The sequence below is a fragment of the uncultured Desulfovibrio sp. genome, from assembly GCF_944324525.1.
In the GTDB taxonomy this organism is placed as follows: domain Bacteria; phylum Desulfobacterota; class Desulfovibrionia; order Desulfovibrionales; family Desulfovibrionaceae; genus Desulfovibrio.
On the sequence record NZ_CALUWS010000014.1, the window covers coordinates 1 to 54,096 of the forward strand.

A 54,096-nucleotide genomic window follows, 5' to 3' on the forward strand; every position below is an offset into this window, starting at 1 on the left:
GGGGGACCGGCGGACAAAGTGGCGGCAGACGCGTTACGAAAGCTTGGAGCGACCAGAGTAAAGTTTTCGAGGGGAGGGGGCGCGGGGGAGGGGAACCTTTGCAAAGGTTCCCCTCCCCCGCAAAAGTTCTCCCCCAAAAGGGAGCAAGCCATGCATTTTGCCTATGACGAGCGGGCGGTGGGCTATCTGGCCCGGCGGGACAAGCGGCTTGGGGAAGTGATGGAGCGGCTGGGGCCTCTGCGGCGGGAGGTGATGCCGGATCTGTTTGCCGCGCTGGTTCATGCCATTGTGGGGCAGCAGGTATCCATGACGGTGCAGCGCACGCTTTGGCAGCGGTTGTGCGCCAGGCTGGGGGAGGTCAGGCCGTCGAGCGTGCTGGCGGTCGCGCCGGAGGAGCTGCGAGCCCTCGGGCTTTCCGGGCGCAAGGTGGAATATGTTCGTGAGGCGGCGCAGGCTGTGACGGATGGGCGTCTGGATGTGGAAGCCTTGCGGGAGATGGACGATGCCGCCGTGTGCGCCGCGCTGGTGGGACTGCGGGGCGTTGGGGTGTGGACGGCGGAGATGCTGCTGCTGTTCTCTCTGCAACGGCAGGATGTGCTCAGCTATGATGACCTGGCCATCCGGCGCGGCCTGCGTATGCTCTACCGGCACAAGGACATCGACCGGGAGCGCTTTGAACGGTATCGGCGGAGATTCTCCCCGTACGGGAGCGTGGCCTCACTGTACTTGTGGGCCGTGGCGGGCGGGGCGCTGCCCGAACTGCGGGATCCGGCTGAAGCGGTGCAGGGAGGGAAGCGTGGCGGCGCATGCAAAAAAGCCCGCTCCGCCTGAAGGGGAACGGGCCGGAAGGCTGCAAGGGTGGCGATTTACTTCAGGGCCGCCGCACCGGCCTTGGCCACGTTGGTGTCTTCGGCCACGCTGCCGCCGCTGACGCCGATGGCGCCCACGATGACGTTGTTGCGGATGAGCAGCTCGCCGCCGCCGAAGATGACCAGACCGCCGTTGGTGGCTTCGATGCCGTAAAGTTCCTTGCCGGGCTGGGAGGCAGCGCCCAGTTCAGCGGTGGACATGTTGAAGTAGCGGGCGGTGATGGCCTTTTTGGTGGACACGTCGATGCTGCCGATGAATGCGCCGTCCTGACGCACGAAAGCCTTGAGGTTGCCGCCGGCGTCCACGATGGCGATGTTCATGGGCACGCCCTGTGCACGGGCCTTGACCAGTGCGGCATCAAGGACGGTACGTGCCTCGTCCAGCGTCAGATCGCCGGGCAGATGTTTTTGCACATCCTTGGCAAAGGCTGTGGACGTGAGCAGCAGAAGACCGAGGGCCAGCAACAGTACACGTTTCATGATGTTTGCTCCTTGCGTGCCTCGCGGCGGGATTGCCGGGGAGGAACTGCCATGAACATAGCACCGGCGGCAACGGGAAGCAAGCGGAGCCAAGATTTAGAATCCGGAGAAGCGGGTACAGGCGGTGAGCGCAAGCAGCAGCAGGAAGAGAAGGGAGCGGATGAGATGTTTCATGCGGAGACTCCGTAGTACAGAGGCAAGGGGTGCCGTGAGTGCTCGTGCAGGCGGAGGGGGGCTTCCCCCCAAAACAAGCCGCAGTCGTGTTGACAGGTTCTAGAATGCCTCAAGGATGAAGAATTCATAGAGCAGGGTGCAGAAGAGGAGGCCCAGCGATACCGTCAGGAAGCGGCGTACGGCCTGCGGGCCGACGCGGACGGCGGTACGGCTGCCCAGCCAGTTGCCTGTGATGGAGGCGGCCGCCATGGGCAGGGCCAGCAGCCAGAGCACCTTGCCCGCCAGGATGAAGCTGACGGCGGCGGCGATGTTGGAACCGAGGTTGATGACCTTGGAGGTCGCCGAGGCCTGGATGAGGCCCACGCGGACGATGAAGTGCAGGGCAAGGATGATGAAGCTGCCGGTGCCGGGGCCATAAAAGCCGTCGTAGATGCCGATGCACAGGCAGACCAGCGGCGTCAGCAGCCAGAGGCGGGGGCCGCTGGTGACGTTGAGGTCGTGGGCCATATCCTTCTTGGGCAGGAGGGTGGCGGCCATGCCGAAGGGCAGCAGGCAGACGAGGATCTTGCCCAGGATGGCGTTGTCGAACAGCAGGGATATCTGAGAGCCGATGGCAGAGCCCAGCAGGGCCGCGACCACGCCCACGAGGGCCACGCGCCACTGGATGAGGTGGCTGCGGGCAAAGGTGCCCACGGCGGTGGCCGTACCCAGCGCGGCGCTGATCTTGTTGCAGGCAAGGGCGTTGTGGGCGGGCACGTTGGCCAGCAGCAGCGCGGGCAGGGTGATAAGGCCGCCGCCGCCCGCTATGGCGTCGATGAAGCCGGCCACGAGGGCCGCCCCGCAGCAGATGAGGATGACGCTCAGCGAGACCACGGCCCGCCTACCATTCCTTGAAAATGACCCAGCAGGCCAGCACGATGAGCGCGAAACCCACGATGTGGTTCCAGCGCAGGGATTCGTGCAGATAGAAGACCGAGAAGAGGGTAAAGACGCTGAGGGAGATGAGTTCCTGGATGGTCTTGAGTTCCGCGGCGGAAAAATAGCCGTGGCCGATACGGTTGGCCGGGACCTGCAGGACGTACTCGAACAGCGCGATGCCCCAGCTCGTCAGGATGACGATGGGCAGGGCCAGGCCCTTGTAGCGCAGATGGCCGTACCAGGCGAACGTCATGAAAACGTTGGAAAGGGTCAGCAGAAGGACGGTCGCTACGGGGATCGGTACGGAGAAGGGCAGGTTCATACGCTCACCGGACATAAAAAAACGCCTATGCGAGATAGGCGTTTGTTTTTTCGTGGAGCCCTTGACCAGGATTGAACTGGTGACCTCATCCTTACCAAGGATGCACTCTACCGACTGAGCTACAAGGGCGTCGCTGACGAAGATGGTTTCTACGCGAAAGCCGTGCCGGGGTCAAGCGTTTTTTCAAACTTTTTTATTTTTTTTGTCCGGGGCCGGCAGAGCCGTTCATGCCCTGCATCAGCAGGCGGAAAAGTTCTCTCCGGGCGTGGGGCGCGCCCTGTTCGGCCCGGGCCCGGGCGACCAGATCCGGCAGCCGTTCGAGCAGGGCCTCGCCGGCGGCGGGCAGGGCCTCGCGCAGGGCGGTCAGAAGGCCGGGCAGGGTCGCGGCGGGTTCCTGCAGCAGGCGGTCCCGCCACTGTTCGGCCCGGTGGAAGCGGGCCGTATCCGCCTGATGGCCGGCGGAACGGGCGGCCAGGGCCTCACGGATGGCATCGGCATCTTCCTCGCGCATGAGCCGCCCGATGAACTGCATCTGGCGGCGGCGTCCCTCTCTGTCCGTTATGCGGGCGAGCAGGGAAAGGGCTTCGCGCATGTCCGGGCTGAGGGGCATGTCGGCCTGCGCGGCGGGGGGCAGGGCGGCCAGCTCTTCTCCCAGCGTCTGCAGGGCGGCGCTGCGGCGTTTTTTTTCCGACCGGCTGGGGCTGTCGTCATCTTCCCGCAGGGCCCCGTCCTGCCACTGGTAGCGTTTGCGCGGGGCCATCAGAACACCATCCCCAGGATGACGCCCAGCAGGACGAGAGGGGAGACGATGCCGTTGAGCGTGAAGAAAGCCAGATTGACGCGGGAAAGATCCTGCTTGCGCATGATGCGGTGCTCCACCAGCAGCAGGAGCGAGATGCCCAGCCAGAAGGCGTACCAGATCAGCGAGAGCTGCGCGGCCAGACCGAACAGGAGCAGGAAAAGGGAGGTCAGCACATGCGAAAAGCCGGCGATGGTCAGCGCGGCTTCCGGGCCCTTGTCCGCGGGCAGGGAGTGCAGGCCGAAAGCCGTGTCGAAATCCAGATCCTGGAAGGCATAGTAGACGTCGAAGGCCCCCACCCAGAGCGTCACCGCGCAGAAGAGCAGCAGCGGGGCCAGGCCGAGACTGGAGGGATCGACGCTGAGCCAGCCGGCCAGCGGAGCCAGGCCGAGGCTGGCGCCAAGCCAGTAGTGGCAGTAGGGGGTAAAGCGCTTGAGCAGGCTGTAGACGGCGGTAAAGATGAGGGCCGGCAGGGCCAGGGAGAGGCAGAGCGTATTGATGCAGGCGCAGGCCCCGATGAAGACCAGCGCCGACACGCCGCAGAAGAGCCAGGCCTGCGTCAGGGTGATCTCGCCGGTGACGAGCGCCCGCTCGCAGGTGCGGGGATTTTCCCGGTCGAAGGGAAGATCGACGATGCGGTTGATGCCCATGGCGAAGGAGCGGACGCCGACCATGGCGATGGTCAGCATGACGAGGGGCAGCAGGGGCGGCATGCCCCGGGCCGCCAGTACCGCGCCCGCCCAGGCCCAGGGCAGGGCAAAGATGGAGTGCTCGATCTTGATCATGCGGCAGAACGTGGCTGCCGTGGTGCGGCTGGGAAGCATCGTTAACCTCCACAATCGGCGGTGTCGCCGTGCAGTTTGTCGAGTGCGTGGGCAAGGGCGGGCAGGACGGCGGCCAGATTTTCCCGGACGGCCTTGAGACTGCCGGGGAGGTTGATGATCAGACTCTGCCCCAGCACGCCCGCCGTGGCGCGGGAAATGACGGCGCGCGGCGTGACGGCCAGACTGGCGGCCAGCATGGCCGCGGCAAAGCCGGGCAGCTCGTAGTCCAGCAGGGCCCGCGTCACCTGCGGGGAGATGTCGCGCGGACTGATGCCCGTGCCGCCGCTGGTCAGGATGAGATCATACTGCTGGCCGAGGGCCAGCTCCGTCAGCAGGGCGCGCAGTTCGGAGGGTTCGTCGGGCAGGATGAATCCCTGGCTGTGGCAGAGAGGCAGGGTTTCGGCCACCATTTCCGCCAGCGCCGGGCCGCTGGTGTCCTCGCGCAGGCCGAGGGAGCCCTTGTCCGACAGCGTGACCCAGGCGAGGCTGCGGCCGCTCTTGCGCGGCTCAAGGCAAATGTCGCCCACGGGGAGGTCCGTCAGGGCCGTGAGCAGGGGACAGCGCAGGGCGTGCCCGTCGTCGCAGGCCGGCAGCCAGACGTGGCCCGTCACGCGGGCAAAGGGGGTCTCCTCCGCATAGAGGGTGGTCCCCACCGGCAGGAAGGGGACGTCCCGCAAAGGCGGATCCTGCAGAAGATGAGCCGGCAGGCCGAGGGGCCCCCCGCTCTGCGCGGGGGCAAGCGGCAGGCAGTCCGCCGCCGAGCAGGCCCGCAGGGAAAGTTTCCAGATCATGTACGCCTCCAGACGGTTGCGGGAGCGGACTTTCCCGGCAACGGGGAAGCGCCGGCGGCATCCGCTCCGGGAGGGACTATTGTAGCGGCAAGCACATTACGTTACAAGTCTGCCCGCGGGGCTGTCCCCGAATCTTTCCGCAAGGAGACATCATGTCACAGGAACCGACCCACAGCCAGGATCAGACGGCCCATCTCCATGCCCTGGGCACGGGCAAACTACCCACGCCGCAGGGCGGGCCCAGCGTGGCCCTGCTGGAAGCCTTCCCCAACCGTTGCCCGCACAGGCCGTACGTCATCAGCATCAGCTTCCCCGAGTTCACGTCCCTCTGTCCCGTGACCGGGCAGCCGGACATGGGCACCATCAGCGTGGAATACATCCCCGACGAGCTGTGCGTGGAGTCCAAGAGCTTCAAGCTCTATATGTTCGCTTTCCGCAACCATCAGTCCTTCATGGAGACCATCACCAATACGGTGCTGGATGACCTGAACAGCCTGCTGGCCCCCTGCTGGATCCGCGTCAAGGGATTGTTCGCGCCGCGCGGCGCGACCCGTATCCATGTCTTTGCCGAACAGTACAAGGATCTGCCCGAGCGGCGCGCCGCGAACGTGCGGGAGCTGGTACGCGACTGGAAGACCGAACCCGACCCGCACCGTCCGTAGGGATCGCGCCAGGGGGCCGCGCCCGCCGTCGCGCCGGCGGGACGCGGCATGCGCGGCAAGGAGGGATCATGCTGGAACGGCGGTTCAGACCACGGAAGCCCCGGCAGCGTCCGGCGTCCGGCATCTGCCCGCAACGGAGCGGGCGGTGACGCGGCGGCCGGAGCCGGGGACGAGCCGGGCCGGGCGGCGCGGGGGCGGCCTGCTGTCCACCGCCGCGGCGCTGGGCGGCTGTACCGTGCTCTCCCGACTGTTGGGGCTGGCGCGGGATGCGGCCACGGCCTGGCTGCTGGGGGCCGGCCCCGTGGCGGACGCGCTGACGGCGGCCATGCGCCTGCCGCATATCCTGCGGCGCATGCTGGCCGAAGGCTCCCTCTCCATGAGTCTTACGGCCCGTCTGGCCGGGCGCGATGATGCGGACGAGGCGGCGGCCGTGCTCCGGGCGCTGGCCTGGCGGCTGGGGGCGGCGCTGCTGGCCGCCTGCGTGCTGGCGGCCGTGCTGGCGCAGCCGCTCATGCGTCTGCTCGCGCCGGGGCTCCCTCCGGCCGGGGCGGCGCTGGCGGGAGAGCTCCTGCGCGCCTGCCTGCCCTATGTGCCGGCGGCGGGCCTAGCCGGCTTGTGCATGGCGGTGCTGCATGCCCGTGAACATTTTCTCGTCCCGGCGCTCTCTCCCGTACTCTTCAATATTTGTGTGCTGACGGCGGCCCTGCTGGCCGTCGCTTGCGGGGCGGACATGCGGCAAACGGCCCTCGCGCTGGCGCTGGGCATGAGCGGCGGCGGCTGCGCTCAGTGGCTGCTGCAGCAGGCCGCGGCGGCACGGCTCCTGCGGCGATCCCGTCCGCGTCGCGGCGGCCGTTCGTCCGCCCGGGCCGCGCTGCCGTCGCGCGAGGCCTGGCGGCTGCTGGCCCAGCTGCCGTCCGGCGCGCTGGCGGCAGCGGCTCCGCAGCTGGCCATGCTGGCGGCCATGTGGCCCGCCTCGCTGGCCGGTGAGGGGAATATGGCCGCCCTCTATTATGCCGAACGCCTGCTTGAGCTGCCGCTCGGGCTGGTGGGGGCCTGTCTGGGCATGGCGGCCCTGCCGCCCCTGAGCCGTCTGGCGCATGCGGGCCGCTGGCGGGATTTCGCCCTGTTGCGGGATGCTTCCCTGCGCTGGGCCGTGCGCCTTTCTCTGCCCGCTGCGGCCGGGCTGGCGGCCGTGTCCGCGCCGCTGGTGGACTGCCTGCTGGGGCATGGCGCTTTTGACGCGAATGCGGTACGATTGACGGCATGGGCCGTTCTCGCCTATGTGCCCTGTTTGCCGGCCTGCGCCGTCAGTCGTTGTCTGCTGTCGGCCTGTCATGCTGTCGGGCGTCGCCGCCGGGCGGCCATGACGGGCCTGCTGGCGCCGTTGCTGACGCTTGCGGCGGGCCTGCTGCTGACGCGGGAGCTGGCTGTTCCCTTGCGGGGGGCGGGGGCTGCGGCGGCGGCAAGCCTGGCCCTCTGGGTGCAGACGGGCCTGCTGTGGCGGCTGGGGCATAGGGATGCCCCGCGCGGCGGCCGGTGGCGGGCACTGCGTTTTTGCGTTCTCCAGGCTCTGGTGGCGGGGCTGGTGGGGCTGGCGGCCTCGGGCGTGTGCCTGCTGACGGCGGCGCTGCCCGCGTGGGAACGGCTCAGTCTGTCCATCGCCGCGGGCCTGCTCATCTGGCCGCCTGCGCTTCTGCTCGTGCGCGACAGGGATATATGCCGGCTGGGGCGGCGGCTCCTGCGGCGCAATGACGATTCAAGAGCTTCATTATGACGGAACGAAGGAAATGGCGTCGTCTGGCGGCCCTCGGCATCTGGGGGGTGGGTCTCCTGCTGCTGGCGCTGCAGGTTGTCTGGGGCGTGTCCGCCGTGCGGCGGGATGTGGAGAGCCGGCTGATCAGCGAGGCCGGGCGCGCGGCCGCGCAGGTGGCGGGGCTGCTGAGCCTGCCTGCCTGGGAGATGGACGAGCTGGCCGTACGCACGGTGATCATGAGCATCATGGAGGATACGCGCATCTACGGCATCATGGTGCAGACCCGGCAGGGATTTTTTGACGGCATGCGCCGCAACTATCAGTGGGAGCCCGTGCCGTGGGATGACGAGATCACCGAGCATGCCGTGCAGGGCATGAGCCAGCTCAGCATGGAAGGGCAGTTTATCGGCAAGGTGGAGGTCTACCTTTCCCGGCGCGAAGCGGCGGCCGAGATCCGGGCCGGGCGCGACCGCGAGTTCTGGCAGGGCGCGCTTTGGCTGGTCTACCTCACGGCAGCCCTGCTGGCGCTGTTCTGGCACTGGGGGGATCTGGCCCATGCCCGGCGCTGGCTCTCCGCCCGCTGGCAGCTCCTGCGCGGCAACGAGTCCGGGACGCAGGCGGAGAGTGCCGCCGCTCCCCGTACGCCGCCCATCAGACTGGGGTTGAGCCCGGTGGATGACGAGGCGGCCCCGACGGTGGAGGGCGGCGGGCCCGCTCCGGCGGAGGAAGGGCCGGTGGTCGTCAGCGCCGAACTGGGGCGGAGCTACCAGCGCACGCATCCGGAAAGCTGGCGGGTGACGGCGGGGCTGTTCCGACAGACCTTTGAACGCGGCCCGCGGGTGATGACCCGCCTGTATGAGGAAAATGAACTGGCCGGGCTCTGCCGTCTGGGGCAGACGCTGGAAAAGGCCGCTCCCTGCCTGGGGGCGGAGCGTCTGTCGGAAACGGCCCGTGCCATGCAGACGGCGCTCAACGATCCCCAGTGTGAAACACAGGCCACGGCCGTGGAGAATTGTTCCGTGGCCCTGCGCGAGGTGCTGACGGCCCTCGCCGCGCCGCAAAACGTGAAGTGAGGCTGCGTATGGGTTTTTTCTCTGCTGTGAAAAAGTTGTTCGGCGGCGGCGCCGCCCCGGAAACGGCGACGCCCGAGGTCCCCGCCGCGCCGCAGGCCCCGTCCGTCCCTGAGCAGGCCGGGGCTGAGACTGCCGGACATGCCGCCGCTGTGGAGAAGGTCGCCGTAGCGGATGCGGCTGCCGCTCCCACTGCCGACCCTGTCGCGGAAATCCCCGCCGAAATGTCCGGCGAGCCGGCTACCGGGCAGACGGCGGAGCAGGCTCCAGCGCAGGCGACGGAACAGACGGCGGCACAGGCGACGGAACAGGCGACGGAACAGGCCGCCGCGCCCGCGCCCGCCGCCGCCAGCGCGGACGACCCGGAAACGCAGGCCCTCACCTTGCGTCTGCGTCAGGCCGAGCCGCGCCTTTCCGTCTGGCTGGACATCGTGCTGGACGGGGTGGAGATGGCCGACGACCTGCTCTGGCGGCGGCTGACCTTCCTGCTGGCGGCGCTGGAGACGCCCGCCGCGGAAGCGGAGGCCTTCGTGGAGGACTTCCGGCAGTGGACGCGGCGCATGGACTACCGCTATGTGGCCGATTTCCGCTCCGAGCTGCAATACCGGCTGGCGCTGGCGCTGGACATGGAGGATGAAGAGGACGAACGCAGCCGCCTCTTCCTCAAGATCAGCCAGGGGCTGAGCCGCACCCGCGAACAGTTCTCCCGGGGGCTCAATTCCCTGTTCGCCTCGCATGGCGAGCTCGACGACGCGTTCTGGGAAGAGCTGGAAGAGCTCTTCATCATGGCCGACCTGGGCTATGAACCCGCGCTGGCGCTGGTGGAGCGTCTGCGTGAACGAGCCCGCAAGCAAGGGGTGACCAGCGCCGGCGACGTGCGGGGGCTGCTCATGAGCGAGCTGGCGGAGATCTTCCAGGCCCCGCGCCGCATCGCGGCGGTCAATCCGCCCGAAGTGGTGCTTTTCATCGGCGTCAACGGCGTGGGCAAGACGACCACCATCGCCAAGCTGGCCCACCGGGCCCGCATGCAGGGGAAGACGGTCATGATCGCCGCGGCGGACACCTTCCGTGCGGCGGCCATCGAACAGCTGCAGGTCTGGGCCGAGCGGGTGGGGGCGCTCTTCCACTCCCGCGCCGCCGGTTCCGATCCCGCCTCCGTGGCCTACGAGGCCATGGACCGCGCCCTGAAGGAAAAGGTGGACATCCTTTTCGTGGACACGGCGGGACGCCTGCAGACCAAGGTCAATCTCATGGAAGAACTGACCAAGATCCGTCAGGTCATCGGCAAGAAGCATCCCGGCGCGCCGCATCGCACGGTGCTGGTCATCGACGCCACCACCGGGCAGAATGCCCTGTCGCAGGCCAGGCTGTTCAGGGAAGCGGCGGGCGTGGACGAGCTCATCCTCACCAAGCTGGACGGCACCGCCAAGGGCGGGGTGGCCATCGCCGTGGCCATGCAGGAGCATCTGCCCATTTCCTTTGTGGGCCTGGGCGAGAAGCTGGAGGATCTGCGGCCCTTCAACGGCGAGGATTACGCCCGGGCGCTGCTCGGCGAGAGCCGGCCGGCGGGCGGACGTTCCCGTGACGCTTAGGGCGGCCTGTCTCTGCGGCATCGCCCGCGACGAGGCCGCGGAGGACGTGCGGGAATGGGTCTGCTATCATCTGGGGCTCGGCTTCAGCCACGTCGCTCTCTATGACAACGGCAGTCGCGAGCCCCTGCGCGAGGTGCTCGCGCCGCTGGTGGCGCGCGGCGTGGTCAGCGTGACGGATTTCACGCTGCGGGAAGCGCCGCAGCTTTCCGCCTATTTCCATGCCCTCCGCCTCTGGCGCGGCCGGGTGTTCTGGCTGGCCTTCCTCGACATCGACGAGTTCCTCGTGCCGCTGACCAGCCCCGGACAAGGAGATGTCGTCCCGCCGCTGAGCCGTCTGCTGCGCCCCTACGAGCGTTTCGGCGGCGTCGCGCTGCACTGGATGATGATGGGCAGCGGGGGCCATCTGCGGCGTCCGCCCGGCGGCACGCTGGCCAACTACGGCGAGGCGCTGGGCCTGGACAGCCACGTCAAGAGCATCATCCGGCCGGAGCTGGTGACCCGTCCGCTGTCGCCGCATCATTTCGCCTTCCGCGAAGGGGCCTTTGCGGTCAACGAGGACGGCTTTCCCGTGGCCGGGCCCTGTTCCTATCCCACGGCCCGCCATCTGCGGGTGAATCACTATTACTACAAGTCGCAGCAGGATTTTGAAGCCAAGATCGCGCGCGGCCTGGCCACGCCGGTGCCGGGCGGCTCCCGCACGCTGGACATCTTTTATGCGGGCAGCGCCCGGCCCGCTGTGCCCGATGCGGCTGCCGCCCCCTGGCTGGCCCTCGGGGCGGACTGGGCCCGGCAGGCCGGCTGGGACTACCCGGCGGTGGGGCCGGGCGGATGTGAGCAGGCCTCGCCCGTGGCGGCCCGTCTGAGCCATAGCCGGGAAATGCAGGCATTGCGCCAGCTGTGGTTGCAGATCGAAGAACTGTGCCGCCGGGGCGTGCGGGAGGAGGCCGTGCTCCCGCTGCGGGAGCGCCTGTGGCAGCAGCTGTGCCGCCTCTACGCCGCGCGTGGAGCGGGGGAGGCCGCCCGCGCCGCCGCTGCCTACTGGCGGGAGCTGACCGGGACGGAGCAGGGGGCGCAAGCCGTTTCCGCTCATGGGAATGGAGAAAACGCTTGACCTTTTTTGCTGGTGAAGCTAAGTAAGACCTCTGCCCCGCAGACGGGGCAAATCCCTGGACGGCAGGGAAGGGCAGATCGAGTCTGTCCTGCTGTATCTCCCCGCAAGGGGAGGCTTTGACATGTGCAGGCGTTACCAGATGCCGGACAATGTCGAGCCGTTCCAGCCCGATGACGGATCCCGCCACCTCCAAGTGGCGACCCGGGGCTGTAAAGGTAGGGGTGAGATACCCCATTTGGTGACCCTGCGGGACCTCCTCGCTGCTCCATCATGGAGCGGCAGGCATGGGCTGCGCCGGGGAGCATCACACGGATGATGCGGCACGCTCATGCGTCCATACTCCTCCGAATTCCGGGAAACCGGTCCTGTGATGTGCGCTGCATAAGCGCTTCTCCCTCGTTGAAAGCCCTACGACGTCCGCCGGGTAGGCGGCCCATCGGGCCATTGGTGTGGCTCGTTGAACAGTTGTGAAGGAACCTGCGTTGCACCCAACCGGCGCAGGATGTTTTTTCAAACGGAGTAGGCAACATGACGACAGTTGGCAGCGATCGCATTCGGATCAAGCTCAAGGCCTACGACTTCCGCATCCTGGACAAGGCTGTTGCGGAAATCGTGGACACGGCGCGCAATACCGGTGCCGGTGTGGCGGGACCCATTCCTCTGCCCACCAACATCCATAAATATACCATCCAGCGTTCCGTGCATGTGAACAAGAAGTCCCGCGAGCAGTTTGAAATGCGCATCCACAAACGGCTTATGGATATTCTTGAACCCACGCAGCAGACCGTCGACGCCCTTGGCAAGCTTTCTCTGCCCGCCGGCGTGGACGTGGAAATCAAGCTCTAGTGAGAGGCAGTCATGGCTGAGAAAATGGGAATTTTGGGTCGCAAGCTTGGCATGACCCGTATTTTCGCCGGTGACGGCGCCGCTGTGCCCGTTACCGTGATACAGGCTGGCCCCTGCCCCGTCACCCAGGTGAAAACGGTGGAAAAGGACGGCTACAACGCGTTGCAGATCGCGCTGACCGAAGCCAAGGAAAAGCACGTGGGCAAGGCCATGCGCGGCCACTTTGCCAAGGCCGGCACCGGTCTGTACCGCCATCTGCGTGAGATCCGTCTGGAAGGCGCTCCGGAAATGGAAGCCGGCCAGCAGCTCACCGTGGAAATGTTCGCCGCCGGCGACAAGGTGAAAGTGACCGGCACCAGCCTCGGTAAGGGCTATCAGGGCCGGATGCGCCGCTGGAACTTCGCCGGTTCCAAGGATACGCACGGCTGCGAAAAGGTGCACCGCAACAACGGCTCCATCGGTAACTGCACCTTCCCCGGCCACGTCTTCAAGGGCCGCAAGATGGCCGGCCACTGGGGCAATGAAACCGTGACGGAAATGGGCCTTATGATTGTTGACGTGCGCCCCGAGGATAACGTCATCCTGGTCAAAGGTTCCGTGCCCGGCCCCAAGAACGGGCTGGTGCTGATCCGCAAGCAGTAGGAGAAGCAGCATGGCTACCATTACAGTTTTTGACCAGAACAAGGTGAAAGCCGGCGAAGTGACGCTGGCTCCCGAAGTGTTTGAAGTCGAGGCCCGCCCCGAGATCCTCAACCTCGTGGTGCGCGCCCAGATGGCCGCCAAGCGCGCCGGGACGCATCAGACCAAGACCCGCGCCTTCGTTTCCGGCGGCGGCAACAAGCCCTGGAAGCAGAAGGGCACAGGTCGCGCCCGCTCCGGCTCCAACCGTTCGCCCATCTGGCGCGGCGGGGCCATCGTGTTCGGCCCCCAGCCCCGCGACTACAGCTTCAAGGTGAACAGCAAGGTGCGCGCTCTGGCGCTGAAGATGGCGCTTTCCAGCCGTCTGGCCGCCGAGAACCTCCTGGTCGTCAAGGCTATCGAACTGCCTGAAGCCAAGACCAAGCACTTTGCCAAGGTTGCCGATACCCTGGGTCTGACCAAGGCGCTCATCGTGACCCCCGAGGACAACGAGGCGCTGGCCCGTTCGGCCCGCAACATCCCCGGCCTCACGCTGACCACTCCCGACCGCCTGAGCGTGCTGGAAGTGCTGCGCCACAAGCAGCTCGTGCTGCTGGAAGGCGCCGTCAGCCCCGTGCAGGCCCGCTTCGAGAAGAAAGGGGCGTAGTCATGGAATATACTCAGGTTCTTATCAAGCCCCTGCTGACCGAAAAGACGACCCTGCTTAAGGAAGCGTCCAATCAGGTGGCTTTTTACGTCCATCCCAAGGCCAACAAGCTGGAGATCCAGCAGGCCGTGGAAAAGGCGTTCAATGTGAAAGTGGAATCCGTCAACGTGGTTCGCAAGGCGCCCTCCGATCGTGAGCGCCAGGGCCGCGTGGTCGGCCGCAAGCCCGGCTACAAGAAGGCCTATGTGACCCTGCGTCAGGGCGATAAAATCGAGTTCTTCGAGGGAGTGTAACCATGGCTGTCCGCAAGCTGAAACCGACCTCCGCGGGGCGCCGTTTCCAGACGGTTTCCGACTTTGAGGAAATCACCCGCTCCACTCCGGAGAAGTCGCTGACCGTCGGCCTGACCAAGAAGGCCGGCCGTAACAATCGTGGCCGCGTGACCAGCCGCCGTCGTGGCGGCGGCGTCAAGCGCCTGTACCGCATCATCGACTTCAAGCGCAACAAGCTGGGCATCCAGGCCAAGGTGGCGCACATCGAGTACGACCCTAACCGTACCGCCCGCATCGCCCTGCTGCACTATGCCGACGGCGAGAAGCGCTACATCATCGCCCCCGTGGGGCTGAATCAGGGCGATGTGGTCATCGCCGGCGAAGGCGCGGACATCAAGCCCGGCAACGCCATGCAGATGGCCCGCATCCCCGTGGGTACCGTCATCCACAACGTGGAACTGTATCCCGGCAAGGGCGGCCAGCTCTGCCGCGCCGCCGGCACCTACGCCCAGCTCATCGCCAAGGAAGGCAAGTACGCTCTGCTGCGCCTGCCCTCCGGCGAAGTGCGCAAGGTGCTCGCCGCCTGCGTCGCTACCGTGGGCCAGGTGGGCAACATCCAGCACGAGAACATCTCGCTGGGCAAGGCCGGCCGTAACCGCTGGCTGGGTCGCCGTCCCAAGGTGCGCGGCGTGGCCATGAACCCCATCGACCATCCCCTGGGCGGCGGCGAAGGCCGCAGCTCCGGCGGTCGTCACCCCGTGTCGCCCTGGGGTATGCCTGCCAAGGGCTTCAAGACCCGCGACCGCAACAAGGCGTCCTCGCGTCTTATCATCAAGCGCCGCGGCCAGAAGTAGGAGTAGCACATGCCCAGATCGCTGAAAAAAGGGCCGTTCATTGACGGCCATCTGATGAAGAAGGTCGAAACCGCCGTGGCCAACAATGACCGCCGCGTCGTCAAGACCTGGTCGCGCCGCTCGACCATCCTTCCCGAAATGGTGGGACTGACCTTTGCGGTGCACAATGGCAAGAAGTTCGTGCCGGTGTTCGTGACCGAAAACATGGTGGGCCATAAGCTGGGCGAATTCTCGCCCACCCGCACCTTCCACGGTCATGCTGCCGACAAAAAGGCCAAGGCCGGCAAGAAGTAGGGTAGGGATATGGAATCGAAAGCTATTGCAAAGTTCCAGCGGGTGTCGCCCCGCAAGACCCGTCTTGTGGCCAAGAATGTGCAGGGCCGCGGTGTGGAAGAGGCGCTCAACATCCTGCGCTTCACCCCCAACAAGCCCGCCGGAGTGCTGCTCAACGTGCTGAAGAGCGCGCTGGCCAATGCCTCCCAGCTCGGCGGCGTGAATGTGGACGCCATGGTGGTCAAGGAAGTCATCGTGAACGAAGGCCCGACCTGGAAGCGCTTCATGCCCCGCGCTCAAGGCCGCGCCACCAAGATTCACAAGCGCACCAGTCACGTCACCGTCATACTCGCAGAAGGGCAGGAATAGGCTATGGGTCAGAAAGTACATCCGTTTGGCTTCCGGCTTGGGTACAACAAGAACTGGCAGTCCCGCTGGTTCAGCAAGAAGGAATACCCTGCCTTTGTCTACGAGGACAGCAAGATTCGCGCCTTCGTCAAGAAGCTCCTCTATCATGCGGGCCTGGCGAAGATCGAGATCGAACGCGCCGGCGGCAAAGTGCGCCTGATCCTTTCCACCGCCCGTCCCGGCATCGTCATCGGCCGCAAGGGCGTGGAGATCGAAAAGCTGCGCAATGACCTGCGCCAGAAGTTCGGTCGCGAATTCTCGCTGGAAGTGAATGAAATCCGCCGTCCCGAAATCGAAGCCCAGCTGGTGGCCGAAAACATCGCCCAGCAGCTCGAGCGCCGCGTGGCCTTCCGTCGCGCCATGAAGCGCACGGTGACCATGGCCCGCAAGTTCGGCGGCGAAGGCATCAAGGTGACCTGCGCCGGTCGCCTGGCCGGTGCGGAAATCGCCCGTACCGAATGGTACCGTGATGGCCGCGTGCCCTTGCAGACCCTGCGCGCCGACATTGACTACGGCTTTGCCGAAGCGCGTACCACCTATGGCATCATTGGTGTCAAGGTCTGGATCTACAAGGGTGAAATCCTTGACAAAGAGGTTGATCAGTAATGCTCGCGCCCAAGAAAGTAAAATTCCGTAAATGGCAGAAGGGCCGTCTGCGCGGCCTCGCCACCCGTGGCGCCACCATTGCCTTTGGCGATATCGGCCTCAAGGCCGTGCAGCACGGCCAGCTCTCCAGCCAGCAGATCGAAGCCGCCCGTATTGCAATGATGCGTCACATCAAGCGTGGCGGCAAGGTGTGGATCCGCGTTTTCCCCGACCGTCCCGTGACCGCCAAGCCTCTGGAAACCCGTCAGGGTTCCGGTAAGGGTGCTCCGGTGGGCTGGTGCGCGCCGGTCAAGCCCGGCCGCGTCCTCTATGAAATCAAGGGCGTCAGCCTTGAGCTGGCCCGCGAGGCTCTGACCCGCGCCGCCCACAAGCTGCCCGTGAAGACCATCATCGTGGTGAGGGAGGGGCTGTAATGGCTGCCAAGAAGACCGAAAAGAAGGCCAATGTGCTCAAGGCCGCCGACCTGCGCAAGCTGAGCGCCGAGGAACTGCGTTCCAAGCTGGCCGAAGAGCGCGAAGCCCTGATGACGGCTCGTTTCAAGCATGCCACCGCGCAGCTGGAAAAGACCTCCGAGCTCAAGGCGACCCGCCGCCTGGTGGCGCGCATTTCCACCGTACTGAACGAAAAGGACTAGAGGGCTGAACACCATGCAAGCTCTGGAAGATCGCAAGGGCAGAACGCTTACCGGCATCGTGGTCAGCGACAAGAACGACAAGACCATTGTCGTGCGCGTTGAAACGCTGGTGAAGCATCCTCTGCTCAAGAAGTATGTGAGGTGCCGCAAGAAGTTCACGGCTCATGATCCCATGAACGAATGCGGTATGGGTGACAAGGTCAAAATCGTGGAGTTCCGTCCCATGTCGCGCAACAAGCGCTGGCATCTGGTCTCCATCATTGAAAAGGCTGTGTAAGGGTAATCGCCATGATCCAGGTAGAATCTACGCTTCAGGTTGCCGACAATTCCGGCGCCAAAAAGGTGGCCTGCATCAAGGTGCTCGGCGGTTCGCACCGTCGTTACGCTTCCGTGGGCGACATCATCGTGGTGTCCGTCAAGGAAGCCATGCCCCACAGCAAGGTCAAGAAGGGTGACGTGATGAAGGCCGTCATCGTGCGCACCGCCAAGGAAGTGCGCCGCATGGACGGCAGCTACATCAAGTTTGACGGCAACGCCGCCGTGCTGCTTTCCAACCAGGGCGAGCCCGTGGGAACCCGTATCTTCGGCCCCGTGGCCCGCGAGCTGCGTGCCGCCAATTTCATGAAGATCATTTCCCTTGCTCCGGAAGTGCTGTAGGAGATGACGATGAAAGCGTATCGTATCCGCAAGGACGACAAGGTGATGGTCATCACCGGCAAGGACAAGGGCAAGGTCGGCAAGGTGCTGAAGATCCTCAAGAAGAAGGATCGCGTGCTGGTGGAGAAGGTGAACGTGGCCAAGCGTCACATGCGCCCCAATCCCTACGCGCAGCAGCCCGGCGGCATCGTGGAAAAGGAAATGCCCATCCACGTGTCCAATGTGATGGTGGTCTGCTCGGCGTGCGCCAAGCCTACCCGCGTGGGCTACAAGTACATTGAGTCCGAGGGCAAAACCAAGAAAGTGCGCTTCTGCAAAGAGTGCAACGAAGTCATGGAATAAGGTGATACGATGACCCGCCTTGAAAAGATTTATCGGGAGAAGGTGATTCCGGTACTGCAGAAGGAGTTCAATTACAGCTCCCCCATGCAACTGCCCGGGATTCAGAAAATCTCTCTGAATATCGGTCTGGGCGCCGCCAGCCAGAACAACAAGCTGATGGAAGAGGCCGTGGCTGAACTGAGCGCCATCGCCGGCCAGAAGGCCGTGGTGACCCGCGCCAAGAAGTCCATTGCTTCCTTCAAGCTGCGTGAAGGCATGCCCATCGGTGCTCGCGTCACCCTGCGCAAGGATCGCATGTGGGACTTCCTGGACAAGTTGATGAACTTTGCCCTGCCCCGCGTGCGCGACTTCCGCGGCATTCCGGATCGCGGCTTCGACGGTCGCGGCAACTTCACCCTCGGCATCAAGGAGCACACCATCTTCCCCGAGCTGGAAGTGGACCGTGTGGAAAATCCCAAGGGCATGAACATCACCATCGTGACCACCGCCAGCACCGACAAGGAAGGCAAGTTCCTCCTCGATCAGCTGGGCATGCCCTTCCGCAAGTAGGAGTAAGCTATGTCGCGCACCTCTCTTGAAGTCAAAGCCCGGCGCAAGGCCAAGTTCAGCTCTCGCGCCTACAATCGCTGCCCCATCTGCGGACGTCCGCGCGCCTTCATGCGCCAGTTCGGCATCTGCCGTATCTGCTTCCGCAACATGGCCCTTCGTGGCGAGCTTCCCGGCGTTCGCAAGTCGAGCTGGTAAGCCTTTCGCCCGTACTGACGGCAAGGGGACGGACTCGTGTCCGTCCCCTTTTTTGCGCTGCGGACGCAGCGCGTCAGGGCTTGCCTTTTCTGCATTCATGGGGTAAAGACAACAGATTCACGTCGGGAAGTGCCGGCATGGGGCCGGTAACCCTGACGGTAAAACATGTAGTTAGGAGCTATCGATGATGACAGATCCTATTGCGGATATGCTGACCCGTATCCGCAACGCACATTTGGCCCTGCACAAGGAAGTGAATGTGCCGCGCTCGAAGATGAAAGTGGCTCTCGCCGACATCCTCAAGCGGGAAGGTTACGTCGAAGACGTGGCCATGGATGAGCGGAACATCACCATCACCCTGAAGTACCTCAAGGGCAAGGCCGCCATTTCCGGCCTCAAGCGTGTGAGCACCCCCGGCCGTCGCGTGTACGTGGGCGCCCACCACATCCCCAAGGTGCAGAACGGCCTCGGCATTTGCATTCTGTCCACGTCCAGCGGCGTGCTGGACGGCATGACCGCTCACGAGAAGAAGGTGGGCGGCGAACTTCTGTGTGAAATCTGGTAGGCGGTGCACCATGTCTCGTATTGGAAAACAGCCTATTGCCGTGCCTTCCGGCGTTGAAGTGAAGATCGGCACGGATGTTGTGGAAGTGAAGGGACCCAAGGGCACCATCAGCACGCCTGTCTGCAGCCTGCTCAACTACGAACTGGCCGACGGGCATGTCGTCATCACCCGCCGCGAAGAGACCCGGCAGTGCCGCGCCCAGCACGGGCTGCGCCGCACGCTGCTGGCCAACTGCATCGAAGGCGTGACCAAGGGCTTCTCCAAGTCCCTGGAAGTCGTCGGCGTCGGTTACCGTGTGGCCGTCAAGGGCAACATGGTCGAGCTCTCCGTGGGCTACTCCCACCCTGTGATCGTGGAGCTGCCCGAGGGCATCAAGGCCAGCGCGGAAGGTCAGGTCCTGACGCTCACCGGCGTCAACAAGGAACTCGTGGGCGAAATGGCCGCCAAGATTCGCCGTATCCGCAAGCCTGAACCCTACAAGGGCAAGGGCATCAAGTATACCACTGAAACGATTCGCCGCAAGGTCGGCAAGTCGGGCGGCAAGAAGTAGGTAGGGGGCGCACATGAAACTTTCTAAGAATGAATCCCGTCAGCGCCGCAAGATCCGCATCCGCAAGAAGGTCAATGGTACTCCGGAGCGTCCGCGCCTGGTGGTGTACCGTTCCAACATGCACATCTATGCGCAGATCGTGAACGATATCGAAGGCGCGACCCTTGTTTCCGCCTCCACCCTGCAGCTTGCCAAGACCGAAGCCGGCGTGCACTGCAATCTTGAAGGCGCCACCAAGGTCGGCAAGGAAATCGCCCGTCTGGCCAAGGAAAAGAATATCAGCCAGGTGGTGTTCGATCGCAACGGTTACCTTTACCACGGCCGCGTGAAAGCCGTGGCCGACGGCGCCCGCGAAGGCGGCCTGGAGTTCTAATATGCGTGAAAATACCGAAACCCCGATGAACGAACTGGGCGAAATCGAAAAGATCGTCGCCCTGAATCGCGTGGCCAAGGTGGTCAAGGGCGGTCGCCGTTTCAGCTTCAGCGCACTTGTGGTCGTCGGTGACGGCAAGGGCGGCGTGGGCTTTGGCCTGGGCAAGGCGCAGGAAGTGCCTGAAGCCCTGCGCAAGGCCACCGAGCGCGCCCGCAAGAGCCGCGTGCAGATCCCGCTGGTGGACGGCACCCTGCCGTACGAAGTGCTGGGCCGCTTCGGCGCCGGCCGCGTCATGCTCAAGCCCGCTTCCGAAGGTACGGGCATCATCGCCGGCGGCGCCGTGCGCGCCGTCATGGAAGCCGTGGGCGTGCGCGACGTGCTCGCCAAGGCCATCGGCACCAACAATCCCCACAACGTGCTGCGTGCGACCATGCAGGGCCTTGTCTCCCTGCGGAGCGCTGACGAAGTCTCCGAGCTGCGCGGCAAGAAGCTGGAAGCCCCGAGGAAGTAGTCATGGCGGAAATCAAGGTCAAACTCGTGCGTTCGCGCATCGGCAGCACCCCTGCGCAGCGCAAGCTGTTGGACTCCCTTGGCCTCAAGCGTCGCGAAAAGGTCAGGACGTTCCAGGACACCCCGGCCATCCGGGGCATCATTGCCAAAGTTTCGCACCTGGTTGCCGTGGTCGACTAGTCACGGTGCCGGAGGAGTATAGATCATGCAGTTGCACAATCTCTTTCCCTTCCCGGAAGAGCGCAAAACCCGCCGTCGTGTGGGCCGTGGCGCCGGTTCCGGCCTTGGCTGCACGTCGGGCAAGGGTCACAAGGGCCAGAATGCCCGCGCCGGCGGCGGTGTCCGTCCCGGTTTTGAAGGCGGTCAGATGCCCTTGCAGCGCCGTCTGCCCAAGCACGGCTTCAAGAACTTCCTGTTCAAGGTGACCTACGACGTCATCAACCTCGATCGCCTGCTGGAAGCCTTTGCCGGCAAGAGCGAGATCACGCTTGACGACATCTACGCCCGCGGCCTTGCCCGCATGGGTGCCCCCGTCAAGGTGCTCTCCCGCGGTGAAGTGAGCACGGCCGTCAAGGTGCAGGCGCACAAGTTCAGCCAGGCTGCCGCGGAAAAGATCCGCAACGCCGGCGGCGAAGTCACCGAACTGGAAGCGGCTTCCGCCGAGTAACACTGTAATGTCCGACTGCGGACGCAATCGGATGTCCTGCCCTCCGCATGACGGAGGGCAGGCATCCGCCGTGTAGGCCGCAGGAGCAAAACGAACGAGAATTGCATGGCATCTGGAACCGTGAACAACATGGATGGGCAGCGCTCGCTCCTCAAACGCCTTGGCTGGACGTTTCTGCTGCTCTGCTTCTACCGGATCGGCGTGCATGTGCCGGTACCGGGCGTGAACACCGAGGCCCTCAAGGAGTATGTCAACAGCATGCAGGGGACGCTCTTCGGCATGTTCGACATGTTTTCGGGCGGCGCTCTGTCCAATGTGTCGGTCTTTGCCCTCGGCGTCATGCCGTACATTTCGGCCTCCATCATCATGCAGCTTCTGCAGGTGGTGAGTCCCGACATCAAACGCATGGCCAAGGAAGAGGGTCAGGCCGGTCGGCGAAAGATCACGCAATACACCCGTTATCTCACCGTGCTCATCACTCTGGTGCAGGGACTCGGCATTTCCGTGGGGCTGGAATCCATGCGCATGGGGGAAGCCTCCATCGTGCTGAATCCCGGCTGGCAGTTCCGCATGATGACCATGGCGACCTTTACGGCCGGTTCCATGCTGGTCATGTGGTTTGGTGAACAGATCACCGAGCGCGGCATCGGCAACGGCATCTCGCTGATCATCTTCTGCGGCATCGTCGTGGGCATCCCGCGCGGCATCATGCAGTCCTTCGAGCTCATCAGCTCCGGCAGCATGTCCATCTTTGTGGCGGTGTCCGTGGTGCTGCTCATGGCAGTGGTGCTGGCGGCCATCGTTTTCATCGAGACTGCCCAGCGCCGCATACCGGTGAGCTACGCCAAGAGGCAGATTGGGCGCAAGATGTTCGGCGGCCAGAATACGCACCTGCCGCTGAGGCTCAATACGGCGGGCGTCATCCCGCCTATCTTCGCCTCGTCGCTGCTGCTGTTCCCGGCCACGGTCGGCCAGTTTGCCACCAACGAGTATGTCAAGCGTGTGGCCGATTTCTTCGCGCCGCACACGATCATGTATAACGTCATCTATGTGGCTCTGATCTTCTTCTTCTGCTACTTCTATACGGCCATCATCTTTGACCCCAAGGACATGGCCGAGAACCTGAAGAAGAACGGCGGCTTCATCCCGGGCATCCGTCCCGGCGAGAAGACGCAGGAGTACATCGACACGGTGCTGTCCCGTCTCACCCTTTCGGGCGGCGTGTACATCTCCATCGTGTCGGTCCTGCCCATGCTCATGTACAGCTGGTTCAACGTGCCGTTCTACTTCGGCGGCACGAGCCTCCTCATCCTGGTGGGCGTGGCCATGGACTTCAGGAATCAGATCGAGTCGCATATGATCTCCACGCAATACCAGGGCCTCATGAACAAGGCGCGCAAGGCCGGAAAGCTGTAGGCCAAGGATAGTTTCATGAAAAAATACCAGGGCGCATTTATCAAGAATGACCGTGAAATCGCCTGCCTGAGGGAGGCGAACCGCATGGTTGCCAATATTCTTGACGCCATCGGGGACGCCGTCGCCCCCGGGGTGCCGACCATGCGCTTTGAGGAGATCGCGCACGACATGTGCGCGAGCTACAAGGTGAAGCCGGCATTTCTCGGTTACTGCGGCTACCCCTACGCCACCTGCTGTTCCGTCAATGAGCAGGTTGTTCACGGTTTTCCTTCCCCGCGGCTGCTTGAGGAGGGCGATATCGTGAGCGTGGACATGGGCGTGGTTTATGAGGGCTTCGTGGGTGATGCCGCACGGACCTTTCCTGTGGGACAGGTGAGCCCTGAGGCGCATCGTCTCATGCAGGTGACCGAGCAAAGCCTCTACGTCGGCATCGAGCAGGCCCGGGCAGGCAACGATGTCTATGCCATCGGGGCTGCCGTTCAGGCCTTTGTGGAGGCCGCCGGTTTCAACGTCGTGCGTCGTTTCGTCGGCCACGGGGTCGGCGCCAAGATGCACGAAAAGCCGGAAGTGCCCAACTTCAAGCCGGGCATGCGGGGGCTCACCCTGCAGAACGGCATGGTGATCGCCATCGAACCCATGGTGACCATCGGCACCTATGAAGTGGACATTCTGGAAGACAACTGGACTGCCGTAACGCGGGATGGCAAATGGGCTGCGCACTTCGAGCACAGCGTGGCCATCACGCATGACGGACCGCGTATCCTGAGCATATCGGATCGCGGCCTCAATCGGCAGACCATTGGTGGTTGACAGTCGAACGAAAGATGGATAAAGGTTTCTGTTCCTGCCGCCCCAACCGGGGAGGAGCAGCCCACTGGCCCGGATTTCCGGCCGGGATTGCGGCAAGTAAATTCGGGCATGCAAGGCGAGGCCTTGCCGCCAATTGGAGACGAGTTATGAAAGTCAGACCTTCCGTCAAGAAAATATGCCCCAAGTGCAAAGTTATCCGGCGCAAGGGCGTTCTTCGAGTTATCTGCGAAAACCCCCGGCACAAGCAGCGCCAGGGCTAGGCAGGAGACGTACTGTGGCGAGAATTGCAGGTGTTGATTTGCCGCGTGGCAAACGGGTGGACATTGCTCTCACCTATATTTATGGCATCGGCCGCACGACGGCCCTCAAGATCCTCGACACCACGGGTGTCAACTGGGAACGCAATATCGACGATCTTTCTGCCGATGAAGTGAACGAGATCCGTAAGGAACTCGAGCAGAACTACAAGGTCGAAGGCGATCTGCGCCGTGAAGTTTCCAGCAATATCAAGCGCCTTATGGACATCGGCTGCTACCGCGGACTTCGTCATCGTCGCGGTCTGCCCGTGCACGGTCAGCGTACCCACACCAACGCCCGCACCCGCAAGGGTCCCCGTCGCGGCGCCGTGGGCAAGAAGAAGTAACAGTGTTTCGCGCAAACGAGATTGAGGGATAGTAGTCATGGCCAGACCCAAGAAAGCGGTCAAGAAAAGGGAAAAGAAGAACATTCCTGTGGGCATCGCCCATATCCAGGCTTCTTTCAACAATACCATCATTACGTTTACCGACACCCGCGGCAACGCTGTGAGCTGGGCTTCCTCCGGTCAGAGCGGCTTCAAGGGGTCGCGTAAGTCCACCCCCTTCGCCGCTCAGGTGGCAGCCGAAACCGCGGCCCGCAAGGCTCAGGAAAACGGCATGCGTACCGTGGGCGTCTATGTGAAGGGTCCCGGTTCCGGTCGTGAAGCCGCCATGCGCGCCATTGCCGCTGTCGGTTTCCGTGTGGCTTTCATTCGTGACGTGACGCCCATCCCGCACAACGGGTGCCGGCCGCCCAAGCGCCGTCGCGTCTAGTTGCGGAACGCTTCAGCTACAAGAGGATTGATTCATGGCCAAATATACCGAAGCCAAATGTCGCATCTGTCGCCGCGAGGGCTGCAAGCTGTTCCTCAAGGGTGACCGTTGCTTCACTGATAAATGTGCTCAGGATCGTCGTCCCTACGCGCCCGGCCAGCACGGCCGCGCTCGCAAGAAGGTGAGCGAATACGCGGTGCAGCTGCGCGAAAAGCAGAAGACCCGCCGCACCTACGGCATCCTGGAACGTCAGTTCCGCGGTTACTTTGAAAAGGCCGAAATGCAGAAGGGCGTGACCGGTACCAACCTGCTGGTCATCCTTGAGCGTCGCCTTGACAACGTGATTTACCGTATGGGTTTTGCCAACTCCCGCAACCAGGCTCGTCAGCTTGTGCGGCATGGCATCTTTACCCTCAACGGCCGCAAGGTGAACATTCCTTCCCTGCAGGTTCGCGTGGGCGATACCGTGGAAGTGCCTGAAAAGAACCGCAAGATCCCCGTGATCGCCGAAGCTCAGGAAGTGCTGGCGCGTCGCGGGTGCCCCACCTGGCTGGAAGCCGACGGCGCCGCGTTCAAGGGGACGGTGAAAGCCCTGCCGCAGCGTGATGACATCCAGTTCCCGGTCAACGAACAGCTGATCGTCGAACTTTACTCGAAATAAGGCGGGTGAGCCATGCTTAACAAACAGGGCGAACGCCTCATCAATTCGCGTAACTGGAACGAGCTGGTCAAGCCTGATCAGATCGTGCGCGAGGATGAGACGGCCAGCAGCTCCCACGGCAAGTTCGTGTGCGAGCCGCTGGAGCGCGGGTACGGCACTACCATCGGTAACGCCATGCGTCGTGTGCTCCTGGCCTCCCTTCAGGGGGCGGCCTTTGTCTCCGCGAAGATTTCCGGAGTGCAGCACGAGTTCACGACCATCCACGGCGTGCTTGAGGACGTGACGGATCTGGTGCTCAACCTCAAGCAGGTACGCCTGCGCATGGATACCGACGAACCGCAGCGCCTCACGCTCCGCGTGGATCGCAAGGGCGCAGTGACGGCTGCCGACATTCAGGAAAATCAGCATGTGACCGTGCTGAATCCCGAACAGCACATTGCCACCCTGACCGAGGACATCACGCTTGAGATGGAACTCGAAGTGCGTATGGGCAAGGGCTATGTCCCTGCCGATATGCATGAGGGGCTTGCCGACGAAATCGGGCTGATCAAGCTGGATTCGAGCTTTTCGCCGGTGCGCAAGGTTGCCTATACGGTGGAGCAGGCCCGCGTTGGTCAGATGACCAACTACGACCGGCTCATCCTTGAAGTTTGGACGGATGGCTCTCTCACGCCTGAAGATGCCATTGCCTACAGCGCCAAGATCATCAAGGATCAGATTTCCGTTTTCATCAATTTTGATGAGCGGATTTCCGGCGATTGCCATTCAGGCAGCACCGACAGTGGCGAGCTGAATGAGCATCTCTTCAAAAACATTGATGATCTCGAACTTTCCGTGCGCGCGACCAACTGCCTGCGCAGCGCCAACATCTCCCTTGTTGGCGAACTGGTGCAGCGCAGCGAGTCCGATATGCTCAAGACCAAGAACTTCGGCCGCAAGTCCCTTGATGAGATCAAGAGCGTGCTGCTCGACATGGGCCTTGACTTCGGCATGCGCGTTGACGGTTTCGAGAAGAAATACCAGGAATGGAAAAGGAAGCAGCAAAATGAGGCATAGCAACTCCGGCAGAAAACTTTCGCGCACGCCGTCGCACCGCAAGGCTCTGCTCCACAATCTCGCCAAGGCGCTTCTTATCCACGGCCGCATCCGCACCACGGAAATGAAGGCCAAGGAACTGCGCGGCGTGGTGGAGCCCCTGATCACCCTTGCCAAGCGTAACGACATGCATGCTCGCCGTCAGGCTTACCGCGTGCTGTGTGATTATGCGCTTGTCAAGCGCCTCTTTGATGAAATCGGGCCCAAGTTTGCCGGCGTCCCCGGCGGCTACACCCGTATCATGAAGCTGGCCATGCCCCGCAAGGGCGATAACGCCCCCATGGCGATCATCGAACTGACCCGCCTCGAAGAGGCCGCGGCCGCTTCTGAAGCTGCCGCTGCCACTGCCTAACGGCGGATCCGCAAGCATTCTGAAGGGGCCTCAGGGCCCCTTTTTTGTTATAAGGAAACAGTATGCGACTTCTGGATAAGGCAAGAGCGGCCGGCTGAGCGGCCAAGGTGGCTCCAGAGGCTCTGGAGCGAATTCTTTCCGGCGTGCTTTCCGCCTTGCCTGCCGGGCTCGAGTCCCGTGTGCTGGCCGGAAGAGCGCGCAATGAGGATGCCGTGGTCTTGCGCCTGCCTCCCGGCAAGGCCCTGGTGCAGACGGTGGATGTGCTCGCGCCTGTGGTCAACGATGCGTATGCCTTTGGGCGCATCGCCGCTGCCAATGCGCTGTCGGATGTCTACGCCGTGGGTGGCGAACCCTGGTCAGCCATGAACATCTGCTGTTTCCCGACCTGCCTGCTGGGGGACGACCCGGAAGAGATCCTTGCCGGTATCCTGCGAGGCGGGCTTGACGCCCTTATCGAGGCCGGCGCAGTGCTTGCCGGTGGGCATTCCGTGCAGGATGACGAGCTCAAGTTCGGGCTGGCTGTCAGCGGACTTATCGATCCCGAGCGTATCGCCGTCAATTCCGGCTTGCTGCCCGGGCAGAAGCTGATCCTGACCAAACCCATCGGGACCGGGGTCCTGTCCACCGCCGTCAAAGCGCAGTGGGACGGCTGTGAAGAGGCCGAAGTCCAGCTCAGCCGGTGGTGCGGTCGTCTGAACAAGGTGGGTGGCGGCATCATCGCCGCCTACGGGCTGCGGGCGGCCACGGACATCACCGGTTTTGGCCTTGGCGGGCATCTGTTGGAAATGGCTCGTGCGTCCAGTGTTCGCGTCGCCGTGGATACGGAAAGCGTTCCCTTGCTGCCGCAGGCGCTGGAGTATGCTCGTTTCGGCTTCATCCCTTCAGGTAGTCATGCCAACCGCCTGTACTGTGCGCCCCATACGGAGCATGCCTGTGTGCTGGATGAAGCGCTGGAGAGCCTGATCTTTGACGCGCAGACATCCGGCGGGCTGGTGCTGGCGGTCCCCCCGGAGCAGGTGTCCGCCATCAGCGATGAGCTGCGTCAAGCCGGGGATCTGGCGGCCTGCATCGGTGAAGTCCTGCCCGCTGTCGAGGGAAAAGCCGGATTGCTGCTGCGCTGACAATCTTGCGAGCCTGCTTTCTCTGTGCTAGAGGTCATGGGCAAGGCGAGAGTGGCGGAACTGGTAGACGCACTGGACTTAGAATCCAGCGGTTCATCCGTGGGGGTTCAATTCCCCCCTCTCGCACCACTAGAAATTACAACCACTTGAATAATAGTATAGCCCGTTGACCTTTGGTTCTTACACCCATGAGTGTAAGCAACCAGAAGCAACCAACGGGCTATACTGTTATACGCTCTTGGCCTTATGGGAGAGCCTTCATTTCTTACTCCACTTCCCCTTGTGTCAGTTCCCTAAAAGTGAGGCCGCTGTACGCAGATCTTCAGGCGAAAAGTGGGCGTACCGGGCAGTTGTCGTGATGCTCGTGTGTCCCATCCATTCCTTGATGAGCGGCAGCGAGACTCCGGCCTGTGAGAGCCGTGTGGCGCAGGTATGGCGCAGCATGTGCGGCACGAACTGTGGGTCTTCGCTCATTCCCATGTGGTACCGAATAATATCCCACGGGCGGCGGAGCCATTCGTTGCTGCCTTCGGGAAACAAGCGCCCGCTTCCCCCGCAGGCTTCCATTCGCCGTTCAATAATGGGCCGCAGCTTTTCAACAAGCGGGATGGTACGCGGGTGACGATTTTTCGTCTTCCATGCCGTGAGCGTCCCGCGCTCAAGGTCGATGTCTCGGCATTCCAGCCGCCAGAGTTCGCCGCAGCGGAACCCTGTGTAAAGCAGGCACATGACAGCGTCTTGTACGTCCGGCAAGGCAAGGCACTCAATAATAATGAGCATCCGTTCCTCTTCTTTGCGGGACAGGAAGCGGATACGATGCTCCGACTCGCGCCGCTTCGGCATGCGCGGCAGGACAGGGAGCGCGCCCCGTTCGTGTGCCGTGCGCAGGATACGGGACAGGCAGGACAGTTTCCTGTTGATGGTCGCGCCACTGTTGCCTTTGGCGGCACAGTGAGAAACAAATCCGTCAATGGCGGACAGTGTTATGTCAATAATGGGGCATGTCTCTCCAAAAAAGGACAAGACCTGCTCCACATTGATATGGATGGTGTCCTGAGACGCCTTGTCCGCCCAGACGGTTTGCCATGTACGTTCCACGGCTTCCTTGAGCGTCCATCCGCGCCGTGCGGCCTGCGGCTTTTCCTGGCAGAGAGTGGAAAGTAGTTCCTGCCGTGCGGCTATGGCCTCTGGCATCGTCCGTGCCGTGCGTGTCTTGCGGCAGCCGTCAACAGTCACGTCCACAATGTAGCCGCTTCGATGACGGCGAATGCCACGCGGCAGAGGTTCGGGCAGGGGAGGAAGGGCGGGAAGGGTCGGGCGTCTTGCGGGCATAGTGGTTCTCCTTATGGCGGCTGGTAGTCGGGAAATACTGGGCGGCGAATTGGTCAAGGATGACGGACAGGGGCGGGTCGGTAAGGTCACGGGAAAGCATCGTTACTCCCTTTTGGTAAAAAGAAAGGCCGCCTTCTCTACAAGAGGCGGCCTTGCGTGGTCGTTGTGTCCACTGGGTATTAGTATGACGAAAAGACGTACCCGTTTTCGGACATGTAATAGTCCGACATAAAAAGGTCATGAGCAAAGGCCTCATAGTCAAAGTAACGGGAAAGCAGTTCGTCCACATTGGAGAGCAAACCCAGTTCCTCTATCAGTTCTTCGGTAAACTCTTCCTTGCTTCTGTACCATCCACGGTAAGCATCTTGGAAAGCTTCGATATTGCTTTCCGTTACTTCGGAAAGTGAGACCTGCCCTTGAGTGCCGAGGTAGTCAATGAAAGCTTCGGGGTCGTCAAGGTCGGATAAGAGTTCGTGAGCTTGCCAAAGTGTGCTGATAGTTTCGTTTTCACTTACCTTAATCCCCCCGAATCCCTCATAATCATGGATAGCCCATTCTTCGGCGGGTGCTCCCTCTCTCTTTGCGGTAGGGGAAGCGGCAAGCATGGCGTGAATGGCTTCCCATACTTCATCCACGTTGAGACATGTATCAAAGTCTATCCACACGCCATGCAGGATACCAGCGTTATAGTCGTAAAGGGAGGCTACATATATGCTATTGTGTTCCGTGCTCATTTTCTTTCTCCTTAGTCCATGTATCCATACATGCTATGTCTATAGCGCCCATTGCGGAGGCGTTCCGTATATAAGCAGTCAAAGCGGATGCACTTACGACAAAAGGCAGCGTGCCTTTCTTCCGACACGCGCTTGCCGTCAATATAGTAATATGGACGGCTGCCGTCTTCAGATATTGTTCGATAAAGATTATAGCTTTTCATTTTGACACCCTATGTCATCCTTTATCACGCCGGATATTGTATGCCGTATGCGCCCTGACGGGCGACGAAAAGCCCCAATGGCAGAGCAGTAAATCAACTTGTCGTACAGCTCATTATAGGTCTTTTCAGATATACGCTTGCCGTCCATATAGTAATATGGGCGCTTGCCGTCTGGCCTCTCACTTCTGACAAAGTAATGTCGGGGCAAAAGTACATATGGGCGCTGTGCTTCCTGTTCCCCGAACTCGATAAAACAAGCTTTCGGCATGGGGTCACTCCATTACTAAAGCGCAAAAAAGGCCGCCATACAGAACGGCGGCCAAAAAGACGATATTTACGGCGACACTTGCCAGCTCATGCGGCCGCATGGCTTCCCCCATAAGGCAGCACATGGCCGCGTTGGTCGGTCGGCAGGCCGGGCAAGGTGAGCTGTGCAGGCCGAGCAGCAAGGGAGGCTTCCAGAGACGCAAGGGCCGCTGCGGCTTCCTTTTCCGCGTAGTCGTATCCGTAGAGGCCACAAAGGGAGTCGATAGGCTCCCACGCTTCGCATGTAGTGTCTTCCACGTCTTCAAGGTCTATGTCATCCGGCACGCGGAAAAGCTGATACTCCCACACGTCCCCGGAAAGATAGGCGGAAAACTCTTTCACTTCGCTTTCCAGCATCTTTTGCGCTTCGCGGATGTGCTTTTGTGTAAGCCGCTTGACGTTCCATTCCTTACGCAGGGCTTCCTTTTCCACATAGATGATTCCCGATTGCCAAGAATCCCAATGGCAGGAAAAAGGCGTGGTCGAAAGCCATGTGCCGCTGTGTACCAAAGCATATACAGGCAGGTACACAATGCCGCTGTGCTTTGTCAGTGCCCTAATTTCATCCGGGGATATGCAATCGTCTCCCAAATAGTAGCGAGACGAGGCATGCACAATGCGGCCCATATGATGGTATACGTCGCGTGGGTTTTCGGCGTATTCGTCCTGTATGATGCGGGCACAAAAATTCCCGCGTTCGCTGATGATGATATTCATATTTCCCCCCCGGCAAGTTCTAAGAGAACGGCGTCAACAGCTCTGTCCTTTTCTTCGCACGTCGCCTTGTGCGGGCAGTCGGAAGGGCAGGCGGGCAGATGGTCAAGAATGATAGGACAGGTAAGCAGAGCCTTAGTGTAGGATTGTAAAACCTCTTGTGCTGTCATGTTGGCTACTCCGATTCAGGCTTTCAGATATGAAAAAGCCCGCCTAGGCGGAACCTAGACGGGCTTTAGTTTTGGTGGTGTGGTGTCTATTTACTTGAACGCAATCAAGGCAGAAAGCAGACCTACGCCTGCGGCAAGCATGGCACCGAAACGGACAACCAGCCGCAATTCCAGTTCCCGCAAGTCCTGCTTAGTCGCCACGCGTTCATCTATGACCTCAGCAAGGATGTTAGCTTGCGTTTCCGCCTGCTGCCGCGTAAACCCTGCCGCTTCAAGACGGCGGGCGTATTCCAGAGAATTAAAGACAAGTGAGGACATAAGTTTTCTCCTTTTGTATGTTCATTTTTACGGTACTTTTTCTCCTCTGTCCATATTCCATAAGTTCCCTATAGACGGCGGGCAGTGGTTCCGTAGCAGCTTGCCGCGCCGTGGGGGCTGCATGCCCCATTGTCAAAGAGCTTTTAGCTCTATATCGAGCTTATAAGAGGAAAAGAAAAAGGACTTGCGTCCCTTGGGTGTCTTTCCCGTTCGCAAGTCCTTTTTAGCTCTATATCGAGCTTAAAGTCAACAAAAAAATAAATTATTTTTTCTCTTTAAATCTTAGCCTCTTAGCTGACCCCTACCGCCCCTTCCATCTATATCTTTATCTGCTAGGGCTTGTACTTGCTCTGTAGGTATGCACCACGTCTTGCCAACCTTGTAAGACACAACCGCGCCTTTTTGACATAACTTGCGTAGATAAGTGCCATCCACATAACCTAGGGCCTCTGCGGCCTCTGACAAGCTAAAATATCCCGGCAGTGCGGTCTTGATAGCGGACATGTCTGCCATAACTCCCCCATTTTATTGGTTTTTCTTTCCTAACTAGCGTTAGGGAATAGATTTTATGAAAATTTAAAAGGGTGTCAAAATTTTGACACATGAGAATTTCAAACAATTTCAGGAAGTTAGAAGAACAATCAGCAAGCTTTGGCTGCTGCCTTTCCGCCTCTTTCCCCGCCTGCCTCACCTCTCACCAGATACCATATCTATAGGCAATCCAGTAAAAACAGCCGCTTACGAATCTTGCTTGCGGCTGCGCTTGCATCCGGCCTGCGCTGACAATCAAAAAGGCCGTCGCGCCCGACCAAACCCAGCCAGACCCGGCCCCCAAAAGGAATCGCCAAGGGGCCAAGGGGGGAATCGAATCCCATAGACCTGTGTTTGCCCCCTCACATTTTTTCACCAAAACTACCGGCCCTTGAAGGGACTGTCTGGAGGAGCGACGATGACTTCCGCCGGACCGTGAAATGGCTACCGTCATCCAGAGGGGCAACGACAGCCGTCCGACCACAAGCCCCTGCCTCTCCTGTACCGTGAGGGAGAGATTTTTTCAAGACGAGGCGACAGGCAAAATCCCCACGAAAATGCGGTGGGAAAATTTTCAAATGTCCCTGACATGGCTTGTTGGTCACGTTTTGTGTTTTCGTCGCTGGACTAAAGCCCTCGTACAGGCTCGGACGCGGAGATTCAGGTGCTGGGGGAAATGCGTGGGGCGGGAAGATGGACGCCGCCAAGAAAGCCCATGCTGATCAACCTCCCCTCTGGGCTTGCCTTCTGCTTGGTGACCAACAAATTGGAGCAATGCGGAGCAATGAAAGATAACGACCAGTACAATGATTCTGAAAGAATCTGAAGGTAATGACTGGATACGCTATTACACCATCTTCATAGTTTATAACATATATAATCTTAAAGAGCATATAAACGAGTATTCTATAAGAAAGTTAAGGAAGGATATATGTCTGTAAAGTATTTTAGAAAAAGAATAGGTGTTTCCTAAAGTAGGCTTACCTATCCTATACATCCCCTTACCTCTTTATCTATCGTTAAGTTTTCCTTAATAGTTTCTTTAAGCCCCCCTTACCCCCGCAGAGAGACCCTGCCTCCCCTCCGACAAGTGCAACCGAAACCCTGTTTTTTATATCTAACTACATGAAAAACAAGATAAAAATGTGTGCAAATCCTGTTCGGGGAAATCCCCCTGAAAAAGGGGAAAAAGATGGATGAAGAGGAGGTCTACGACCACGACCTCCTCTTCCGTTTCTGCTGTCTTGCTGCTGTCTTGCGGTCACTTCCGCAGCGTGAGTCCTCCTTGGCCGAAGCAAGACCGTCTCTGGGCAGGTCGTCCCTCAAGGGGGGAGGTCGTCTCCTGGACGGGAGAGGGCAGGGAATAGCTCTGGAAACTGAAAAACATTTCCATTTCTTCCTTGCCAAGACTTTGGTTGACCTTGTTCGGCTCAGGTGCCAGGGCAATCCTGTTTTTGAACAGGGAAAGACGGGCCGTGGCATCCCACGCCTTGAGCTCTTCGGCCAGCAGGCGGTCGTTGCGCTGGTTGATGCGCCTGTCGGCGTCCTGCCTCATCTGCTCCGTCCAGTAGTTCACGGCGATGGCGAGGCAGTCGAGGCGGTCGTCATGGGCGAGTGCGCCTTTCTCGCGCATGATGCGGGACATTTGGTAGAAGAGCTGGTACTTGAGGGCCTTTTCAGGAGGCAGGGATTTGGTGCTTTCGTAATCCCAGACCACCACGTTCCTGTCCACGACCAGCTTGTGCTGCCGCATGACCGGCTCCAGGGTGTCGATGATGCGGGCCTCCTTCTGACGGCTGTGCTTCACCTCCTCGATGTGACAGGGGTAGTCCTTCTGGAAGTGGGGAGCGATGAGCCGGGTGAACATGCCGTCGCCAAAGTTGGCTTCGATGACCACGGCATTGACGTTCTCCAGCTTTGCGAGCTTCACGATGTCCTTGAGAGTGGCGTCGGAGTAGCCGTCGGTGTAGGCGCGGAGGGCGGTCAGGTAGAGGAAGCCGTTGAGCATCTTGACGACCACCACGGCGGTCTCGTCCGTGCCTCTGCCGGAGGGGTCGATAGCCATGACGGCTCCGGTGTAGGGAATCCATGAGCCTGCCAGAAATGCGGCGGAATGATACCTGTCGCCGTTCAAACCCACACAGGGCAGGTCGCTATCACGTTGCCAGCTCCCGACGCCCAGATGGGCTTTTCCGGGCCGTCAGACGTGCCGCAGCCCATGACGATGAGGTCGGAGAGCTTGAGGGGGTAGCGTTCGGCATCCGAGAGGCGGGTGTCGAGCATGAACTGGAGCTGGAAACCGGCCCTGCCGTAGGACAGCTCACGTTCAAGGAGGTCTTCGGCGGAGAAGCGGCGGGGGTCGGTGGTACGGCCAGACAGGCCGGGGTCGGCCTCCAGGGCTTTCAAAATGCTGGGCGCGAGGGCTTCCCCGTAATTCACGAGCTGGGCACTCTCAGGATAGCGTGCGGGCCATATCCGTGTGACGTAGCCTCGGTCCGGCAGGGCGTTGTAAAGGCTCTGCTCCGTCTGGGGCGTGCCGAGGTAGATGACGCGTCCTCCGGGCTTGAGGATGGCGTCTATCTCCTTGACGGCCTCCGAGAGCTTGTCCCGCATCATCTGAGTGTAGGAATTGTTGGCGACCTCCATGTCGTCAAGGACCACGATGTCCGCACGCCCGCCGGTTATCTGACTGAAGATGCCCTTGCTGGTGACGCTGGGAGCCTGGTCGGGCTTGGCCGGGCCTACGTCGAAAGAGAGCTTGGAGCAGCGTTGTTCGCTCCTCGGCGTCAGGCAGTGGAGCAGAGGGATGTCGTTGATGAGCTGGAGGCAGAATCCAGCGGTTCATCCGTGGGGGTTCAATTCCCCCCTCTCGCACCAGCCTTGCATCAACCTCCCTGCGCACCTCCTTGGTGTGCGGGACGGTGAGCCAATCGCCTCTGACGCTTTGTCAGGCCTTGTCAACGGCCGGCTCGGCAGCCGGGCAGGGTAGCCGGGCATCTTGATGAAGTCCCACGCTCTGAGGCATCCGCCTGTCACTTCCTTACTCGCTTCCTCTTTTTTGCTTGTCCCTCTGCGGATCGTTCGGTCTGACCGCTCCAAATTCGGTCTTTCGTCAGCTGCTGGTCTGTGCCAGCCCTCGATTGCCGTCGTTGGCGGTCATGGCGGATCAGGCAGCTTGCGCCGCGAAATGCCCAGCCGGGGGGCTTAGTCGGCCGGGCTTGTGTTGCCCTGCTCTTTGTGGTAACGGAGACGGTTCCCTCTGCAGAAGACCGCGGTGGTGCGCGTGGAACGCGTCCAGCGGGGCAGACGGGAGAAAAAATCGCCCAAGGAGCGCCCTGTGGAATATACCATTGAAGAACTTTCGCCGGTAAAAAGGAAGATCAGCATTGTTGCCGAAGCCAGTGACGTGGATGACGCCATAGCGCGTTCCGTGGCCTACTACCGCAAATCCGTGCAGATTGACGGTTTCCGCAAGGGCAAGGTGCCTGCCTCGGTGGTGGAGAAGCGTTTCCATGACCATATCTATCAGGAGGCCCACCAGGCGCTCGTCAATGCCAAGGTCGGCGAGGCGCTGGCCAAGGCTGCGCTGGAACCGGTGTCCGGCATCCAGTTCGTGGATGACGGCGGCGCGCTTGCCCGCGGCAAGGGCCTCAACTTCAGCGTCGAGTTTGAAGTGCTGCCGGTCTTTGAGCTTCCGGTCTATGAAGGCATGGAAGTGGAGAAGGAAAAGGCCGTGGTGACCGACGAAGAGGTGGATACCGTCATCGAGCGCATCCGCCGCGATCGTGCCGAACTGCTGGATGCCGAAGGCGAAGGCCCCGCCGTGGACGGCCAGGTGGCCCGCATCAGCTTTGAAGCCTTTGAAGACGGCAAGTCCATCGACGAACTGAAGACCGAGAATTTCGACCTTCCTCTGGGCGAAGGACAGGCCCTCGACGATTTCGAGAAGCTGGTCAAGACCGTCAAGGTCGGTCAGACCGGCGAAGGCGACATCGCTTTCCCGGCCAACTTCCCTGCGGAGAGCCTGGCCGGAAAGACCCTGAAGATCCGGGTGACCGTCCATGCCATCAAGCAGCGCAAGCTGCCTGAAATCAACGATGAGCTTGCCAAGCAGGTCGGCGCCGAGAGCATGGACAAGCTGCGCGCGAGCATCCGCGACAGCTACGCCCACAGCCGCGAGAATGCCGTGCGTAGCGCCGCGCAGAAGAAGATGCTGGACAAGATGCTGGCCGGTCTGGAGTTCCCCCTGCCGGAAAGCCTGCTCGATATGCAGATCCGCACGCTTATTGCCGAAACGGCCGCCCGCCTCGAGCAGCAGGGCAAGAAGCTGGCCGATCTGGGCAAGACTGAAGACGAACTGCGCAAGGATATGTACAAGCAGGCCGAGGAGCTGACCCGCATCCAGGTGCTGCTGCTGTCCATCGCCCGCAAGGAAGGGCTGACCGTCACCCAGACCGAGCTGGATAACCAGCTTTACCGCATCTGCATCCAGACCGGCGAGGATTACCGCAAGGTGCGTGAAGCCTATGAGCGTACCGGCATGATCCACACCATGCGTGACCGCCTGCTGGCCGACAAGGGCATGGAAGCCGCCTTTGCCAAGGCCTCGGTCAAGGAAGTGGAGCCCATGAAGGAAATCACCCCTGTCAAGAAGGATACGGCCCCGGCTGCCGACTAGGCGCCAGCGCCGCACCGGTATAGACAACGTCGCACCGCAAGGTGCGGCGTTGTCGGAGTTTTCAGCCTGCCGGCGGAGCGGCCCCGAACCTGACGGACATCACTTTCCCACGAGCAAGGAAGCATCATGCAGGCCTATCAGATTCCCTTTGTCATCGAAAATACGGGTAGGGGAGAGCGTTCCTACGACATCTATTCCCGTCTGCTCAAGGACCGCATCGTCCTTTTGAGCAGTGAAGTCACGGATGCCGTCGCTTCGCTGATCTGCGCCCAGCTCCTTTTCCTGGAATCGCAGGATCCCGAGCAGGAGATCAACCTCTACATCAACTCGCCGGGCGGCTCCGTGACGGCGGGCCTCGCCATCTACGATACCATGCGCTACATCACCTCGCCCGTGACCACGGTGTGCATGGGCCGGGCCGCCAGCATGGGGGCCTTCCTGCTGTCCGCCGGCAAGCCGGGCATGCGCTTTGCGCTGCCCAACAGCCAGATCATGATCCATCAGCCGCTGGGCGGCTATCAGGGGCAGGCCACGGACATCGAGATCCATGCCCGTGAGATCCTGCGCATCAAGGAACGTCTGAACCGGCTGCTGGCCGAGCATTCCGGCCAGAGCTACGAGACCATCGTCAGCGCCACGGAACGCGACAAGTTCCTTACGCCCGAGGAGGCGCTCGAGCTGGGCATCATCGACCGCGTGCTGGTCTCCCGCCGCGATCTGGAGGAAAAGAACTAGCCATGTCCGACACCACGTCGACCGATAAGCGGCAGGAGCTGCGCTGCTCCTTCTGCGGCCGTCCCGAAAGCGAAGTCAACAACATGATCACGCAGGAGCATGCCTGCATCTGCGATCAGTGCATCAAGGCCTGCGGCGAGCTCATCGCCCGGGACAGGCTGCAGCATGACGACTCGCCGGAGCGTCTGCTCTCGCCGCAGGAGATCAAGGAACGCCTGGACGAGTACGTCATCGGGCAGCATGACGCCAAGAAGATCCTCTCGGTCGCTGTCCACAACCATTACAAGCGGGTGTTCTACGCCGATGCCCTGGGCGACGACGTCGAGCTGGAAAAAAGCAATATCCTGCTGGTGGGCCCCTCCGGCAGCGGCAAGACCCTGCTGGCCAAGACGCTGGCCAAGGTGCTGCGCGTGCCCTTCGCCATCGCCGACGCCACGACCCTGACCGAGGCGGGCTATGTGGGCGAGGATGTGGAGAACATCCTCGTGCAGCTCCTGCAGAATGCCGATTATGATCTGGAAGCGGCCAGCAAGGGCATCATCTACATCGACGAGATCGACAAGATCTCCCGCAAGAGCGACGGGCCTTCCATCACCCGCGACGTGTCCGGCGAAGGCGTGCAGCAGGCGCTGCTCAAGATCATCGAAGGCACCGAGGCCAACATCCCGCCCAAGGGGGGCCGCAAGCATCCCCAGCAGGAATTCATCCGCATGAACACGAGCAACATCCTGTTCATCGTGGGCGGGGCCTTCGTGGGACTCGACAAGATCGTGGAGTCGCGCGTGAGCGGCGGGGCCATGGGCTTTGGCGCGCATGTGCGCAGCAGCAAGGGCATGCCGCTTTCGGAACTGCTGGAAAAGATCCATCCGCAGGATCTGGTGAAGTTCGGCCTCATCCCCGAATTCGTGGGCCGCATCCCCATCATCACCCATGTGGACGAGCTGGATGAACCGGATCTGGTGCGCATCCTCACCGAGCCGAGGAACGCGCTGGTGCGCCAGTACCAGAAGCTGTTCGAGCTGGACAACGTGCAGCTGCGCTTCACGCCCAATGCCCTCAAGGCCATCGCTCACAAGGCCATCGAGCGCAAGACCGGCGCGCGCGGGCTGCGCAACGTGATGGAACGCATCATGCTGGACATCATGTTCAAGCTGCCTTCCCTGCCCAACGTCAAGGGCTGCCTCATCAATCAGGCCGTCATCGAGAAGGGCAAGGAACCTGTCCTCCTTTATGCGGATGACGATGATTTTCCGGCTGAAGCGCTGGATGATCAGGCCGTATAGACCGTTGCCCGGGGCGTGCGCGCATGTCCCGGCAATGACCGCTTTTCCTTTGTGATGAACGCCTGCCGGCGGCCCCGCGCCGCCGGCAGCGCGAGGGACCGTAAGGATACGCTATGTCCGCACCCCAGTATGGCGCCTCCCCGGCGCAGACCCTGCCCTTCATGCCCCTGCGGGAAGTGGTGATGTTTCCCCGTTCCATCATGCCGCTCTTTGTGGGACGGGAGGCCTCCATCAAGGCCATTGAGGAAGCCCAGGCGAAATTCGGCAAGTTCATCTTCCTCGTTTCCCAGAAGGAAGCGGAAGTGGAGCGCCCCGGCGGCGACGACCTGTACGGCGTCGGCGTGGTCTGCAAGGTGCTGCAGATGCTGCGCCTGCCCGACGGCACCATCAAGGTGCTGTTTGAAGGCATGAACAGGGCCGTCTGGCGCAGCCTTCTGGATTCGGCCGCCTGTCCGCTGGTGCAGGTGGAAGATCTGCCGGAAACCGAGAGCCGCCCCGAAGAGCGGGAGGCGCTGGTCCGTGCGGTGCATGAATCGCTGGAAGAATACGCCAAGGGCAACAAGAAGATCTCACAGGAAGCCGTGCTGGCCATCCTGGCCCAGCGTGATCCCGGGGCGCTGGCCGACGCCGTGCTGCCGCACCTCAAGGTGGATTACCGCCGCAAGCAGGAAGCTCTGGAACTGACGGACGTCACCGAACGCCTGGAGAAGGTGTATGAGCTGCTGCAGGGCGAGGTGGCGCTCGTCAGCATGGAAAAGCGCATCAAGAACCGCGTCAAGGTGCAGATGGAGCGCAACCAGCGGGAATACTACCTCAGCGAGCAGATCAAGGCCATCAACAAGGAAATGGGCCGCGACGACGATCCGCAAGCCGAGATGGACGAGCTGGAGCAGAAGCTGCGCGCCCGCAACATGCCCGAGGAGGCCCGCGAAAAGGCCCTTTCCGAAGTCAAGAAGTTGCGGGCCATGCCGCCGTCCGCCGCGGAGTACACCGTGGTGCGCAACTATGTGGACTGGATCCTGGACCTGCCGTGGTGCGACCTCAAGGAAGTCGATATCGACATCGAGAAGGCCCGGGCCATCCTTGACGGCGATCATTTCGGGCTGGAAAAGCCCAAGGAGCGCATCCTCGAATATCTGGCCGTGCAAAAGCTCTCCAACGGCCTGAAAGGCCCCATCCTCTGCCTTGTGGGCCCGCCCGGCGTGGGCAAGACCTCGCTGGCCAAGTCCGTCGCCAAGGCCACCGGGCGCGATTATGTGCGTCTTGCGCTGGGCGGCGTGCGGGACGAGGCCGAGATCCGCGGGCATCGCCGTACCTATGTGGGGGCCTTGCCGGGCAAGATCATCCAGTCCCTCAAGCGGGTCAAGTACAATAACCCGCTGTTCTGTCTGGACGAGATCGACAAGATGAGCTCAGACTACCGCGGCGATCCGGCCTCGGCTCTGCTGGAAGTGCTGGACCCTGAGCAGAACGCCACCTTCATGGATCATTATCTTGATCTGGAATACGATCTGTCCAAGGTCTTCTTCATCACCACGGCCAACTCCCTGCATTCCATCCCGGCCCCGCTGCTGGACCGTATGGAGATCATCGAGCTGAACAGCTATCTGGAGACGGAAAAGCGCCATATCGCCCGCAATTTCCTGCTGCCGCGCCAGATCGAGGAGCACGGCCTCAAGGAATACAATATCCGCCTTTCCGAGAACGCGTTGCTGGAGATCATCCGTTCCTACACCCGCGAGGCGGGCGTGCGCAATCTGGAGCGCGAGATAGGCGCGCTCTGCCGCAAGACGGCCATCCGGCTGGTGGAAGAGGGCGATCTGAACAAGTGCGTGACCATTTCCCGCCAGAGCTTGCCCGCCATGCTGGGCGTCAAGCGCTACCGTCACGAAGAGCGGGAAAGCGAGCCGCAGGTCGGGGTGTGCGCCGGGCTGGCCTACAATCAGCGCGGCGGCGAGATCCTGCTTGTGGAGACCAGCCTCATGAGCGGTTCCGGGCAGGTCGTGACCACCGGGCAGCTTGGCGACGTCATGAAGGAGTCGGCGCGCGCGGCCCTGAGCTATGTGCGCTCGCGGGCCGAAGTCTTCGGGCTGGATCCGCGCTTCCACCGTAAGGTGGACATCCATGTGCACGTTCCGGCGGGGGCCACCCCCAAGGACGGGCCGTCGGCCGGCATCACGCTGGCGACCTCCATCACCTCGGCTCTGCTCGGCATCGCCGTTCGCAACGACGTGGCCATGACCGGGGAGATCTCGCTGCGCGGTCGCGTGCTGCCCATCGGCGGCCTGCGGGAAAAGCTGCTGGCCGCGCGGCGCAGCGGCATTCGCTGCGTCATCATGCCGCGGGACAATGAAAAGGATCTCAAGGAAGTGCCGGACGAGGTGCTCAAGGATCTGGAGATCATTTTCGTGGAACATGTGGACGAAGTGCTGCCCCATGCGTTGGATGCCCCGCGTGAGGCCATCTTTTCCGGGGAAGGCACGGCCCAGCCGCTCTATCTGTCCCTGCGCGCCGACGCCATGAAGCACGACGGCAGCGACAAGCGTCAGCCCGCGCAGTAAGGCATAAGCCTTCATTGTGTTTTTTCGGGGAGGGGAACCTTTTGTGGACAAAAGGTTCCCCTCCCCGAACCCCTCCCTTCCAAAAAACCTTGCTTGTCCAGACACAGAGCCTCGCGGCATGGGAAGGTGTCGCCTGACCGCAAGCCAGCCAGACTCTGTAGAGACAGCGCCGTCCGGCCCAAAGTGAGCGGAAAAAAACGCGCTTTTTCCGCGAAACGACAGGCCGTACGGCTTGCAACGTGAAGCGTTTCAAACTGAGAATGCTCTAAAAGAACAGACCGAACAGTTTTTGCTGTCCGGCCTGTAGGTATTCGTACGCACGTCTTCCGTACGGGTGCGGCGTGTTGTGGGCTTAGGCCTGATGCAGCAGGATCATGCCCGCGATGAGCAGGCCGATGCCGGCAAAGGCGCAAGGCCGCAGCCGCTGCTTGAAGAACAGCCAGCCCCCCAGCGACGTGCCGAGGATGCCGAAGCTCCCCCACATGGCATACGCCACGGAGAGATCCAGCGTACGCACGGCCAGCGAAAGGCAGTAGAATGCCAGACCTACCCCCAGAAGCGCCAGGATCCCGGTAAGACGGCGGCGAAAACCCTGGCTGCGGGCCAGCAGGAGATTGGCCAGCACATCCAGGATGGCGGCGGCCAGCACAAGCAGCAGGGGAATGAGCGTATCAGGCATGGCGGGCCTCCTTTGTGGCGGCGCTGTCGTCGCCGTGACTGGTGCCCTTGTGCACCAGCAGCGCCCCACCCAGCACGCAGCAGAGGCCCAGCAGGCGGGTCAGGCTGGGCTGTTCTCCCAGCACCAGGAAGCCGGCCAGCGTCACCAGCGTCAGGCCCAAGCCTTCCCAGAAGGCAAAAGCCACCCCCACCGGCAGGCCGGTGGTGGAGAGCGCAAGAAAGTAATAGGAAAGGCCGATGCACAGCCACATGATGACAAGGCCAAGCAGGGCCGCATGGGCAAAGCCCCATTGCTGGGACAGCTTCATGATGGTGGAACCGCCGACTTCCAGCAGGATGGCCGCCAGCAGACAGAACCAGTGATAAGGACGTGTGGGCGTCATGACTTTTTCCTCTTGTCGTACGATATAGGCGACAGCAAGCGCCTTTTCCGGTTGAAAGGCTTTGTATTTTCAGCCGTGGACCTGTCGCTCTGCGGGAAAAGCGTGGTGTTCTCACGCAGTTCAGACCGACGGCGCTGTGCCGTCGCCTCGCGTTTTGCCTGTTTCACGGGCAAAACGCTCTCAAATGGACGCAACAACAAATGCTGCCGCTCCACAAGGCAGGTACGGGACGCGTGCGCTCATGCGTCAGCGCAGCGAATGGCGTATGACAAGAGAAGACTTAGAGGCAGGAACGCCAGTAGCGTTCGTCACGGCAGGCATGGAAAGCCCGGTAGGGAGGGAAGGAACCGGCAAAAAACATAGTAATATTTTAGCACAGGTCGGGATGAACCGCAATGAGCGGCATCCTTGCGGCCAAGGCGGGGGCGCAGGACAAAAAAAAGAAACTGTCTTTATCTGTGATACGCGGTGCCGCGACCTCGCATTTTGCCTTTGAAAAACGGCGGAATGCTCTTAGACCGCAATAATTCATTAAATGATCAAGATGGCTGCACACGCTCCACGTGTCTTTGGCGGCGGGCTTGCCTCGCTTTTCCGACACAGCTCTCGGTAAAAGCGCGCTGGGGAAGGGTGGGGGGCTAGGGGGGAAGGGGAACACCTCCCGCGCCGGCGGCGACCCAACGGGCGGCCCGGAGGGTCGTGTCCGTCAGGCGACAAAGGAGCCTTACGGGCATCGACAGCAACGCAAGGGGCCCCTTCCCCCCCAAAAAGACATCTAGCTCTGGGCGTCGATCCAGTCGTTGGCCTGCTTCAGATCAAGGGTCCCTTCATAGAGGGCGCGCCCACTGATGGCTCCCTCAAGACGGGCCGTCCGGCTCAGTGGGTAGAGGGCCTGCACATCGGCCAGGGTGGCCACGCCGCCCGCGGCAATGACCGGCACGGTGGAGGCTTCGGCCAAGTGGGTCAGGGCCGGGAGGTTGACCCCGGTCTGCATGCCGTCCCGCTCGATATCCGTATAGATGATGAAGGCCGCGCCGTCGCCCAGCAGGCGGGGCAGCACGTCATCCACGCTCAGGCCGGCGTCGGCCACCCAGCCCTTGGTCTTGAGGCGTCCGCCCTCGGCATCCAGCGAGACGCCGATGCGGCCGGGAAAACGGCGGCAAAGGGCGGCGAAGGCCTCGGGCTGCTCCAGCGCCAGCGTGCCGATGATGAGGCGTTCCACGCCGGCGTCCAGATAGGCCTGGGCGATCTGCTCGCTGCGGATGCCGCCGCCAAGCTGGACGGGGATGTCCAGCGCGGAGCAGATGTCGCGCACGATGTCGCGGCTGCGGGGCAGGCCGTCAAAAGCGCCGTCCAGATCGACGACGTGCAGCCGGCGGGCCCCCTGTTCCTGCCAGTGACGCGCCGCGGCCACCGGGTCGGGGGAAAAGACGGTGCTGTCATCGGCGCGGCCCTGACGCAGGCGTACGGCCTTGCCGTCCTGGATGTCCACTGCGGGGAAAATGATCATAACGTCATGTCCTTTACGGCCTTGACCATGCCTTCACGCGCCAGCTCGTCGGCGGTGGCCCAGCCAGCCTGGCGCTTGAAGAATTCGCCGATCTCGAGAAGGTTGCTTGTCAGGCTGGTTTGCTCCACATCATAGACCGAGCGGTCAAGGATGGTCCCCTGCCGCGCATTGATCAGGAAGAACTCCACCCGCACATGGGCGGGACGGGTCACACCCGCACGGGAGCCTTCGCGCGGATGCCAGTTGAGCACCTGAGGCACCAGCAGCAGATCCGTCTTGACCTCCCGGGCATAGGCCACCCAGGCGGACAGGGCCTGCGGCTGGTTGGAGTCATGATAGCGCATCTTGTCCGGCAGGGGGGCATGCCGGGGCACGAAGGTGTATTGCCGTTTGGTCTCCGTCATCAGCACGTCGCGCAGCGTCCTGTCCAGCGCGGGCAGCATCTCGGGCGCGATGCGTCCCTGATCGCGGGGGATCTGCCCAATGATGAGCTGGCTTGTGCTGGTCGGCTGGGTGAAGGGCGCCACCGCAATGCTGTAGGACGGCGAGAGCGACCGGGGAATATCCGCCGTGGTGCGGGGCTTCCGGGCGCAGCCCGTGAGAAGGAGCCCGAGGCAGAGCGCCAGCAGGGCCATGATGGTGAGACGGGAACGCATCAGTCCAGACCTCCCTTGGTACTTCTGATGACTGTGCCGGTACGCCGGACAGCCTGGCGCAGGGCCAGTCCCAGCCCCTTGGCTGCCGACTCCAGCAGATGATGGCCATTCTTGCCATAGAGCAGGCTGATGTGCAGATTGCAGCGCGCGCCCGCGGCAAGGGATTTGTAGAATTCTCGCCAGACGTCCCGCTCTTCCCCGGCGATGACCGGCGGCAGCAGCTCGTCGCCGCGCCACTCCAGCCAGGGACGGCCGGAAAGATCGAGGCTCACCTCGGTCAGGGCTTCGTCCATGGGGACCCGTCCGAAGCCCACCCGCTCGATGCCCTTGCGGTCGCCCAGCGCCTCCAGCAGAGCCTGCCCGAGCACGAGGGCGATGTCCTCGGCGCTGTGGTGGGCGTCGATGTGCATATCGCCACGGCAGCGCAGGTGCAGATCCATGCCGGCCCAGAAAAAGGTCAGATGCAGCATGTGATCCAGCAGGCCGAAGCCGGTCTGCACGTCCACCTTGCCCTCACCGTCCAGCACCAGCCGCAGGCTGATGTCCGTTTCCGTGCTGCAGCGGCTGCGTTCCGCGCTGCGGATATCCGTCGTCATGGCTATTCTCCCGTGCTTTGTCCGTCAGCGTTGGGGGCGGGTTCCTCGCCGTTTTCGCCGTCAACCGCCGCTTTCTTCTTTTTGCCGAAGACGGCCGCCACGATGACGCTGACCTCATAGAGCATCAGCATGGGGGCGGCCATGAGCAGTTGCGACAGCACGTCCGGCGGCGTGAGGATGGCCGCCACGATGAAAATGCCCAGGATGGCGTAGCGCCGGGCCCGTCGCATCATGGCCGCCGTGAGCACGCCCATGCGGGAGAGGAAGAAGGCGAAAAGGGGCATTTCAAAGATGAGTCCAAAGGCGATGAGCAGCTTGAGGACGAAGTCCACATAGTCGCTGATACGCGGCATGACCCGTATCTGCTCGGTATTGTAGCTCATGAAGAACTGGAAGGCGAAGGGGAAGACGATGTGATAGCAGAAAAGGGCTCCCCCCACGAAAAAGAACGCCGAGATGATGGCCACCGGCACGATGAAGAGTTTTTCCTCCTCATACAGCCCCGGTGAGATGAACGCCCATATCTGATAGAAAATGACCGGACTGGCCACAAAGACCCCGGCGATGCAGGCCACGAACATGCGGATGAAGAAGGCTTCCGGCATGGTGCTGTACATGGCGTTGCCGTCAGCGGGCAGGACGGCCAGCAAGGGCTTGACCAGCACGGCGAAGATGGGTTCCACAAAGGCCCAGCAGAGGCAGAAACCCACGGCCGCGGCGATGAGGCAGCGCACCAGCCGCCAGCGCATCTCATTGAGATGCTCCAGCAGGCTCATGGGCTTTTCGGCCGGATCCGGCGTCTCTTCTTCCTCGCTGGGCGGCTGAACGGGCGGATCCCCCCCGTCTCCTCCCGCTGCGGGCACGGCATTGCCCGCCACGTCCGGCACGGCGGCGTTTTCCTGTCCGGCGGCGTCGGTTGCCGGCGTATCGCCGGACGCGTCCGCCTGCTCGGCCTGCGCGTTCTCGGCGGCCTGAGCGGCCAGCACGTCCGGGCTGGCGTCCTGGATGACCTGCGGGCCGTCAGCCTCCGTCACGGGAGCGTCAGGGGCAGCCGTCCGCTCGGGCGTGTCCTCCGTCGCACCGTCCGTCGCGCCATTCGCCGGCCGGGCGGTGGCCTCGGCATCCACGCCGCTCATGGCCAGCGCGGCGGCACGGATGGCCGCGTAGTCGTCTTGCGCGGAGGCCTCTTCCGGCCCGACGGTGACGACAGTGAGCTCGTCGGGGCGCGGCCGTTCTTCCGTCATGTGGGGAGAAGCCGTCGTTTCCTCATGACGGACGGCGGAAACGTCCGTCTTGTCCGCCATATCCTGCGTCAGCTTGTCGCTCATGCGCGTTCGCTCCCGGAAGCTTGGGCCTCCGTCGCCGGGGCGGTCTGCGCGGCGGCCTGAGTGGCGGCTACCGCCTTCTCCAACGGGCTGCCCTGCGGGGGGACGGGCCCTTCGGACTCTGTCGCGGGCCGGGCCGTAGTGTCCAACGTAGCAGGTTCGGCAGGCTCGGCCTTGCCGGTCTGCGCGGCGGTCTCCGTCCTGCGGGAGGCGTCAGCCGTCGCTCCGGACGGAGAGGAGGAGGGCGCTGGTTTCGCCTCGGCGGCCTTGCGCTGCTTCTCGTCTTCTTCCTCGTTGGCCACTTCCGCATTCAGGGTGCGCTGAAAATCCGTGGAGACCCGGCGAAATTCGCCCATGGCTTTGCCCAGCGAGCGGGAAACGCTCGCCAGGCTCTTGGGCCCCAGCACTACCAGTGCCACCAGCAGAATAACCAGAAGTTCCGTGCTGCCGATTCCGAACATGTGACCCCCCTGTCGTCGCGTTCTTGCGCCCCATGTGCAGCGGCGGGCGCATGTTCCGGGCCGTGCGCCGTCCGTGCGGGAGCAGGCCCGGCGGTGGCGCGCCTTCTCCCCAACCGAGCTCCGGCAGGGCAGGCGGCGCAGAGTGAGGAGGTTAGCCCAGCAAGGGGCCGATGTAAAGGCGAGCAATGTAAACGCATGTTTCCCTGTGCAGAGCAGGGGGCAGGCCGGGCAACGACAAGGCGGGGAAGGGGAGCGCCGGCTCCACCTTCCCCGCCCTCATGAGCATTTTTTGCTTGAAACGTTTTGCGTTTCAAACCATACGGCCTGTCGTTTCGCGGAAAAACGAGGTCTTCCCGCTTGGTTTGAGGCGGGCGGCGCTGTGCCTCCGCCTCGCGCTTTCCCCTTTGCAACGGCAAAACGCGTCTGCCGTCAGGCCGGGCATCTCCGGGAGGCTACTCCCATTCGATGGTGCTCGGCGGCTTGGAGGAAACGTCATAGACCACGCGGTTGACGCCCTTGACCTCGTTGATGATGCGGCCGGACATGCGGGCCAGCAGATCGGCCGGCAGGCGGGCCCAGTCGGCGGTCATGGCGTCCACGCTGTCCACCACGCGCAAGGCGATGACGTGTTCATAGGTGCGGCCGTCGCCCATGACGCCCACGGTCTTGAGGGGCAGCAGCACGGCGAAGCCCTGCCAGACCTTGCGGTACCAGCCGGATTCGCGCAGCTCTTCCTGCACGATCTTGTCCGCCTGACGCAGGATGTGCAGGCGTTCTTCGGTGATCTCGCCCAGCACGCGGATGGCGAGGCCCGGTCCGGGGAAGGGATGACGCCAGACGATGGAGTCCGGCATGCCCAGCTCGGCGGCCACCTTGCGGACCTCGTCCTTGAAGAGTTCGCGCAGCGGTTCCACCAGCTTGAGCTTCATGGTCTCGGGCAGGCCGCCCACGTTGTGGTGGCTCTTGATGACGGCGCTCGGCCCCTTGTGGGAAACGGACTCGATGACGTCGGGGTAGAGCGTGCCCTGAGCGAGGTATTCCACTTCGGGGAGCTTTTTGGCTTCCTCGTCGAAGATGTCGATGAAGGTATGGCCGATGATCTTGCGCTTCTTTTCCGGGTCTTCCACGCCCTTGAGCAGGTCGAGGAAACGCTTCTGGGCCTGCACGAAGGTAAGGTTGAGGTCGAAATGCTCGCGCAGGTAGCCGACCACCTGTTCCCCTTCATTGAGGCGCAGCAGGCCGTTGTCCACAAAGATGCAGTGCAGGCGATGCCCGATGGCCTTGTGCAGCAGCACGGCCACCACCGTGGAGTCGATGCCGCCGGAAAGGGCGCAGACCACATGCTTGTCGCCGATTTTTTCGGCCATCTCCTTGACCACGCGCTCCACGAAGGAGGACATGCTCCAGTCCGGCGTGATGCGGCAAACTTTGAAAAGGAAGTTGCGCAGCATCTGCTCGCCGTCCGCGCTGTGGTGCACTTCGGGATGGAACTGCACGGCATAGATGCGGCGCGCCTCGTCGGCCATGGCCGCCACCTCGAGGGTGGGCGTGCGCCCGGTGACGGTGAAGCCCGGCGGCGGCACGAGCACCTTGTCCCCGTGGCTCATCCAGACGCGGCTGGGGGCGGAACCGTCCAGCCCGTCCCAGAGGGCGCAGGGCGCGGCCAGCGTCAGATCGGCGGGGCCGTATTCGCGGGTCTCGGACTGGGCAAGCTGACCGCCGAGGTTATGGGCAAGCAGCTGCATGCCGTAGCAGATGCCCAGCACCGGCACGCCCAGTTCCAGGAAACCGCGGTCCAGCGTGGGGGCGTCGGCCTCGCCCACACTGGCCGGGCCGCCGGAAAGGATGACGGCCTGAGGCTGCATGGCCGCCACCTGGGCGGCGGTGACGTTGCAGGCATGGATTTCGGAGTAGACGCCGGCCTCGCGCACCCGGCGGGCGATGAGCTGGGTGACCTGCGAGCCGTAGTCGATGATGATTACCTTGCTGTGAGCCATGATCCTTCCTTGAGGCTGTGCCGTGCGGCGAGCGTTGCGGCGCGACGGCTGGGGCCTGTTGACGCTGTGCGCGGTTTATCCGGGGGGAAGGGAAACCCCTCCGCCGGCGCTGGAGGGCTTTCCCTTCCCCCCAGGCTCCCCATCCCTTCCCCAGCGCGCTTTTACCGGGGGAGGCGACGAGACATGCGGCGAGCGTTCGTCAAAAAGCTGCGGGCATGCGTGGGGTACATCCATTATTCATGTGAAACCGGCTGGAGGCTTGACGTTGATATGGTCTAGTTGTCGATACGGTAGTTGGGCGCTTCCTTGGTGATGACGACGTCGTGCACATGGCTTTCGCGCAGACCGGCCGAGGAGATCTCGCAGAACGTGGTGTTCTCGTAGAGATCGGGCAGGGTGCGTGCCCCCACGTACCCCATGCCGGAGCGAAGGCCGCCCATGAGCTGATAGATGGCGTCCATGACCGGTCCACGGTAGGGCACGCGGCCCACGATGCCTTCGGGCACGAGCTTTTTGCTGCGTTCCTGGAAGTAACGGTCGGAGCTGCCTTCCTTCATGGCGTCGATGGAGCCCATGCCGCGGTAGACCTTGTAGGTGCGGCCCTGGTACAGGATGGTCTCGCCCGGGCTTTCCTCGGTGCCGGCAAAGAGGGAACCGATCATGACCGAATGCGCGCCCACCACCAGCGCCTTGACGATGTCGCCGGAGAACTTGATGCCGCCGTCGGCCACGCAGCAGCGGCCCATCTCGCGGGCGGCGCGGCTGCCGTCCATGACGGCCGTCACCTGCGGCACGCCCACGCCGGCCACGATGCGGGTGGTGCAGATGGAGCCGGGCCCGATGCCGACTTTCACCGTGTCCGCCCCGGCCTCAAGGATGGCGCGAGCGCCTTCATAAGTGGCCACGTTGCCGGCGATGAGCTGGCAGTGGGGGAAGGCCGTCTTCACCTTGCGGATGGCGTTGAGCACGTTGACGGAATGCCCGTGGGCCGAATCCAGCACCAGCACGTCCGCCCCGGCGGCAAGCAGCTGCTCGGCGCGCGCGTCGCAGTCCTTGCCGATGCCGATGGCCGCGCCCACGCGCAGACGTCCCTTGTCGTCCTTGCAGGCGTTGGGGTACTTCTGCACCTTGTCGATGTCCTTCATGGTAATGAGGCCGCGCAGGCGGTTGTTCTCGTCCACCACAAGGAGCTTTTCGATGCGGTGCTCGTGCAGATGACGCTTGGATTCCTCCAGCGAGGTACCCATGGGCACGGTCACCAGATTCTCGCGGGTCATGTAGTCGGCCACCAGCACGGTGGAAGCGTCTTCCACAAAGCGCACGTCGCGATTGGTCAGTATGCCCACCAGCCGCTCATCGTCCACCACCGGCAGGCCGGAGACGCGGAAGTCCGCCATGAGGTCCAGCGCCTCCTGCACCGTGTTGCGGGAGGAGACCGTCACCGGATCGAGGATCATGCCGCTTTCGCTCTTCTTGACCTTTTCGATCTCCAGACGCTGACGCTCCACCGGCATATTTTTATGGATGATGCCGATGCCGCCCATGCGGGCCATGCTGATGGCCATGGCCGACTCGGTGACCGTATCCATGGCCGCGGAAAGCAGCGGGATGCGGAGCGGGATCTCCGGGGTGAGGTAGGTGGAAAGGTCGACGGCGTCGGGAGTGACCTCCGAATAGCCGGGAATGAGCAGAATATCGTCGAATGTCAGGGCCTTACCGCGATTGGTAAACATGAAGCGCCTCGCAATGTGCTGAAATTGCAGGATAATTTTGAATGGAGCATCATATCTTCTCGTGTGACACCTGTCAATGTGAAGCCTTCGGCATTCTAAAGACTTTTTAATGCGCTGATATGACTGAAGATGCGGAAAAGTAAAAATTTTTTTATCAAAACGGCATTTTTGCTTTGACACGCGGCCAAAGAGGGTATAAAAATTTAAACACGAGGAGCTGATAGGGGCCGCGTGCAGCGGCTCGCCAAAGTGGGGACTTTGGGTCGGCTCAAGGGTTTTTCGTTCGTCATCTGCAGCGAACGGAGAATTGGGGATCCGCAAGGGTAGGCCGCAAGGCCATAATCGCAGAAACCAAAAGTTAAGGAAGGAAGATCATGAAGAAGCTTATGACTCTCGCTCTGGCCGCGGGCATGCTGTTCGGTGCTGCCACCGGCGCCAGCGCTGTTGATTTCAAGGCTAAGGGGCAGTGGCTGATGGGCTTTGGCGCCGCCAACACCAGCCTGACCTCCAAGCAGAATAACGCCAAGACCGACAACGAAGACGACTTCTACGCCGTGCAGCGTATCCGTCTGCAGTTGGATGCCGTGGCTTCCGAAGCTCTGTCCGGCACCGTGTACTTCGAAATCGGCAACCACTGGTGGGGCGACAACAGCAACGGCGCCGCTCTGGGCGCTGACGGCACCACCGCCATCAAGGTGAAGCGTGCTTACCTCGACTGGCTCGTGCCCAACACCGACCTGAAGTTCCGCATGGGTCTCCAGGGCGTGCAGCTGCCCAACAAGGCCGGCGGCTCCGCTGTGCTGGATACCGACGTGGCCGGCGTGACCGCCTCCTACGCCTTCAACGAAAACGTTGCTCTGACCGCCCTGTGGGCCCGTCCGTTCAACGACAACTACTCCCAGGTGAATGACCTCGCGGGCAACCGCGTCCAGAACAAGTACAACTACAGCAACTATCTGGACAACATGGACCTGTTCTCCCTCATGCTCGATCTGAAGTTTGACGGCGTGCAGGCCACCCCGTGGGTCATGTACGGCATGGCCGGCCGCAATGCTTGGAGTGCCGTCGATGGCGAGCAGTTTAAGGATGGTAACCCCAACTTCACCATGCGTCCCTACTTTGACGGCATGGACAGGACCAACCCTTACTCTGGACGTTATGTGTATGGTTCCATGTTCTGGGCTGGCCTGCCGGTGGCCATCACCCTGTGGGATCCGCTGAACATCGAGTTCGACATCAACTACGGCTATGTGGAAAGCACCGGCCGCTATGACGTCACCAAGAAGTACACCGCCGGCTGGGGCCGCACCGTGCGTGGCAATTCTGAGCGTCAGGGCTGGCTGGCCAAGGCCCTGGTGGAATACAAGATGGATTGGGGCGTGCCCGGCATCTTCGGCTGGTATGCCTCCGGTGACGACGGCAGCGTGAAGAACGGCTCCGAGCGTATGCCCTCCATCGCTCCCATGGGCAACTTCACCTCCTTCATGGGCGACGGCAACCTTGGCTGGGTGAAGCAGGACTACAACACCAGCTATGCCGGCACCTGGGGTATCGGTCTCCAGATCCGCGACATGAGCTTCATGGAAGACCTGAAGCACACCTTCCGTGTGGCTTACTGGGGCGGCACCAACAGCCCGTCCATGGTCAAGTACATGAACAGCGCCTACGCTTGGAACAACGGCTCTGTTGATGGCCCCTACCTGACCACCAACGACGGTCTGCTGGAATTCAACCTGGTGAACACCTACCAGATCTACGAAAACCTGCAGATGAACCTCGAACTGGGTTACGTGGTCAACATGATGGATCGCGACACCTGGCGTCACACCGGCTTCAGCAATGCCGGCACCTACTACAGCCAGTACTCCAAGCAGGATATGTGGAAGGCCCAGCTGGTCTTCGCCTACTCCTTCTAAGAGTGCATAGCTCTAAAAGAGCTTAGGCAGTTTTGGGGAGAGTCCTTCAGGGCTCTCCCCTTTGCGTCTTGTACGCAAGCCTGTCCCGTCCTCCTTGCCGGGCGAGTCTGCCGCAGCATGGGCGAAGCCCTTGCGGCTTGACCTCTCCCGGCAAACAGTCTATGAACGAAAGTTCTGTGACTGCCGCACGCATCGCCTGGCCGACTGCGGCGCGTATCTTTTCCCACTGTCAGAGGTGGCCATGTTCGAGAGCCTTTCCGACCGTCTTTCTTCCGCGTTCCGCAACCTGCGGGGCCAGTCGCACCTGACCGAGGAAAACATGCAGGCGGGACTGCGCGAGGTCCGGCTTGCCCTGCTTGAGGCGGACGTCAACTTCAAGGTCGTCAAGGACTTTGTGGACAGCGTCCGCGCCAAATGCCTCGGGCAGGAAGTCCTCAAGGGCGTGAGCCCCGCCCAGCAGGTCGTCAAGGTCGTACATGACGAGCTGGTGCAGCTGCTGGGGGGGGAAACGGCCCACCTTGATCTGCAGGGCAAAGAACCGGCGGTCATCATGCTCGTGGGCCTGCAGGGCTCGGGCAAGACCACCTCGGCGGGCAAGCTGGCCAATCTGCTGCGCAAGCAGAAGATGCGTCCTTACCTTGTGCCGGCGGACGTGTACCGCCCCGCGGCCATCGACCAGCTTACCGTGCTGGCTCGGCAGCTCGACATGCCGTGTTACCCCTCCACGGTGGACATGAATCCTGTGGATATCGCCAAAGCCGCGCTGGCCGAAGCACGGGCGCAGCAGGCCACGGTAGTGCTGCTGGATACGGCGGGCCGCCTGCATGTGGATGAGCCCCTCATGGAGGAGCTTTCCGCCATCAAGGCCGCCGTGCAGCCGCAGGAGATCCTTTTTGTGGCCGACGCCATGACCGGCCAGGATGCGGTCACCGTGGCCGAATCCTTCAACGAGCGGCTCGGCATCAGCGGCGTGGTGCTGACCAAGATGGACGGCGACGCTCGCGGCGGCGCGGCCCTCTCCATCAAGGCCGTCACCGGCGCGCCGGTCAAATTTGTGGGTATGGGGGAAAAGCTGTCGGAGATGGAGGTCTTCCATCCTGACCGTATCGCCGGACGCATCCTCGGTATGGGCGACGTGCTGACGCTGGTGGAGCGCGCGCAGGAGACCATCAATGCCGAAGAAGCGGAGGCCCTTGCCCAGAAGATGCGCAAGGCCAGCTTTGACCTGGAAGATTTTCGCACCCAGATGCGGCGGGTGAAAAAGCTCGGCTCGCTGGACAGCATCCTCAAACTTATCCCGGGGCTGGGCGGCCTGCGTGAAAAGCTGGCCGAAATGAACGGCGCCGTGCCGGAAAAGGAGATGGCGCGCACCGAGGCCATCATCAACTCCATGACCATGGCCGAGCGCCGTAATCCCGATATCCTCAATGGCAGCCGCCGCGCGCGTATTGCCAGAGGGGCCGGTGTGAGTGTACAGCAGGTCAACCAGCTCGTGCGCCAGTTCGAGCAGATGCGCCAGATGATGAAGGGAATGCTGGGTGGCGGCAAACCCAAGGTGCCAGCCATGCCCAAATTGCCGCGCGGCATGCATCTGCCTGCCGGAATGGGCGGCATGGCGCAGGGCATGGGCTTGCCCGGCATGCCGCCCGGCGCGGGGATGCCCGGCATGCCCGGCATGGGCCTGCCGTCGCTGCCCGGGGGCGGCTCCGGCAAGGGAGCGGCCGCCAAGAAGCGCAAAAAGCGCGAGCGGCCCGCCAAGCGCAAGAAAAAATGACAGACGCACGTCTGTTTGGCTTTGTC

At 62.2% G+C, this 54,096-nt stretch carries 62 protein-coding genes, 2 tRNA genes and 1 pseudogene; 44 read left to right on the forward strand and 21 right to left on the reverse strand.

The genetic code is table 11. The annotated features are described in order from the left end of the window. Window positions 1–150 precede the first annotated feature (150 nt). A complete protein-coding gene (locus Q0K12_RS05170; RefSeq protein ID WP_297260704.1) occupies window positions 151–831 on the forward strand; it encodes a DNA-3-methyladenine glycosylase 2 family protein in 681 nt (226 codons plus the stop codon). Between the two features lie 35 nt (window positions 832–866). Here Q0K12_RS05170 and Q0K12_RS05175 read toward each other — a convergent pair whose 3' ends face one another. Continuing rightward, complete coding sequence (locus Q0K12_RS05175; protein ID WP_297260705.1) at window positions 867–1,349, reverse strand: heme-binding protein; 483 nt, start codon at window positions 1,347–1,349, stop codon at window positions 867–869. Window positions 1,350–1,400: 51 nt separating this feature from the next. On the opposite strand from Q0K12_RS05175, the gene Q0K12_RS05180 reads away from it, so the two are divergent. Continuing rightward, entirely contained in the window at window positions 1,401–1,538 is a 138-nt protein-coding gene (locus tag Q0K12_RS05180; protein ID WP_297260706.1) for a hypothetical protein, read from the forward strand. An 84-nt stretch (window positions 1,539–1,622) separates the two neighbouring features. On the opposite strand, the gene Q0K12_RS05185 is transcribed toward Q0K12_RS05180, so the two are convergent. From Q0K12_RS05185 to Q0K12_RS05210, 6 genes are all read right to left on the reverse strand, one after another. Then, entirely contained in the window at window positions 1,623–2,396 is a 774-nt protein-coding gene (locus Q0K12_RS05185; RefSeq protein ID WP_297260707.1) for a TSUP family transporter, read from the reverse strand. Window positions 2,397–2,403: 7 nt separating this feature from the next. After that, window positions 2,404–2,763 carry a DMT family protein gene (locus tag Q0K12_RS05190; RefSeq protein ID WP_297260807.1) on the reverse strand — a complete coding sequence of 120 codons (360 nt, stop codon included), beginning with the start codon at window positions 2,761–2,763 and terminating at the stop codon, window positions 2,404–2,406. Window positions 2,764–2,816: 53 nt separating this feature from the next. Then, window positions 2,817–2,892: transfer RNA gene (locus Q0K12_RS05195), tRNA-Thr, on the reverse strand. A gap of 64 nt (window positions 2,893–2,956) precedes the next feature. Then, window positions 2,957–3,523 (reverse strand): ribosome biogenesis factor YjgA, encoded by a 567-nt coding sequence (gene yjgA, locus Q0K12_RS05200; RefSeq protein WP_297260708.1) that lies wholly within the window; start codon window positions 3,521–3,523, stop codon window positions 2,957–2,959. Further along, entirely contained in the window at window positions 3,523–4,386 is an 864-nt protein-coding gene (locus Q0K12_RS05205; protein WP_297260709.1) for a UbiA-like polyprenyltransferase, read from the reverse strand. The genes yjgA and Q0K12_RS05205 overlap by 1 nt, the downstream gene beginning before the upstream one ends. Window positions 4,387–4,388: 2 nt before the next feature. Then, on the reverse strand, window positions 4,389–5,177 hold the full coding sequence (locus Q0K12_RS05210; RefSeq protein ID WP_297260710.1) for a MogA/MoaB family molybdenum cofactor biosynthesis protein: 789 nt from the start codon (window positions 5,175–5,177) through the stop codon (window positions 4,389–4,391). A gap of 152 nt (window positions 5,178–5,329) precedes the next feature. Between Q0K12_RS05210 and queF the strand changes: the two genes are divergently transcribed. From queF to Q0K12_RS05390, 36 genes are all read left to right on the forward strand, one after another. Continuing rightward, window positions 5,330–5,839, forward strand: a complete 510-nt coding sequence (gene queF / locus Q0K12_RS05215) for a preQ(1) synthase (protein WP_297260711.1) — start codon at window positions 5,330–5,332, stop codon at window positions 5,837–5,839. 145 nt (window positions 5,840–5,984) lie between these two features. Next, window positions 5,985–7,613, forward strand: a complete 1,629-nt coding sequence (gene murJ / locus Q0K12_RS05220; RefSeq protein WP_297260713.1) for a murein biosynthesis integral membrane protein MurJ — start codon at window positions 5,985–5,987, stop codon at window positions 7,611–7,613. Next, on the forward strand, window positions 7,610–8,665 hold the full coding sequence (locus Q0K12_RS05225) for a hypothetical protein (RefSeq protein ID WP_297260715.1): 1,056 nt from the start codon (window positions 7,610–7,612) through the stop codon (window positions 8,663–8,665). The genes murJ and Q0K12_RS05225 overlap by 4 nt, the downstream gene beginning before the upstream one ends. Before the next feature lie 8 nt (window positions 8,666–8,673). Beyond that, window positions 8,674–10,254, forward strand: a complete 1,581-nt coding sequence (gene ftsY / locus Q0K12_RS05230) for a signal recognition particle-docking protein FtsY (RefSeq protein ID WP_297260717.1) — start codon at window positions 8,674–8,676, stop codon at window positions 10,252–10,254. Continuing rightward, complete coding sequence (locus tag Q0K12_RS05235) at window positions 10,244–11,365, forward strand: glycosyltransferase family 92 protein (RefSeq protein ID WP_297260719.1); 1,122 nt, start codon at window positions 10,244–10,246, stop codon at window positions 11,363–11,365. The genes ftsY and Q0K12_RS05235 overlap by 11 nt, the downstream gene beginning before the upstream one ends. A 528-nt stretch (window positions 11,366–11,893) precedes the next feature. Next, window positions 11,894–12,211, forward strand: a complete 318-nt coding sequence (gene rpsJ, locus Q0K12_RS05240; protein ID WP_297260721.1) for a 30S ribosomal protein S10 — start codon at window positions 11,894–11,896, stop codon at window positions 12,209–12,211. Window positions 12,212–12,223: 12 nt separating this feature from the next. Beyond that, window positions 12,224–12,853 (forward strand): 50S ribosomal protein L3, encoded by a 630-nt coding sequence (gene rplC / locus Q0K12_RS05245; protein ID WP_297260723.1) that lies wholly within the window; start codon window positions 12,224–12,226, stop codon window positions 12,851–12,853. A 10-nt stretch (window positions 12,854–12,863) separates the two neighbouring features. Further along, on the forward strand, window positions 12,864–13,496 hold the full coding sequence (rplD, locus tag Q0K12_RS05250; protein ID WP_297260725.1) for a 50S ribosomal protein L4: 633 nt from the start codon (window positions 12,864–12,866) through the stop codon (window positions 13,494–13,496). Window positions 13,497–13,498: 2 nt separating this feature from the next. Continuing rightward, the gene (rplW, locus tag Q0K12_RS05255) at window positions 13,499–13,789 is read left to right on the forward strand and encodes a 50S ribosomal protein L23 (RefSeq protein WP_297227355.1); all 291 of its coding nucleotides are present in this window, start codon (window positions 13,499–13,501) and stop codon (window positions 13,787–13,789) included. Window positions 13,790–13,791: 2 nt separating this feature from the next. Next, window positions 13,792–14,622, forward strand: a complete 831-nt coding sequence (rplB, locus tag Q0K12_RS05260; protein ID WP_297260727.1) for a 50S ribosomal protein L2 — start codon at window positions 13,792–13,794, stop codon at window positions 14,620–14,622. Window positions 14,623–14,631: 9 nt separating this feature from the next. Next, entirely contained in the window at window positions 14,632–14,916 is a 285-nt protein-coding gene (rpsS, locus tag Q0K12_RS05265) for a 30S ribosomal protein S19 (RefSeq protein WP_296304683.1), read from the forward strand. A gap of 9 nt (window positions 14,917–14,925) precedes the next feature. Next, on the forward strand, window positions 14,926–15,264 hold the full coding sequence (gene rplV / locus Q0K12_RS05270; RefSeq protein ID WP_296304682.1) for a 50S ribosomal protein L22: 339 nt from the start codon (window positions 14,926–14,928) through the stop codon (window positions 15,262–15,264). Window positions 15,265–15,267: 3 nt separating this feature from the next. Beyond that, the gene (rpsC, locus tag Q0K12_RS05275) at window positions 15,268–15,909 is read left to right on the forward strand and encodes a 30S ribosomal protein S3 (RefSeq protein ID WP_297227360.1); all 642 of its coding nucleotides are present in this window, start codon (window positions 15,268–15,270) and stop codon (window positions 15,907–15,909) included. Beyond that, window positions 15,909–16,322 carry a 50S ribosomal protein L16 gene (gene rplP / locus Q0K12_RS05280; protein WP_297227361.1) on the forward strand — a complete coding sequence of 138 codons (414 nt, stop codon included), beginning with the start codon at window positions 15,909–15,911 and terminating at the stop codon, window positions 16,320–16,322. Before rpsC ends, rplP begins: the two co-directional genes overlap by 1 nt. After that, the gene (rpmC, locus tag Q0K12_RS05285) at window positions 16,322–16,543 is read left to right on the forward strand and encodes a 50S ribosomal protein L29 (RefSeq protein ID WP_297260730.1); all 222 of its coding nucleotides are present in this window, start codon (window positions 16,322–16,324) and stop codon (window positions 16,541–16,543) included. The genes rplP and rpmC overlap by 1 nt, the downstream gene beginning before the upstream one ends. Window positions 16,544–16,556: 13 nt before the next feature. Continuing rightward, the gene (gene rpsQ / locus Q0K12_RS05290) at window positions 16,557–16,820 is read left to right on the forward strand and encodes a 30S ribosomal protein S17 (RefSeq protein ID WP_297260731.1); all 264 of its coding nucleotides are present in this window, start codon (window positions 16,557–16,559) and stop codon (window positions 16,818–16,820) included. An 11-nt stretch (window positions 16,821–16,831) separates the two neighbouring features. Beyond that, the gene (gene rplN / locus Q0K12_RS05295) at window positions 16,832–17,200 is read left to right on the forward strand and encodes a 50S ribosomal protein L14 (protein ID WP_006008423.1); all 369 of its coding nucleotides are present in this window, start codon (window positions 16,832–16,834) and stop codon (window positions 17,198–17,200) included. A 9-nt stretch (window positions 17,201–17,209) separates the two neighbouring features. Next, window positions 17,210–17,542, forward strand: a complete 333-nt coding sequence (gene rplX, locus Q0K12_RS05300) for a 50S ribosomal protein L24 (protein WP_297260733.1) — start codon at window positions 17,210–17,212, stop codon at window positions 17,540–17,542. 9 nt (window positions 17,543–17,551) lie between these two features. Then, the gene (gene rplE, locus Q0K12_RS05305) at window positions 17,552–18,091 is read left to right on the forward strand and encodes a 50S ribosomal protein L5 (protein WP_297227366.1); all 540 of its coding nucleotides are present in this window, start codon (window positions 17,552–17,554) and stop codon (window positions 18,089–18,091) included. Window positions 18,092–18,100: 9 nt separating this feature from the next. After that, complete coding sequence (locus Q0K12_RS05310; RefSeq protein ID WP_297227368.1) at window positions 18,101–18,286, forward strand: type Z 30S ribosomal protein S14; 186 nt, start codon at window positions 18,101–18,103, stop codon at window positions 18,284–18,286. 184 nt (window positions 18,287–18,470) lie between these two features. After that, complete coding sequence (rpsH, locus tag Q0K12_RS05315) at window positions 18,471–18,851, forward strand: 30S ribosomal protein S8 (protein WP_296304674.1); 381 nt, start codon at window positions 18,471–18,473, stop codon at window positions 18,849–18,851. A 10-nt stretch (window positions 18,852–18,861) separates the two neighbouring features. Next, window positions 18,862–19,401 (forward strand): 50S ribosomal protein L6, encoded by a 540-nt coding sequence (gene rplF / locus Q0K12_RS05320; protein WP_297260735.1) that lies wholly within the window; start codon window positions 18,862–18,864, stop codon window positions 19,399–19,401. A gap of 13 nt (window positions 19,402–19,414) precedes the next feature. Continuing rightward, entirely contained in the window at window positions 19,415–19,774 is a 360-nt protein-coding gene (gene rplR, locus Q0K12_RS05325) for a 50S ribosomal protein L18 (protein WP_297227371.1), read from the forward strand. A 25-nt stretch (window positions 19,775–19,799) separates the two neighbouring features. Continuing rightward, a complete protein-coding gene (gene rpsE, locus Q0K12_RS05330; RefSeq protein WP_297227394.1) occupies window positions 19,800–20,285 on the forward strand; it encodes a 30S ribosomal protein S5 in 486 nt (161 codons plus the stop codon). A gap of 2 nt (window positions 20,286–20,287) precedes the next feature. Next, window positions 20,288–20,464, forward strand: a complete 177-nt coding sequence (gene rpmD / locus Q0K12_RS05335) for a 50S ribosomal protein L30 (RefSeq protein ID WP_297260737.1) — start codon at window positions 20,288–20,290, stop codon at window positions 20,462–20,464. A gap of 25 nt (window positions 20,465–20,489) precedes the next feature. After that, window positions 20,490–20,951, forward strand: coding sequence for a 50S ribosomal protein L15 (rplO, locus tag Q0K12_RS05340; protein WP_297260739.1), 462 nt, complete (start codon window positions 20,490–20,492; stop codon window positions 20,949–20,951). A 105-nt stretch (window positions 20,952–21,056) separates the two neighbouring features. Further along, entirely contained in the window at window positions 21,057–22,367 is a 1,311-nt protein-coding gene (gene secY / locus Q0K12_RS05345; RefSeq protein ID WP_297260741.1) for a preprotein translocase subunit SecY, read from the forward strand. A 15-nt stretch (window positions 22,368–22,382) separates the two neighbouring features. Next, entirely contained in the window at window positions 22,383–23,177 is a 795-nt protein-coding gene (gene map, locus Q0K12_RS05350; RefSeq protein WP_297260743.1) for a type I methionyl aminopeptidase, read from the forward strand. A gap of 146 nt (window positions 23,178–23,323) precedes the next feature. Continuing rightward, a complete protein-coding gene (rpmJ, locus tag Q0K12_RS05355; RefSeq protein ID WP_005027799.1) occupies window positions 23,324–23,437 on the forward strand; it encodes a 50S ribosomal protein L36 in 114 nt (37 codons plus the stop codon). Between the two features lie 14 nt (window positions 23,438–23,451). Then, window positions 23,452–23,820: a 30S ribosomal protein S13 gene (rpsM, locus tag Q0K12_RS05360; protein ID WP_297227379.1), complete on the forward strand. Its 369-nt coding sequence runs from the start codon at window positions 23,452–23,454 to the stop codon at window positions 23,818–23,820. A 37-nt stretch (window positions 23,821–23,857) separates the two neighbouring features. Further along, entirely contained in the window at window positions 23,858–24,247 is a 390-nt protein-coding gene (gene rpsK / locus Q0K12_RS05365; RefSeq protein ID WP_296304666.1) for a 30S ribosomal protein S11, read from the forward strand. A gap of 34 nt (window positions 24,248–24,281) precedes the next feature. After that, window positions 24,282–24,908 (forward strand): 30S ribosomal protein S4, encoded by a 627-nt coding sequence (gene rpsD, locus Q0K12_RS05370; protein WP_297260761.1) that lies wholly within the window; start codon window positions 24,282–24,284, stop codon window positions 24,906–24,908. 12 nt (window positions 24,909–24,920) lie between these two features. Then, window positions 24,921–25,964, forward strand: a complete 1,044-nt coding sequence (locus Q0K12_RS05375; protein WP_297227382.1) for a DNA-directed RNA polymerase subunit alpha — start codon at window positions 24,921–24,923, stop codon at window positions 25,962–25,964. Next, window positions 25,954–26,355, forward strand: a complete 402-nt coding sequence (gene rplQ / locus Q0K12_RS05380) for a 50S ribosomal protein L17 (protein WP_297260763.1) — start codon at window positions 25,954–25,956, stop codon at window positions 26,353–26,355. The genes Q0K12_RS05375 and rplQ overlap by 11 nt, the downstream gene beginning before the upstream one ends. Window positions 26,356–26,417: 62 nt before the next feature. Next, a complete protein-coding gene (gene selD / locus Q0K12_RS05385; RefSeq protein ID WP_297260765.1) occupies window positions 26,418–27,476 on the forward strand; it encodes a selenide, water dikinase SelD in 1,059 nt (352 codons plus the stop codon). Between the two features lie 45 nt (window positions 27,477–27,521). Then, window positions 27,522–27,605, forward strand: a tRNA-Leu gene (locus tag Q0K12_RS05390). 156 nt (window positions 27,606–27,761) lie between these two features. Here Q0K12_RS05390 and Q0K12_RS05395 read toward each other — a convergent pair. From Q0K12_RS05395 to terL, 5 genes and pseudogenes are all read right to left on the reverse strand, one after another. Beyond that, window positions 27,762–28,718, reverse strand: coding sequence for a site-specific integrase (locus Q0K12_RS05395; protein WP_297260767.1), 957 nt, complete (start codon window positions 28,716–28,718; stop codon window positions 27,762–27,764). 269 nt (window positions 28,719–28,987) lie between these two features. Next, window positions 28,988–29,542: an antirestriction protein ArdA gene (locus Q0K12_RS05400; RefSeq protein WP_297260769.1), complete on the reverse strand. Its 555-nt coding sequence runs from the start codon at window positions 29,540–29,542 to the stop codon at window positions 28,988–28,990. 557 nt (window positions 29,543–30,099) lie between these two features. Next, a complete protein-coding gene (locus Q0K12_RS05405) occupies window positions 30,100–30,768 on the reverse strand; it encodes a hypothetical protein (RefSeq protein WP_297260771.1) in 669 nt (222 codons plus the stop codon). Window positions 30,769–31,025: 257 nt separating this feature from the next. After that, a complete protein-coding gene (locus tag Q0K12_RS05410; RefSeq protein WP_297260773.1) occupies window positions 31,026–31,253 on the reverse strand; it encodes a hypothetical protein in 228 nt (75 codons plus the stop codon). Window positions 31,254–33,045: 1,792 nt separating this feature from the next. Beyond that, window positions 33,046–34,601 (reverse strand): annotated as a pseudogene (gene terL, locus Q0K12_RS12440) (phage terminase large subunit). 520 nt (window positions 34,602–35,121) lie between these two features. On the opposite strand from terL, the gene tig reads away from it, so the two are divergent. The 4 genes from tig (at window position 35,122) to lon (ending at window position 41,041) form a co-directional block, all read left to right on the forward strand. Next, a complete protein-coding gene (tig, locus tag Q0K12_RS05425) occupies window positions 35,122–36,462 on the forward strand; it encodes a trigger factor (RefSeq protein ID WP_297260777.1) in 1,341 nt (446 codons plus the stop codon). Between the two features lie 126 nt (window positions 36,463–36,588). Beyond that, complete coding sequence (clpP, locus tag Q0K12_RS05430; protein WP_297227386.1) at window positions 36,589–37,197, forward strand: ATP-dependent Clp endopeptidase proteolytic subunit ClpP; 609 nt, start codon at window positions 36,589–36,591, stop codon at window positions 37,195–37,197. 2 nt (window positions 37,198–37,199) lie between these two features. Further along, window positions 37,200–38,480: an ATP-dependent Clp protease ATP-binding subunit ClpX gene (gene clpX, locus Q0K12_RS05435; RefSeq protein WP_297260779.1), complete on the forward strand. Its 1,281-nt coding sequence runs from the start codon at window positions 37,200–37,202 to the stop codon at window positions 38,478–38,480. Between the two features lie 113 nt (window positions 38,481–38,593). Next, window positions 38,594–41,041 (forward strand): endopeptidase La, encoded by a 2,448-nt coding sequence (gene lon, locus Q0K12_RS05440; RefSeq protein ID WP_297260781.1) that lies wholly within the window; start codon window positions 38,594–38,596, stop codon window positions 41,039–41,041. A 352-nt stretch (window positions 41,042–41,393) separates the two neighbouring features. Here lon and Q0K12_RS05445 read toward each other — a convergent pair whose 3' ends face one another. The 9 genes from Q0K12_RS05445 to guaB all read right to left on the reverse strand — a co-directional run bounded on the left by Q0K12_RS05445 (window position 41,394) and on the right by guaB (window position 50,380). Beyond that, a complete protein-coding gene (locus Q0K12_RS05445; protein WP_297260783.1) occupies window positions 41,394–41,720 on the reverse strand; it encodes an SMR family transporter in 327 nt (108 codons plus the stop codon). Continuing rightward, a complete protein-coding gene (locus Q0K12_RS05450) occupies window positions 41,713–42,102 on the reverse strand; it encodes a multidrug efflux SMR transporter (RefSeq protein ID WP_297260785.1) in 390 nt (129 codons plus the stop codon). Before Q0K12_RS05450 ends, Q0K12_RS05445 begins: the two co-directional genes overlap by 8 nt. Window positions 42,103–42,877: 775 nt before the next feature. Beyond that, window positions 42,878–43,612 (reverse strand): 1-(5-phosphoribosyl)-5-[(5-phosphoribosylamino)methylideneamino]imidazole-4-carboxamide isomerase, encoded by a 735-nt coding sequence (gene hisA / locus Q0K12_RS05455; RefSeq protein WP_297260787.1) that lies wholly within the window; start codon window positions 43,610–43,612, stop codon window positions 42,878–42,880. Next, window positions 43,609–44,268, reverse strand: coding sequence for a hypothetical protein (locus Q0K12_RS05460; protein ID WP_297260789.1), 660 nt, complete (start codon window positions 44,266–44,268; stop codon window positions 43,609–43,611). Before Q0K12_RS05460 ends, hisA begins: the two co-directional genes overlap by 4 nt. Next, on the reverse strand, window positions 44,268–44,864 hold the full coding sequence (locus Q0K12_RS05465; RefSeq protein ID WP_297260792.1) for an imidazoleglycerol-phosphate dehydratase: 597 nt from the start codon (window positions 44,862–44,864) through the stop codon (window positions 44,268–44,270). The genes Q0K12_RS05460 and Q0K12_RS05465 overlap by 1 nt, the downstream gene beginning before the upstream one ends. 2 nt (window positions 44,865–44,866) lie before the next feature. Next, window positions 44,867–46,192 (reverse strand): twin-arginine translocase subunit TatC, encoded by a 1,326-nt coding sequence (tatC, locus tag Q0K12_RS05470; protein ID WP_297260793.1) that lies wholly within the window; start codon window positions 46,190–46,192, stop codon window positions 44,867–44,869. After that, entirely contained in the window at window positions 46,189–46,650 is a 462-nt protein-coding gene (locus Q0K12_RS12445) for a twin-arginine translocase TatA/TatE family subunit (RefSeq protein ID WP_363315618.1), read from the reverse strand. The genes tatC and Q0K12_RS12445 overlap by 4 nt, the downstream gene beginning before the upstream one ends. A gap of 452 nt (window positions 46,651–47,102) precedes the next feature. Beyond that, window positions 47,103–48,650 carry a glutamine-hydrolyzing GMP synthase gene (guaA, locus tag Q0K12_RS05480; RefSeq protein ID WP_297260811.1) on the reverse strand — a complete coding sequence of 516 codons (1,548 nt, stop codon included), beginning with the start codon at window positions 48,648–48,650 and terminating at the stop codon, window positions 47,103–47,105. A 272-nt stretch (window positions 48,651–48,922) separates the two neighbouring features. Further along, complete coding sequence (gene guaB, locus Q0K12_RS05485; RefSeq protein ID WP_297260796.1) at window positions 48,923–50,380, reverse strand: IMP dehydrogenase; 1,458 nt, start codon at window positions 50,378–50,380, stop codon at window positions 48,923–48,925. 374 nt (window positions 50,381–50,754) lie between these two features. On the opposite strand from guaB, the gene Q0K12_RS05490 reads away from it, so the two are divergent. Both Q0K12_RS05490 and ffh read left to right on the forward strand, forming a co-directional pair. Continuing rightward, a complete protein-coding gene (locus tag Q0K12_RS05490; RefSeq protein WP_297260798.1) occupies window positions 50,755–52,296 on the forward strand; it encodes an outer membrane homotrimeric porin in 1,542 nt (513 codons plus the stop codon). 241 nt (window positions 52,297–52,537) lie between these two features. Next, the gene (ffh, locus tag Q0K12_RS05495) at window positions 52,538–54,070 is read left to right on the forward strand and encodes a signal recognition particle protein (protein ID WP_297260800.1); all 1,533 of its coding nucleotides are present in this window, start codon (window positions 52,538–52,540) and stop codon (window positions 54,068–54,070) included. Window positions 54,071–54,096 lie beyond the last annotated feature (26 nt).

Coding starts and splice junctions, on each gene's coding strand:
- rpsJ (WP_297260721.1), top strand. CDS start 11,894: ATGACGACAGTTGGCAGCGATCGCATTCGGATCAAGCTCAAGGCCTAC.
- Q0K12_RS05405 (WP_297260771.1), bottom strand. CDS start 30,768: ATGAATATCATCATCAGCGAACGCGGGAATTTTTGTGCCCGCATCATA.
- Q0K12_RS05190 (WP_297260807.1), bottom strand. CDS start 2,763: ATGAACCTGCCCTTCTCCGTACCGATCCCCGTAGCGACCGTCCTTCTG.
- rplO (WP_297260739.1), top strand. CDS start 20,490: ATGCAGTTGCACAATCTCTTTCCCTTCCCGGAAGAGCGCAAAACCCGC.
- ffh (WP_297260800.1), top strand. CDS start 52,538: ATGTTCGAGAGCCTTTCCGACCGTCTTTCTTCCGCGTTCCGCAACCTG.
- ftsY (WP_297260717.1), top strand. CDS start 8,674: ATGGGTTTTTTCTCTGCTGTGAAAAAGTTGTTCGGCGGCGGCGCCGCC.
- Q0K12_RS05400 (WP_297260769.1), bottom strand. CDS start 29,542: ATGAGCACGGAACACAATAGCATATATGTAGCCTCCCTTTACGACTAT.
- rplD (WP_297260725.1), top strand. CDS start 12,864: ATGGCTACCATTACAGTTTTTGACCAGAACAAGGTGAAAGCCGGCGAA.
- Q0K12_RS05310 (WP_297227368.1), top strand. CDS start 18,101: ATGTCGCGCACCTCTCTTGAAGTCAAAGCCCGGCGCAAGGCCAAGTTC.
- rplX (WP_297260733.1), top strand. CDS start 17,210: ATGAAAGCGTATCGTATCCGCAAGGACGACAAGGTGATGGTCATCACC.
- Q0K12_RS05170 (WP_297260704.1), top strand. CDS start 151: ATGCATTTTGCCTATGACGAGCGGGCGGTGGGCTATCTGGCCCGGCGG.
- secY (WP_297260741.1), top strand. CDS start 21,057: ATGGCATCTGGAACCGTGAACAACATGGATGGGCAGCGCTCGCTCCTC.
- rpmD (WP_297260737.1), top strand. CDS start 20,288: ATGGCGGAAATCAAGGTCAAACTCGTGCGTTCGCGCATCGGCAGCACC.
- rplR (WP_297227371.1), top strand. CDS start 19,415: ATGAAACTTTCTAAGAATGAATCCCGTCAGCGCCGCAAGATCCGCATC.
- rplW (WP_297227355.1), top strand. CDS start 13,499: ATGGAATATACTCAGGTTCTTATCAAGCCCCTGCTGACCGAAAAGACG.
- rplF (WP_297260735.1), top strand. CDS start 18,862: ATGTCTCGTATTGGAAAACAGCCTATTGCCGTGCCTTCCGGCGTTGAA.
- rpsK (WP_296304666.1), top strand. CDS start 23,858: ATGGCCAGACCCAAGAAAGCGGTCAAGAAAAGGGAAAAGAAGAACATT.
- tatC (WP_297260793.1), bottom strand. CDS start 46,192: ATGAGCGACAAGCTGACGCAGGATATGGCGGACAAGACGGACGTTTCC.
- rplC (WP_297260723.1), top strand. CDS start 12,224: ATGGCTGAGAAAATGGGAATTTTGGGTCGCAAGCTTGGCATGACCCGT.
- rplV (WP_296304682.1), top strand. CDS start 14,926: ATGGAATCGAAAGCTATTGCAAAGTTCCAGCGGGTGTCGCCCCGCAAG.
- Q0K12_RS05210 (WP_297260710.1), bottom strand. CDS start 5,177: ATGATCTGGAAACTTTCCCTGCGGGCCTGCTCGGCGGCGGACTGCCTG.
- Q0K12_RS05375 (WP_297227382.1), top strand. CDS start 24,921: ATGCTTAACAAACAGGGCGAACGCCTCATCAATTCGCGTAACTGGAAC.
- Q0K12_RS05225 (WP_297260715.1), top strand. CDS start 7,610: ATGACGGAACGAAGGAAATGGCGTCGTCTGGCGGCCCTCGGCATCTGG.
- rpsS (WP_296304683.1), top strand. CDS start 14,632: ATGCCCAGATCGCTGAAAAAAGGGCCGTTCATTGACGGCCATCTGATG.
- Q0K12_RS05410 (WP_297260773.1), bottom strand. CDS start 31,253: ATGTCCTCACTTGTCTTTAATTCTCTGGAATACGCCCGCCGTCTTGAA.
- Q0K12_RS05175 (WP_297260705.1), bottom strand. CDS start 1,349: ATGAAACGTGTACTGTTGCTGGCCCTCGGTCTTCTGCTGCTCACGTCC.
- rpsC (WP_297227360.1), top strand. CDS start 15,268: ATGGGTCAGAAAGTACATCCGTTTGGCTTCCGGCTTGGGTACAACAAG.
- rpsE (WP_297227394.1), top strand. CDS start 19,800: ATGAACGAACTGGGCGAAATCGAAAAGATCGTCGCCCTGAATCGCGTG.
- clpX (WP_297260779.1), top strand. CDS start 37,200: ATGTCCGACACCACGTCGACCGATAAGCGGCAGGAGCTGCGCTGCTCC.
- hisA (WP_297260787.1), bottom strand. CDS start 43,612: ATGATCATTTTCCCCGCAGTGGACATCCAGGACGGCAAGGCCGTACGC.
- rplE (WP_297227366.1), top strand. CDS start 17,552: ATGACCCGCCTTGAAAAGATTTATCGGGAGAAGGTGATTCCGGTACTG.
- lon (WP_297260781.1), top strand. CDS start 38,594: ATGTCCGCACCCCAGTATGGCGCCTCCCCGGCGCAGACCCTGCCCTTC.
- rpmC (WP_297260730.1), top strand. CDS start 16,322: ATGGCTGCCAAGAAGACCGAAAAGAAGGCCAATGTGCTCAAGGCCGCC.
- Q0K12_RS05180 (WP_297260706.1), top strand. CDS start 1,401: ATGAACATAGCACCGGCGGCAACGGGAAGCAAGCGGAGCCAAGATTTA.
- map (WP_297260743.1), top strand. CDS start 22,383: ATGAAAAAATACCAGGGCGCATTTATCAAGAATGACCGTGAAATCGCC.
- rpsH (WP_296304674.1), top strand. CDS start 18,471: ATGATGACAGATCCTATTGCGGATATGCTGACCCGTATCCGCAACGCA.
- Q0K12_RS05205 (WP_297260709.1), bottom strand. CDS start 4,386: ATGCTTCCCAGCCGCACCACGGCAGCCACGTTCTGCCGCATGATCAAG.
- Q0K12_RS05450 (WP_297260785.1), bottom strand. CDS start 42,102: ATGACGCCCACACGTCCTTATCACTGGTTCTGTCTGCTGGCGGCCATC.
- Q0K12_RS12445 (WP_363315618.1), bottom strand. CDS start 46,650: ATGTTCGGAATCGGCAGCACGGAACTTCTGGTTATTCTGCTGGTGGCA.
- Q0K12_RS05445 (WP_297260783.1), bottom strand. CDS start 41,720: ATGCCTGATACGCTCATTCCCCTGCTGCTTGTGCTGGCCGCCGCCATC.
- rplP (WP_297227361.1), top strand. CDS start 15,909: ATGCTCGCGCCCAAGAAAGTAAAATTCCGTAAATGGCAGAAGGGCCGT.
- Q0K12_RS05460 (WP_297260789.1), bottom strand. CDS start 44,268: ATGCGTTCCCGTCTCACCATCATGGCCCTGCTGGCGCTCTGCCTCGGG.
- queF (WP_297260711.1), top strand. CDS start 5,330: ATGTCACAGGAACCGACCCACAGCCAGGATCAGACGGCCCATCTCCAT.
- rpsQ (WP_297260731.1), top strand. CDS start 16,557: ATGCAAGCTCTGGAAGATCGCAAGGGCAGAACGCTTACCGGCATCGTG.
- Q0K12_RS05490 (WP_297260798.1), top strand. CDS start 50,755: ATGAAGAAGCTTATGACTCTCGCTCTGGCCGCGGGCATGCTGTTCGGT.
- guaB (WP_297260796.1), bottom strand. CDS start 50,380: ATGTTTACCAATCGCGGTAAGGCCCTGACATTCGACGATATTCTGCTC.
- rpsD (WP_297260761.1), top strand. CDS start 24,282: ATGGCCAAATATACCGAAGCCAAATGTCGCATCTGTCGCCGCGAGGGC.
- rplQ (WP_297260763.1), top strand. CDS start 25,954: ATGAGGCATAGCAACTCCGGCAGAAAACTTTCGCGCACGCCGTCGCAC.
- rplN (WP_006008423.1), top strand. CDS start 16,832: ATGATCCAGGTAGAATCTACGCTTCAGGTTGCCGACAATTCCGGCGCC.
- yjgA (WP_297260708.1), bottom strand. CDS start 3,523: ATGGCCCCGCGCAAACGCTACCAGTGGCAGGACGGGGCCCTGCGGGAA.
- rplB (WP_297260727.1), top strand. CDS start 13,792: ATGGCTGTCCGCAAGCTGAAACCGACCTCCGCGGGGCGCCGTTTCCAG.
- clpP (WP_297227386.1), top strand. CDS start 36,589: ATGCAGGCCTATCAGATTCCCTTTGTCATCGAAAATACGGGTAGGGGA.
- Q0K12_RS05465 (WP_297260792.1), bottom strand. CDS start 44,864: ATGACGACGGATATCCGCAGCGCGGAACGCAGCCGCTGCAGCACGGAA.
- rpmJ (WP_005027799.1), top strand. CDS start 23,324: ATGAAAGTCAGACCTTCCGTCAAGAAAATATGCCCCAAGTGCAAAGTT.